This window comes from Plebeiibacterium sediminum, from assembly GCF_026013605.1.
Lineage (GTDB): Bacteria > Bacteroidota > Bacteroidia > Bacteroidales > Marinilabiliaceae > Saccharicrinis > Saccharicrinis sediminus.
Genome location: NZ_JAPDPJ010000029.1, coordinates 1 through 57671, shown reverse-complemented (window position 1 = coordinate 57671; position 57671 = coordinate 1). Strand labels below are relative to the sequence as shown.

General features: G+C 33.1%; 53 protein-coding genes and 1 tRNA gene (1 of these 54 running past the window's edge). 30 read left to right on the top strand and 24 right to left on the bottom strand.

The window, feature by feature from the left end; genetic code table 11:
• On the top strand, window positions 1-712 hold the 3' end of the coding sequence (locus OM075_RS13270; protein ID WP_301191009.1) for a methyl-accepting chemotaxis protein. 995 nt of this gene lie to the left of the window's left edge; the window shows 712 of its 1707 coding nt (coding positions 996-1707); its start codon lies off the left edge, out of view; its stop codon occupies window positions 710-712.
• 90 nt (window positions 713-802) lie between these two features.
• Here OM075_RS13270 and OM075_RS13265 read toward each other — a convergent pair whose 3' ends face one another.
• Entirely contained in the window at window positions 803-1330 is a 528-nt protein-coding gene (locus OM075_RS13265; RefSeq protein ID WP_301191008.1) for a TlpA family protein disulfide reductase, read from the bottom strand.
• A 352-nt stretch (window positions 1331-1682) separates the two neighbouring features.
• Here OM075_RS13265 and OM075_RS13260 point away from each other — a divergent pair, with 352 nt between their 5' ends.
• The 3 genes from OM075_RS13260 (at window position 1683) to OM075_RS13250 (ending at window position 4617) form a co-directional block, all read left to right on the top strand.
• Window positions 1683-3485 carry a sensor histidine kinase gene (locus OM075_RS13260; protein WP_301191007.1) on the top strand — a complete coding sequence of 601 codons (1803 nt, stop codon included), beginning with the start codon at window positions 1683-1685 and terminating at the stop codon, window positions 3483-3485.
• A gap of 143 nt (window positions 3486-3628) precedes the next feature.
• Window positions 3629-4351 (top strand): class I SAM-dependent methyltransferase, encoded by a 723-nt coding sequence (locus OM075_RS13255; protein ID WP_301191006.1) that lies wholly within the window; start codon window positions 3629-3631, stop codon window positions 4349-4351.
• Between the two features lie 20 nt (window positions 4352-4371).
• Window positions 4372-4617 (top strand): hypothetical protein, encoded by a 246-nt coding sequence (locus OM075_RS13250; RefSeq protein ID WP_301191005.1) that lies wholly within the window; start codon window positions 4372-4374, stop codon window positions 4615-4617.
• A 159-nt stretch (window positions 4618-4776) separates the two neighbouring features.
• Here OM075_RS13250 and OM075_RS13245 read toward each other — a convergent pair whose 3' ends face one another.
• The 10 genes from OM075_RS13245 to OM075_RS13200 all read right to left on the bottom strand — a co-directional run bounded on the left by OM075_RS13245 (window position 4777) and on the right by OM075_RS13200 (window position 13720).
• The gene (locus OM075_RS13245; RefSeq protein WP_301191004.1) at window positions 4777-5301 is read right to left on the bottom strand and encodes a GNAT family N-acetyltransferase; all 525 of its coding nucleotides are present in this window, start codon (window positions 5299-5301) and stop codon (window positions 4777-4779) included.
• A gap of 65 nt (window positions 5302-5366) precedes the next feature.
• Window positions 5367-6335, bottom strand: coding sequence for an alpha/beta hydrolase (locus tag OM075_RS13240; RefSeq protein WP_301191003.1), 969 nt, complete (start codon window positions 6333-6335; stop codon window positions 5367-5369).
• Between the two features lie 32 nt (window positions 6336-6367).
• Window positions 6368-6751: a VOC family protein gene (locus tag OM075_RS13235; RefSeq protein ID WP_301191002.1), complete on the bottom strand. Its 384-nt coding sequence runs from the start codon at window positions 6749-6751 to the stop codon at window positions 6368-6370.
• 94 nt (window positions 6752-6845) lie between these two features.
• Complete coding sequence (locus OM075_RS13230) at window positions 6846-7955, bottom strand: ABC transporter permease (protein WP_301191001.1); 1110 nt, start codon at window positions 7953-7955, stop codon at window positions 6846-6848.
• A 17-nt stretch (window positions 7956-7972) separates the two neighbouring features.
• Entirely contained in the window at window positions 7973-9082 is a 1110-nt protein-coding gene (locus OM075_RS13225) for an ABC transporter permease (RefSeq protein ID WP_301191000.1), read from the bottom strand.
• A 154-nt stretch (window positions 9083-9236) separates the two neighbouring features.
• Window positions 9237-10007, bottom strand: a complete 771-nt coding sequence (locus tag OM075_RS13220) for an ABC transporter ATP-binding protein (protein WP_301190999.1) — start codon at window positions 10005-10007, stop codon at window positions 9237-9239.
• Entirely contained in the window at window positions 10000-10920 is a 921-nt protein-coding gene (locus OM075_RS13215) for an ABC transporter ATP-binding protein (protein WP_301190998.1), read from the bottom strand. Before OM075_RS13215 ends, OM075_RS13220 begins: the two co-directional genes overlap by 8 nt.
• A gap of 2 nt (window positions 10921-10922) precedes the next feature.
• Entirely contained in the window at window positions 10923-11804 is an 882-nt protein-coding gene (locus OM075_RS13210; protein WP_301190997.1) for an HlyD family secretion protein, read from the bottom strand.
• A gap of 12 nt (window positions 11805-11816) precedes the next feature.
• On the bottom strand, window positions 11817-13103 hold the full coding sequence (locus OM075_RS13205; protein ID WP_301190996.1) for a TolC family protein: 1287 nt from the start codon (window positions 13101-13103) through the stop codon (window positions 11817-11819).
• A 5-nt stretch (window positions 13104-13108) separates the two neighbouring features.
• Window positions 13109-13720: a TetR/AcrR family transcriptional regulator gene (locus tag OM075_RS13200; RefSeq protein WP_301190995.1), complete on the bottom strand. Its 612-nt coding sequence runs from the start codon at window positions 13718-13720 to the stop codon at window positions 13109-13111.
• A gap of 156 nt (window positions 13721-13876) precedes the next feature.
• Between OM075_RS13200 and OM075_RS13195 the strand changes: the two genes are divergently transcribed.
• Together OM075_RS13195 and OM075_RS13190 are read left to right on the top strand one after the other, a co-directional pair.
• Complete coding sequence (locus tag OM075_RS13195) at window positions 13877-16750, top strand: ligand-binding sensor domain-containing protein (protein ID WP_301190994.1); 2874 nt, start codon at window positions 13877-13879, stop codon at window positions 16748-16750.
• A gap of 78 nt (window positions 16751-16828) precedes the next feature.
• Entirely contained in the window at window positions 16829-17158 is a 330-nt protein-coding gene (locus OM075_RS13190) for a sensor histidine kinase (protein WP_301190993.1), read from the top strand.
• Window positions 17159-17223: 65 nt separating this feature from the next.
• On the opposite strand, the gene OM075_RS13185 is transcribed toward OM075_RS13190, so the two are convergent.
• The 4 genes from OM075_RS13185 to OM075_RS13170 form a co-directional block, all read right to left on the bottom strand.
• Window positions 17224-17481 (bottom strand): hypothetical protein, encoded by a 258-nt coding sequence (locus OM075_RS13185; RefSeq protein WP_301190992.1) that lies wholly within the window; start codon window positions 17479-17481, stop codon window positions 17224-17226.
• 36 nt (window positions 17482-17517) lie between these two features.
• Entirely contained in the window at window positions 17518-18777 is a 1260-nt protein-coding gene (locus OM075_RS13180; RefSeq protein ID WP_301190991.1) for a permease, read from the bottom strand.
• A gap of 100 nt (window positions 18778-18877) precedes the next feature.
• Complete coding sequence (locus OM075_RS13175) at window positions 18878-19447, bottom strand: helix-turn-helix domain-containing protein (protein WP_301190990.1); 570 nt, start codon at window positions 19445-19447, stop codon at window positions 18878-18880.
• Between the two features lie 44 nt (window positions 19448-19491).
• Window positions 19492-21282: a methyl-accepting chemotaxis protein gene (locus tag OM075_RS13170; protein WP_301190989.1), complete on the bottom strand. Its 1791-nt coding sequence runs from the start codon at window positions 21280-21282 to the stop codon at window positions 19492-19494.
• Window positions 21283-21628: 346 nt separating this feature from the next.
• Between OM075_RS13170 and OM075_RS13165 the strand changes: the two genes are divergently transcribed.
• From OM075_RS13165 to OM075_RS13065, 21 genes are all read left to right on the top strand, one after another.
• Window positions 21629-21841 carry a TOBE domain-containing protein gene (locus OM075_RS13165; protein ID WP_301190988.1) on the top strand — a complete coding sequence of 71 codons (213 nt, stop codon included), beginning with the start codon at window positions 21629-21631 and terminating at the stop codon, window positions 21839-21841.
• Window positions 21842-21863: 22 nt separating this feature from the next.
• Window positions 21864-22196, top strand: a complete 333-nt coding sequence (locus tag OM075_RS13160; RefSeq protein WP_301190987.1) for a winged helix-turn-helix domain-containing protein — start codon at window positions 21864-21866, stop codon at window positions 22194-22196.
• 51 nt (window positions 22197-22247) lie between these two features.
• Entirely contained in the window at window positions 22248-22736 is a 489-nt protein-coding gene (gene tsaA / locus OM075_RS13155) for a tRNA (N6-threonylcarbamoyladenosine(37)-N6)-methyltransferase TrmO (protein ID WP_301190986.1), read from the top strand.
• A gap of 150 nt (window positions 22737-22886) precedes the next feature.
• Entirely contained in the window at window positions 22887-24083 is a 1197-nt protein-coding gene (locus tag OM075_RS13150; protein ID WP_301190985.1) for a porin, read from the top strand.
• A gap of 36 nt (window positions 24084-24119) precedes the next feature.
• Window positions 24120-24902 (top strand): molybdate ABC transporter substrate-binding protein, encoded by a 783-nt coding sequence (gene modA, locus OM075_RS13145; protein ID WP_301190984.1) that lies wholly within the window; start codon window positions 24120-24122, stop codon window positions 24900-24902.
• Window positions 24903-25045: 143 nt separating this feature from the next.
• Window positions 25046-25744, top strand: a complete 699-nt coding sequence (gene modB / locus OM075_RS13140; protein WP_301190983.1) for a molybdate ABC transporter permease subunit — start codon at window positions 25046-25048, stop codon at window positions 25742-25744.
• Window positions 25731-26816: a molybdenum ABC transporter ATP-binding protein gene (gene modC, locus OM075_RS13135; RefSeq protein ID WP_301190982.1), complete on the top strand. Its 1086-nt coding sequence runs from the start codon at window positions 25731-25733 to the stop codon at window positions 26814-26816. The genes modB and modC overlap by 14 nt, the downstream gene beginning before the upstream one ends.
• Window positions 26817-27207: 391 nt before the next feature.
• Window positions 27208-27954, top strand: a complete 747-nt coding sequence (locus OM075_RS13130; protein ID WP_301190981.1) for a hypothetical protein — start codon at window positions 27208-27210, stop codon at window positions 27952-27954.
• A 259-nt stretch (window positions 27955-28213) separates the two neighbouring features.
• Window positions 28214-29170 (top strand): transglutaminase domain-containing protein, encoded by a 957-nt coding sequence (locus tag OM075_RS13125; RefSeq protein ID WP_301190980.1) that lies wholly within the window; start codon window positions 28214-28216, stop codon window positions 29168-29170.
• Between the two features lie 51 nt (window positions 29171-29221).
• Window positions 29222-29743 carry a GNAT family N-acetyltransferase gene (locus tag OM075_RS13120; protein ID WP_301190979.1) on the top strand — a complete coding sequence of 174 codons (522 nt, stop codon included), beginning with the start codon at window positions 29222-29224 and terminating at the stop codon, window positions 29741-29743.
• Window positions 29744-29877: 134 nt separating this feature from the next.
• Complete coding sequence (locus tag OM075_RS13115) at window positions 29878-30645, top strand: transporter (protein ID WP_301190978.1); 768 nt, start codon at window positions 29878-29880, stop codon at window positions 30643-30645.
• Between the two features lie 276 nt (window positions 30646-30921).
• On the top strand, window positions 30922-32889 hold the full coding sequence (locus OM075_RS13110; protein WP_301190977.1) for a GNAT family N-acetyltransferase: 1968 nt from the start codon (window positions 30922-30924) through the stop codon (window positions 32887-32889).
• Between the two features lie 152 nt (window positions 32890-33041).
• Window positions 33042-33965 (top strand): mechanosensitive ion channel family protein, encoded by a 924-nt coding sequence (locus OM075_RS13105; RefSeq protein ID WP_301190976.1) that lies wholly within the window; start codon window positions 33042-33044, stop codon window positions 33963-33965.
• Entirely contained in the window at window positions 33958-34380 is a 423-nt protein-coding gene (locus tag OM075_RS13100; protein WP_301190975.1) for a GNAT family N-acetyltransferase, read from the top strand. Before OM075_RS13105 ends, OM075_RS13100 begins: the two co-directional genes overlap by 8 nt.
• A 59-nt stretch (window positions 34381-34439) precedes the next feature.
• On the top strand, window positions 34440-34964 hold the full coding sequence (locus tag OM075_RS13095; RefSeq protein WP_301190974.1) for a hypothetical protein: 525 nt from the start codon (window positions 34440-34442) through the stop codon (window positions 34962-34964).
• Between the two features lie 120 nt (window positions 34965-35084).
• The gene (locus tag OM075_RS13090) at window positions 35085-35564 is read left to right on the top strand and encodes a glutathione peroxidase (protein WP_301190973.1); all 480 of its coding nucleotides are present in this window, start codon (window positions 35085-35087) and stop codon (window positions 35562-35564) included.
• A gap of 191 nt (window positions 35565-35755) precedes the next feature.
• Window positions 35756-36196 carry a MarR family winged helix-turn-helix transcriptional regulator gene (locus OM075_RS13085; RefSeq protein WP_301190972.1) on the top strand — a complete coding sequence of 147 codons (441 nt, stop codon included), beginning with the start codon at window positions 35756-35758 and terminating at the stop codon, window positions 36194-36196.
• A gap of 13 nt (window positions 36197-36209) precedes the next feature.
• On the top strand, window positions 36210-36335 hold the full coding sequence (locus OM075_RS13080) for a hypothetical protein (RefSeq protein WP_301190971.1): 126 nt from the start codon (window positions 36210-36212) through the stop codon (window positions 36333-36335).
• A 299-nt stretch (window positions 36336-36634) separates the two neighbouring features.
• A complete protein-coding gene (gene ppk1 / locus OM075_RS13075) occupies window positions 36635-38632 on the top strand; it encodes a polyphosphate kinase 1 (RefSeq protein WP_301190970.1) in 1998 nt (665 codons plus the stop codon).
• Window positions 38633-38643: 11 nt separating this feature from the next.
• Entirely contained in the window at window positions 38644-39876 is a 1233-nt protein-coding gene (locus OM075_RS13070; RefSeq protein ID WP_301190969.1) for a Pycsar system effector family protein, read from the top strand.
• 476 nt (window positions 39877-40352) lie between these two features.
• Window positions 40353-40784 (top strand): Hsp20/alpha crystallin family protein, encoded by a 432-nt coding sequence (locus OM075_RS13065; RefSeq protein WP_301190968.1) that lies wholly within the window; start codon window positions 40353-40355, stop codon window positions 40782-40784.
• Window positions 40785-40894: 110 nt separating this feature from the next.
• On the opposite strand, the gene OM075_RS13060 is transcribed toward OM075_RS13065, so the two are convergent.
• Window positions 40895-41968, bottom strand: a complete 1074-nt coding sequence (locus OM075_RS13060; protein ID WP_301190967.1) for a PorP/SprF family type IX secretion system membrane protein — start codon at window positions 41966-41968, stop codon at window positions 40895-40897.
• Between the two features lie 8 nt (window positions 41969-41976).
• Window positions 41977-46926 (bottom strand): PKD domain-containing protein, encoded by a 4950-nt coding sequence (locus tag OM075_RS13055; protein WP_301190966.1) that lies wholly within the window; start codon window positions 46924-46926, stop codon window positions 41977-41979.
• Between the two features lie 418 nt (window positions 46927-47344).
• Between OM075_RS13055 and OM075_RS13050 the strand changes: the two genes are divergently transcribed.
• Window positions 47345-48256 (top strand): proline dehydrogenase family protein, encoded by a 912-nt coding sequence (locus OM075_RS13050; protein WP_301190965.1) that lies wholly within the window; start codon window positions 47345-47347, stop codon window positions 48254-48256.
• A gap of 67 nt (window positions 48257-48323) precedes the next feature.
• On the opposite strand, the gene OM075_RS13045 is transcribed toward OM075_RS13050, so the two are convergent.
• Window positions 48324-49115, bottom strand: coding sequence for a hypothetical protein (locus tag OM075_RS13045; protein ID WP_301190964.1), 792 nt, complete (start codon window positions 49113-49115; stop codon window positions 48324-48326).
• An 81-nt stretch (window positions 49116-49196) separates the two neighbouring features.
• The gene (locus OM075_RS13040; RefSeq protein WP_301190963.1) at window positions 49197-50498 is read right to left on the bottom strand and encodes an MATE family efflux transporter; all 1302 of its coding nucleotides are present in this window, start codon (window positions 50496-50498) and stop codon (window positions 49197-49199) included.
• A gap of 166 nt (window positions 50499-50664) precedes the next feature.
• On the opposite strand from OM075_RS13040, the gene OM075_RS13035 reads away from it, so the two are divergent.
• Window positions 50665-51264, top strand: coding sequence for a superoxide dismutase (locus OM075_RS13035; RefSeq protein ID WP_301190962.1), 600 nt, complete (start codon window positions 50665-50667; stop codon window positions 51262-51264).
• A 129-nt stretch (window positions 51265-51393) separates the two neighbouring features.
• Here OM075_RS13035 and OM075_RS13030 read toward each other — a convergent pair whose 3' ends face one another.
• The 5 genes from OM075_RS13030 to amrB form a co-directional block, all read right to left on the bottom strand.
• On the bottom strand, window positions 51394-52656 hold the full coding sequence (locus OM075_RS13030) for an arginine deiminase (protein WP_301190961.1): 1263 nt from the start codon (window positions 52654-52656) through the stop codon (window positions 51394-51396).
• Window positions 52657-52720: 64 nt separating this feature from the next.
• Window positions 52721-53893, bottom strand: a complete 1173-nt coding sequence (locus OM075_RS13025; RefSeq protein ID WP_301190960.1) for an NAD(P)/FAD-dependent oxidoreductase — start codon at window positions 53891-53893, stop codon at window positions 52721-52723.
• Window positions 53894-54042: 149 nt separating this feature from the next.
• Window positions 54043-55071, bottom strand: a complete 1029-nt coding sequence (gene amrS / locus OM075_RS13020) for an AmmeMemoRadiSam system radical SAM enzyme (protein WP_301190959.1) — start codon at window positions 55069-55071, stop codon at window positions 54043-54045.
• Complete coding sequence (locus OM075_RS13015) at window positions 55052-55933, bottom strand: metallophosphoesterase family protein (protein WP_301190958.1); 882 nt, start codon at window positions 55931-55933, stop codon at window positions 55052-55054. Before OM075_RS13015 ends, amrS begins: the two co-directional genes overlap by 20 nt.
• Before the next feature lie 23 nt (window positions 55934-55956).
• A complete protein-coding gene (gene amrB, locus OM075_RS13010) occupies window positions 55957-57360 on the bottom strand; it encodes an AmmeMemoRadiSam system protein B (RefSeq protein ID WP_301190957.1) in 1404 nt (467 codons plus the stop codon).
• Window positions 57361-57580: 220 nt separating this feature from the next.
• Here amrB and OM075_RS13005 point away from each other — a divergent pair.
• Window positions 57581-57653: transfer RNA gene (locus OM075_RS13005), tRNA-Lys, on the top strand.
• The last annotated feature ends 18 nt before the right edge of the window (window positions 57654-57671 follow it).

Below are 57671 nucleotides of genomic sequence, written 5' to 3'. Positions count from 1 at the left end.
ACAAAACAGCCAAAATGCACAAGAAACCGATAAAGTATCTACCGAAGCCAGTGAAAGCATAACTGAGGTTGCTAATCAATCAAAAACTGTTGAAGAAACCAATAGACGTATTGCAGAAAAGATTACAGTAATTAATGATATTGCTTTCCAAACCAATATTTTAGCTCTTAACGCAGCTGTTGAAGCAGCCCGAGCCGGTGAGCATGGTAAAGGATTTGCCGTTGTTGCCGCTGAGGTACGAAAACTTGCTGAAAACAGTAAGGTTGCTGCTGATGAAATTATAGGTTTAGTACAAACCGGATTAAAATTAACAGAAGATACCGGAATTGTAATGATGAATACGATTCCTAAAATTGAAAATACATCAAAACTTATTCAGGAAATTGCTGCAGCCAGTCTTGAACAAAATAATGGTGCAGCTCAGGTAAACAGTGCTATACAGCAGCTTAATAGCATTACTCAGCAAAATGCTGCTTCGAGTGAGGAGCTGGCCTCAAACGCAGAAAACTTATATGATCAGGCTAATCATCTTAAAGAGGTTATTTCATTTTTTGATATTGGTAATCATTTGGAAACAACAGAAAAACCGAAAGAGATGCCTGCTCAAAAAATCGTAACAGAAAAAAAGAAAGTTAAAAGTCAATTGCCTGATGACAGTGTTATCAAACTGAATTTGAACGACAAATCTGACGATGAATATCAGGTTTTTTAAGTTGATAAAACATATTAATGAAATACAAAAAATCCGGTAAGGTGACTTACCGGATTTTTTTGTAATAATAAATTCCTGAGTTAGAATATACTAGTTTAATTCTTTAGCAATCAATCCCTTTAACTGTTTAGCATCCTCCTCATCGTATCCGGTTCTTTGATAAACGATCTTCCCTGTTTTATCTACCAAAACATTTCGTGGAATGTATTGCTCAAAAAACTTACTGTATATATTTCTATCCGGATCGGGAGCTAATAGAAAAGAAAAACCTTTAGCTTCATTAAACTTTTTAATTTCGTCCATGGAGTGATTTCGTCCAAAAGCAATTACCATAAATTGATCCGAATGATATTTGTTATATATTTCTTCCTGAATACGAGGTAATTCTTTCATACATGGACCACACCATGTTGCAAAAAACACAAGTAAAACGGTTTTACCTTTTAGCTGAGACATTTCAAAACTCTTTCCGTCAATTGTTTCAAATGAAAAATCAGGAACTTGCTGGCCTACTTTTGTAATATCAAATGCTTCGTAATCAATTTGTTCTTCCTCCTGAGAAAACATATTCAAAGGCAACACAATCATTAAAAATATCAGAATAACTTTATTGTACATTGGTTTTTATTTTAAACAATTATATGGTTCAATATTAGTTTATCTCCTTCTTAGTTTGATTGGATAAATATAAATAATTGAATGAAAAATATTTACTTCATAAAAGTCAATTTTTGAACAGAAATCTTTTAATAGGGAATATATTTCACTCTTACGCCCATAAATAATAAAATATTAGATATATAATTCGCATAAGTGAATAGTGATCTGTATATTTACTTTTATGCAACATGACATTATTATTAGTTGAAACTTGCCTTTGAATACATTTGAACTTATACTATGCATACAGTATAATTTGAATGATAATCCTGCTAAGTTTCCTATAATAATTGAATGAAAGATAAATCCTATGAAAACTCACCAAAGGAATATTACAATTGCATTATTAATCTTTATAGCAGGATTAATCATAACAATTTTAACAACGAATTATTCTAAGAATCTATTAGAAAACCAGAGGGAAAGGGAATTCGAAGTTTTTTGTAATGAGATTTCTTTTGATATAAAAAAACGCATTGACTTTCACGCTCAACTTCTTCAGAATATAAGTTCATTTATAAGTTCTTCTGATACTGTTACAAAAAAAGAATGGGAAAGCTATATTTCTCATAGTAAAATCAAGAATATTTTACCAGGATATCAGGGTATTGGATATAACATTTTAATTCCTAAAAATCAACTCGATGAACATATTGATCATTTTAGTAAGGTATATAAAGATTATAAGGTAAAACCTGCTAACGACAGAGAAGTCTATTCTTCCATCATATATTTAGAACCACAAGATGAATTAAACCAAAAAGCCATTGGCTACGATACTTACCAGGAACCTGTGAGAAGAGAAGCTATGCAAAGAGCCTGCGACCTAAACCAACCTATTTTAACCCATAAATTAATACTGGTACAGGAATCAGATAAAAATCCTCAGTCTGGTGTAATCATGTTTGCTCCTGTTTATAAAAGAGATATGCCGCTTAACAACATAAAAGAAAGACAGGATGCACTTATTGGTTGGGTCAGCAGTCCTTACCGGATGAATGATTTAATGGAAAATATCATTGGGCATTGGAATGTACTTGAAAACAAAAAAGTGTCGTTACACATTTACGATGGAGATGATTTGCTTGATGAACATAAGCTTTTTGATAGTGAACAAGAGAAACCAGTTCATGACAACTCAAAAAAAATAAATAACCTGACTCAAAAACTTGATCTTCACGGCAGACATTGGTCATTGGTTTATGCTCATTCGGATATTAACACTTCTTTTTTAACCAATAAAGTAACCATAATATTCTCAAGCGGACTGATAATAAGCCTTCTTCTATCTCTATTGTTATTAGCTTTGTTAAACACGCAATACAATGCAAAACTCATCGCTATAGAATTAACTAATGATTTACAGCAAAAAAATGCAGAATTAGAATTGGCTAAGATAAAAGCAGAGGAGAGTGATCGTCTTAAGTCCCAGTTTTTAATGAATATGTCTCATGAAATTCGTACTCCGATGAATGGAGTATTAGGTTTTTTAGATTTACTTAAAAATCCGGATTTAAACAGGGATACAAGTAATAATTACATTGATATTATCTCTAAAAGTGGAGAAAGATTATTGGAAACCATTAATGATATCATAGAAATTTCAAGAATTGAATCAGGTGAAGTTGAAGTGCATTATCAGAAAGTAAATTTGAATGAAACAATAAAGTATGTTTACAACTTTTTCCATACTGAAACGAAAGCAAAAGGATTAGATTTTAAAATAGCCCAATTACTTGATGAGTCTAAGGCCATAATAAAAACCGACAAAATAAAACTTGAAGGTATTTTAACTAACCTAATAAAGAATGCCATAAAATTTACTGATGAAGGTTATATATCAATTAGTAATTTTATCAAGAATAAAGATTTAGTTTTCATTATTCAAGATTCGGGATCCGGTATACCATCGGAAAGTATTGAATCCATATTTAACAATTTTGTTCAGGCCAATAAAAACAAAAGAAATAATCATGAAGGTTCAGGTTTGGGACTGTCCATTGTAAAAGCATATATTGCTGCTCTTGATGGCCATATTCAAGTAGAAAGTACTGAAAACAAAGGAACAACATTTACATTTTCTATTCCATATATGCCTGACGATAATTTATAATTTACTTCAAGCTACCTTAAACAAATACATCTTCACGTAAAAAGCTTTATTGTTCCAATCGATAAAGTAAAAAAATGTACTACTTTCGAATCTGTTATTACAATTTTGAATCGTCAGACAACAATTATTACGCAAAAAAACTTATGGACAAGCGAATTGAAAATGAGATAGAGCATGGTAAATTTCTTTCTGAGAACAATGCCGGAGAGATATGGAATTGGGAATCTCCTGCAGGAAAAGTTCGTTGGAAGAGAAGAGTAAAAATGCTTACCAAACATATTAATGCCAATGAAAAAGTGCTTGAACTTGGTTGTGGTACAGGTTATTTTACTCAGGAAATTATTCAAACCAAAGCTCAGGTTGTTGCCATTGATATTTCGCCTGATTTATTAAGTATTGCCCGTAAAAACATTACTGACTCTAACGTGTCTTTTTGTGAAGAGAACGCCTACAAAATGACGTTTGATAACGATTACTTTGATTCGGTAATAGGTAGTTCTGTTTTACACCATTTAGATATTGATAAAGCCATAGCTGAAATTCATCGTGTTTTAAAAGTTGGAGGTGTAGTAGCTTTTACTGAACCTAATATGATGAACCCTCAAATTGCTCTACAAAAAAATATTCCCTGGTTAAAACGAAAGCTTGGAGATTCTCCTGATGAAACAGCTTTTTTTCGATGGCAGATTGTTCGTCTATTGAAAAAGTATAATTTCAGAGAAATAAAAGTAATTCCCTTTGACTTTCTGCATCCGGCCATACCATTGAAACTTGTAAAAACATTTTCTTCAATAGGTAATTTTTGCGAAAAAACGCCGTTAGTAAATGAAATAGCAGGTTCACTTTATATTACAGCAATAAAATAGAAACTTTATTTAAACCAACTATGAAAGCCAACAACTCTAAACTTACTTTTCTTATCAGATTAATATTTACAATAATACTTCTGACTCTTTGCTTTATCTTATTTGATCTTTATACACCAATAAAAGAATTCATTGGTGGAAATGAAATTAGTCTTAAATATCTTATTTCTTCTATTAATATTCTGGATGAATTACCCATTATTATTGGTGCTTCAGTTGCAATTGAAATTGTTAATCAAAGAAGATTACGAAAAGTTAAATCATAAAAAAGATGCTTGTTTTAGAGGATTAAGACTCAAAAATGCGAAGTTCGGGATTTGAAAGCTCTTTACTATTAAACTGATACTTTGTTCATTAAATGCTTTAAAGTACTATTTTAGCACTTCTCCCCTGCATCATGTATATTCATTATGATGTCATATTTACTATTCGTTAAACTCTTTTGGATACTCAACCATTCCATTCACACCTCTAAGTCCATTTTCAACTAATTCAATTACCATACAATTCTCCTTTGGAACTTCAAATGGCAACTCAATTCCGTATTTATCAGCTTGTTCATAACCAAACCTTGGGTAATATTTTTCGTGACCAAGAAGAACGATAGATCTATATCCTAATTCTTTCGCCTTTTTATGTGATTCAATTATCAATTTTCCACCAATTCCTTTTCCTTGAAATTTAGGTAAGACAGAAACAGGAGCTAAAGCTAATGAGTCAAATTCTTTCGTATCGTTTTTGATTTTTAATTTGGTGAGTAAGATATGTCCAACAATTTTTCCACCAATTTCGGCCACTATTGATAGTTCAGGAATAAAAGCATCAGTTTTCCTTAGTCTTTCGACTAAAAACGGTTCACTATTGTCTGAGAATTCTACATCTTTAAATGCTTGTGCAATTACACTAAAGACCTCTTTATGGTCATTTTTAGTTTCTTGTCTTAATATCATTTTTAACGTTCTTCTTATACACCAAAACTAAATAATATACCCCTTCCCTCTATCATTAAAAAATCCTAAAACACTTTATCCATAAAATCTCTTACATAACCATAAGCTTCATCAAACCAAGGATGAAATAGCCAGTACGGATGTGGTGTATTTTCAATGGTATGCACCTCGTAATAAATATTTTTCTTCTTTAATACATCAAACAAAGTATCTCTTCCTGCATGAAAGCGAGGTAAAGCACTATTGATATATAAAGTGGGAAGATTGTATTCATTGATATAATTGATTGCCGAAGCTTCAATCCAAAGTTCTGGTTTTTCTTTATAGGTAGCTCCAAAAAACATAGCCGCCGCAGAAGGTTTATCCGGATTTGAATCTTTTCCACTTTCGTTGGGATCGGTAAAGTCAATTACGCCATCCATATTTATTAAGGCTTGTACTTTTGATGAATTTTCCGGATAAACAGATTCCGGATCATCAAATTTTGCCATGCCTCCGGTAGTAGCCATTAAACTGGCCATGGTTGCACCTGAAGAAGTTCCTAATACTGCAATTTTTGTGGTATCAATACCATATAACTCACTATTGTGCTTTAAAAATCGGATGGCCTCCTTTAAATCGTAAACAGCAGCAGGATAAAGCGCTTCGGCAGATAAACGTTGCTCTACACTGGCTGTTACATAACCATCCATGGCTAGTTTCTGTGCCAAAGGAACCAGATGTGATTTGTCTCCGGATCTCCATCCTCCCCCATGAATCATCATAATTACGGGACGTTTTTGTTTTGCTCCCTTATTAGGAACAAATACATCCATTCTTAAAGTACGATCTTCTCTAACCCTGTAAACCTGATTTGGTAACGACAAAAATTGATCTGAAACAAACTGTTTTACAGGTTCTGCATGAGGAAATTTTTTATGAATTTTTCGATAGGCAGAGTTTACATTAAAAGAGGTGTCTCTTGGAAAATTGTTCTGTCCAAAACCGGTAATAGTAAATAAAAGAAGGACTATAAGAGTGCTGTATTGTTTCATTTCGCTGTAATGTTTATGATAAATAATCAGCTTTACTTATTAAAAGGAGTTCCTCTTTTACAAAACTGAATGGCAACACCCCATGGGTCTTTCATCATAACCAATAAACCTCCATCGGGCAAGTTTACTTCCTCTACAAATGTTGCTCCTGCGTCTTCCAATTTAGCTCTGTCAGCATTTGGATCTTCAGATACAAAGGCCAAATGAACGGTTAACGGATGTGTATTCGGGAAATCAAGCACAGCCCCAGCTGGATTATTATAAATTTCAACCATTCCACCATTGCCATCTGACAAAAAGTGAGCATATGGAGCTTTATCCATAGCCATTGCTATTTTAAACCCTAAATTTTCAACATACCATTGAGCTGATTTTACCGGATCCGGTACATTTAATGCGAAGTGTTCTATTTTCATTATTCGTTATTTTTATTCAATATCAACAAAAATAAAGATTATAGGCTAAAACCTCATATTTCATCGTCAATAATAAAGATTAATTGAAAGACTTTTAAGTAGTTTTTCGGTAACTCAAAATAGCCAGTGAAACCGATACCATGGCGTAAATTCCCATAGATCTGAATTCTGGCCAAAGGTCTGAGAAACCAGCGCCCTTCAATACAACGCTTCTGATTACTTTTACAAAATAGTACAAAGGATTAATCGTATCTATTTTCAATGCCCATTCTGGCATGTTCTCTGTTGGCGTAAAAACACCACTCATTAAAATAAATATGATCATAAAGAAAAAAGTAAGAAACATTACTTGCTGTTGTGTTTCACTCCTGCTGGATAAAACAAGACCCAAACCTAAAATTACCAACAAATACAAAGTGGCAAACGAAAACAACACCAATGGATTTCCATTAAAAGGCACTCCGTATAACACTCTTCCAATTAGTAATCCTATGGCTAGCTCCACCAAACCAATAATCATAAAAGGCATTAATTTACCAATGATAAACTGATATTTTTTTACCGGAGTAACATTAATTTGTTCTGCTGTTCCAATTTCTTTTTCGCGAACCAGGTTTATGGCAGATAAAAACAATCCAATGATAGTAACCAATATAACCAGTATACCAGGAAGCATATAATATTTGTAATTCAACTCCGGATTAAACCAATAGTTTGAATGTATTTTTATTTGTTGCTGCTCAAGTAATAATGAAGGATTGGTATGCCACTCCACCGAAAGTTTCTGAATGATTTCAGATAGATAGCCATACGATAATTGAGCTCGCTGAACATCGATGGCATCATTAATAATTTGTAGAGGTGCAGCATCTGAAGTATGTAGTTTTTTCGAAAAATCATTAGGAATATAAACCAACACATCTGTTTTATTCCTTCTCATTAAATCCAATCCCTTTTCTTTACTGACCTGTAAATCGCCAACCTCAAAAAATAAAGAAGCATCTAAATCCTGAATTAATCTTTGCGATTGAACAGAATGATCATGATCTACAACCGTTACCCGAATATTTTTCATATCAACAGTTGCTGCATTTACCAAAATAATTAACTGCACTACAGGCAATGCAAAAATCATTGGTAACATGGTTTTATTGCGAAAAATCTGCAAAAACTCTTTTTGTAATAAGTATAATATGATGCGCATAACAAACTAAACTTTACCTACTCAACTCTAACCTTAAATTTCTTAATACTTAAACCCACAAACAGAACAATAAATCCCATTAAAATGAGAGTTTCCTTCCACACGTAGGCTATCCCTGCACCTTTAAGCATGATTTTTTTAACTACTATAATAAACCATCTGGGAGGAATAATATTACTTATCATTCTTAAGGGGAATGGCATGTTTTCAATAGGAAAAATAAATCCACTCAATAAGATTGTTGGTAACATAAGAGCAAACATACTCATAAACATAGCTACCATTTGATTTTTAGCTACCGTAGAAATAAATATACCTAGCGACAATGCCAAAATGGTAAAGAGCGTAGCTTCGAATAATAACAGAAACAGGCTTCCTTTTATGGGTACATGAAATACCCAGTAGCCCATGGCCAAAATAGATAAGGTATTAATCAGCGCCATAAAAATATAAGGCGTTACTTTGCCTATAATAATTTGAAAAGGTTTAAGTGGAGAGATTAACAAAACCTCCATGGAACCAAATTCTTTTTCTTTGGTAATGGATATGGATGTCATCATTGCTGAAACCAACATAAGGATCATTGCCATAATTCCAGGGACAGACATATAAACACCATCCAGATTTTCATTGTAAAACATCCGGACTTCTGTATTTATTAATGAGTTACCGTTGGGGATTGTGGCATTATGACTTTGCTGAAAATCGCGCAAAATCATAGATGCATAATTACTTAATATCCGTGCAGTATTGGCATCCGAAGCGTCTGTAATCAATTGTACATTTGCTGTTTTATCGCTATAAAAATGCTTGGCAAAACCAGGTTCAAAAACGATTGTCATTTTAACTCGGTCCCTTTTAAAAGCAGTTTCCAGTTCTTGTTCTGACTTTAAATATTTATCTAAACGAAAATATCCGGATGACAATAATTTTTGTGTGGCTTCCTGGGTTAATTCATCCTTTGACTTATCCAATATAGCAATGGAGGCATTTTTTATTTCTGAAGATATTACAAATCCAAAAATCAATATCTGAACCATTGGCATAGCAACCAGGATCAGCATTGTTCTTGAATCCCTGAAAATATGTAGAAACTCTTTTTTTACAAAGGCTTTAAATCGTTTCATAGTGTTTTTTAGTATTAAATAGCAAAGTGCTTAGAGCAAAGAGCATTGTTTTTAGTTCTCAATCTAAAGTTAACTGAGGACTGCTTAATGTGGACTGCCTACTGCCTACTGAGGACTGAGGACTGAGGACTGAGGACTGAGGACTGTTGACAATTTACTGAGAACTATTAACTGCCGGCCGTGCTAGTTTAATAAACACCTCATTCATATTAAGCGCATTAAACTGCTTTTTTAGGTTTTCGGGCGTATCCAAGGCATCAATTCTACCATCAACCATAATTGAAACCCTGTTGCAGTATTCTGCTTCGTCCATGTAATGTGTAGTCACAAAAACGGTTATTCCTTCTGCCGAGGCTTCATAAATCATTTCCCAAAACTGACGACGAGTAATAGGGTCAACTCCACTTGTTGGTTCATCTAAAAACACAATGGCTGGTTTATGCATAATTGCCACTGTAAACGCCAGTTTCTGTTTCCATCCTAAGGACAAGTCATGAACCATCCTGTTTCTCTCTTCCCATATACCCAACTCCTGTAACAACTCCTGCCCTCTTTCTTTAAACTGTTTTTTACTCATGCTATACACCGCACTAAAAAAACGCATATTCTCCCATATGGTCAGGTCTTCAAATAGCGAAAACTTCTGGCTCATATAACCGATATTCTTCTTTATTGATTCCGGATGCGTATTCACATTAAAACCAGCCACCCATACTTCGCCCGATGTAGGTTTTGACAGCCCACTTAAAATACGCATTGCGGTAGTTTTACCAGCCCCATTGGCCCCTAAAAACCCAAAGATCTCACCTTTATCCACATGGAAACACAGCGATTTATTGGCCTCAAAGTTTCCAAACCTTTTCACCAGTTTGTCCACTTTAATTATGGGCTCCGTACTATTTATTTCATGGCTTTGATTATGCATTAATTTTCTCGTTAAATTGGGTTAACTCAATAAAACAATCTTCAATATCAGGATCAATATCCCTGACTTGTACATTTAAATGACCCCGATCTTTTAAAAATATAATTACTTCCTCATCATTAAAAAGCTGCTCTTTACTTACCCAATGAAGAAATTCTCCGAAAGGATAAACATTATGTGTGCTTTTATAGGTTCGTAAATCCAGTAAAGCCTTATAAATATTGCTTGTTTTAACTCCTCGTATTGGATATTGAAACTGCTGAACAATATGAGCCGGTTTATCACAGGCATGAATTTCACCCCCCTGCATTAATGCCACCCTATCGCATAATTGAGCCTCATCCATATAAGGTGTAGATACAATAATTGTAATTCCTTTTTCTTTTAAAGATTGTAACATTTCCCAAAACTCTGCTCTGGATACTGCATCAACTCCGGTAGTGGGTTCATCCAAAACCAATAACTTCGGTTTATGTATCAACGCACAAGAAAGTGCCAGTTTTTGCTTCATTCCACCACTTAATTTCCCTGCTCTGCGATTTTTAAATGGTTCTATTTGCTGATATATATCTTTTATCAGATAATAATTTTCCTCAACAGTTGTTCCAAATACAGTGGCAAAAAACTCCAGGTTCTCTTCAATAGTTAAGTCGGTGTACAGCGAAAATTTACCCGGCATATAACCAATTATATACCTTACCTTCTTATAGTCTTTTACCGGATCTAAGTCCCAAAGTCTGATAGTACCTTCATCAGGAATCATCAAAGAGTTAACCATTCTAAGCAATGTGGATTTTCCTGCACCATCCGGACCTAGCAAACCAAATAACTCACCCTCCTCAATCTGAATGCTTACATCCTTAACTGCCTGAATATCTTCAAAGGATTTTGATATGTTCTTAATACTTATCATAGTTAAAACTTAACTTCACCCGGCATTCCTATTTTTAATCGGCCATCGTTTTTAACAAGCACCTTGATTGCGTAAACCAAATCCACTCGTTCCTCTTTTGTCTGAATAATTTTAGGTGTAAATTCTGCTGATGAAGAAATCCAGGAAACTGTACCTTTTACCGATTGATTATCATCCGCATTTTTATCAAAAACCACATTAACTTCCTGACCTAATTTAACTGAGGGAAGTTGACTGCCTGAAATATAAGCTCGTAGAAACAATGTATTAATATTGGCCATTTTAATGATTGGTTTACCAGTTGCCACCAACTCACCCTGTTCGGCAATTTTTTGCAATACAACACCATCCGACGGTGCCTTTACCCTACAACGAGATAGTTGATCATCAATCTCTGCCAACTGAGCATCAATAACTTCAATTTCTGAATAAACACTTTTCAGACTTGCATCCTGACCTTTTAATTGTCGTTTTAATACATCTAACTGTCCGCTTACATCATCAATCTGTTTTTGAGTAGCAGCCTTATCTGCAAACATTTTCTGAATACGGTCAAAGTCCTGATCAACAATTTTTTTCTGAGCAAGTAAAACCTCCTTTGAAACTCTAACCTGTTCAGCCTTACTTAAAGCAACCGATCGCTGAGCCAATAATTGGTTACGTTTTAAATGATATGGAATGGTGTCAATTAAACAAATTACCTCATCCTTTTTTAATGTTTCACCCTCCTCAATAGCAAGATGAACCATCTTTCCAGGAACTTCGGCACTAATAAAAACTTCTGTTGCTTCAAAATTTCCATAGGCATCAGATTCTTCATCACTGAAACTACAACTGATAATCAACAATCCTGATATCAGAGATAAAATTACGCTACGATACATATTTTTATTATTTTATTTCTTAGTATTAACTGAAGATCCCTTAAGATCAACTAATTCTATTTGAGACTTCACCAATTCTAACTGATGAAGTTTTTTAGACAACAAGGCTATGCTCTCCATATTCAAATCATTTAAATAATCAGATGCGGTAATCGTTCCGTTATTTAACTGACTTGTTGATGATGCTGTGATTCGTTTACGCAACTGAATAATTTCATCATCCTGATCCATTATCTTTTGCATCTGATTAATCTTACTATTCACATCTCTGCTAGCCATATCAATATTCATATCAAAAACAGATTGCTGTAAATCAATACGATTACTTTGAATCTGGAAATACTGTTTAATTCGGCTGGTTTGTTTCCAGTCCCAGATATTCCATTTCAACTTAATGCCAATGATATAAAAAGGGGCCAATTGATCTTTAAGCATATTAAAGCCTGGATTTCCATATCCGAACTGGCCAAAACCTGCCACATAAGGCAAACGTTCCTTTACATTCATTTTTTGCATTACAGATATTTGCTGTCTTTGGTCGTTGAAATATTTATACTCAGGTCGAATAAAAATCTGTTGTTGAGATAATCCTGTTGGTTCTACAAAATCTGTATTTTCCGAAATAACCTTTCCGGTTAATGTTTCCATTATCTTTAAAGCAGCCTTTTTTCCTTCAGATAATCTGATTAGCTCCTGTTTAATGGTTAACACTTCCACTTTTAAATAATCTGCCTGCGAAGCCAGAATCATTCCATTTGCAACCGCACTTTCTATTTCCTGAAGACGTTTTTCAATTGTGGTTGATTTATATTCTATCAGCTTGATCTGTTCATCAATAGTGAGTATTAAGAAATACGTTTGAATAACCTTTGAACGTATTTTATACAACTCAACTTCCAAACTGCTTTTTTGAGCATCGGTATTTACCTGCTCCACCTCTTTAGCCACCTTGGTTCTTCCGGCATCAAAAATAACCTGTTGTATATCAACCGAAGCTTTATACTGATCTTTAGGGCCCTGAGGAACTGCAAATGGAAGATTGGAAGATTCAATATGTGGCACATCATTCTGATGTGAAGCTTGTGCATTTAAATCGAGCTGTGGATAATAGTTTGCGTTTAGATTCTTCAGTCGCAAGTCCAACTGGTCCTCTATATGCTTAAAATTACCGTATAAAGGATAATTTTCTCTGGCAGATTGCATACATTCTTCGAGCGACATTGTAGACTGTGCTCCAATACCTGTATACCAGAGCATTAAAAATGCAATCGTGATCAAATAAATTTTATGCTGTACCATTTGATTTAATTGTTTGCAATAATTAATGGTTTTAAAAATTCGTAGATAGACTTTTTCCTTTCTTGTAAAAATGATTCACACGATTCTTTATCACCTTGAAAAATCATTCTTTCAATCAATGATTTGCCGGCAAATGGGAAAATACAAAGTGAGATAACATTCACCAGCAATTCTTTGGGATCCATTGCTTTTAACTTCCCCAAATCCATTTGTTCTTTAAGGTATTCTACTATGAGATGTGGATTTACACCTCCTTCTCTAATCAGAGATTCTAATCGATCCGGAGTTCTGTTTACTTCCGATAATATAAAAATCGGCAAGAACGGTTTATCCATAAACAAATCAACATAACTACTAATGGCTCTTTTTAAGAAATCCTCAACATTGGCTGATTCATTAATCGACTTGGTTATTTCAGGCCAAAATTCATTAAAGGCAGCTTTAAATACACTCTCGAACAACTTATCTTTTGAGCGAAAATAATAATGCAGCATGGCCTTATTTATATTAGCTCTATCTGCAATCTCCTGCATCCGGGCTCCATCTAATCCTTTTTCTGTAAACACCTTACGAGCGGCTTCCAATATTAATTTTTCAGTATCTGATTTGATTTCCATAATTAACTAATTAGATTAACCATTTGGTTAATTTCGGTACAAATATAAATTAACCATATAATTTAACCAAATGGTTAATTCTTTTTTTATAAAAAATACAACCTACTTCTAAATATTTCGTAAATTATTCAGTTAGTATGGTATGATAGAATTTTAATGAGGGGAAAACTTACTTTATTAGTACTTATTGTTGCATTAAACATATTTGCAAAAAATAATCCTGTTCTTAATTTCAAATATTTTGACAAGAAAAATGGGCTTATCAGTGCATATATTAATGATATAGAAGAAGATTCAAAGGGGTTTATCTGGATTAGTTCTAAAGGAGGTTTAAATCGACTTATTGGTGAAAAAATTGTTTCTTACTACTACAACTTAAACGATTCCACAACAATTCCGGGCAGTAATATTCTATGCTTATACAATGATTCCAAAGATCAACTTTGGGTGTCAGGATATGAAGGTATTTCTATTTATAATGAAAAGCTTGATAATTTTATCAGGATGGCATCTCCCAAATATCCTAATGGTTTAAAAGAATTTAATGTTGTAAAGTTTATTGAAGATGCAAATCAGAAATTATATGTTGCATCATTAAAACGGGTATATTTATATATTCCAGAAAAGAAATCATTTATTGAAGTTGCGCATGTACCCAATGGTAATATTCAGGATTTCATTATAACCAATGATCAACAAATATGGATTGGAACCGATGATTATCCCGGGTTATATGTATATAATTTAAATAGTCCCGAACAGCGGTTGGATAACCATAATATTTTCCATCAAAATTTTAATTTCATCACATCAATTACCTTTAAAAATAATATTGTTTATTGGGGTACACGTCAAGATGGAGTATATAGTTATAATCCCAAAAACCACCAATTAAAGCATTTCTTAAATGATGTTCCGGATTCCAATAACATTGTATTTATTGGTACAGATAATACAAATCAAATTTGGACTTGTGATTACACCGGAATCAAGCTTTTTGATGAAACAAAAGGAACTTTTTATGGCTACTACCCTGACAGAAGTAATACCTCGATTAAAGAAAATGCTAAAAGAATTTTTCAGGATAGTCAAGGGAACTATTGGGTACTGCATCATCCAGGAGGTGTTGGCTTAAGCATAAAACAAAAGGGCTTTCTGAATATCAATAACCTTCCTAAAGAAACCATGTACACAACAAGTAGAGATTGTGCCAACTTTATAAAAGATGATGATGGTAATTTATGGATAGGAAGTTTTGGGGGCACCATTGATATTTTTGATAAAAATCAAAACATCATACACAGATTTAACGCTGGAGCCAGAGGCCTTTCAAAAGGCAGTATATTACATCTTGGTAAATCAAAAAACAATACTATTCTTGTAGCCATTTACAACGCAGGTCTATTTGAGTACAATAAAGCAAAAAATGTATTTGAAAAATACAATCCAAATACAAAAAAAACATTTTCTAATCAGGATATCAGATCATCTGTTATTGATGATAATAAATTTTGGATAGCAACACATGGTAAAGGAATTGACTGCTTAAAAAATGGAAAAATTATAAACTACAACAGCCTAAACAGCAACCTTACCAACGATTGGACCAATCAGTTATTAATTAGTAGCAAGGGTGATTTATGGGTAGCTACTTCATGGGGAATAAGCATATTAAAAAAAGGAGAAGTTGACTTTCAACGAATTTATAGTTCCAATGAATTTAATAATGGTTTAACCAATAATCATATTGTTTGCCTTTTTGAAGACAGAAGAAATAATATATGGGTGGGTACTGAAAGAGGTTTGTGCAAATATAATGAGGATACTCAAAATTTTACCAGTTTCTTTCCTAACGAAAACATATGTGCTATTGCTGATGATAACTATGGAAATATCTGGTTTACGACAACATCAAATCTAATTCAATTAAATCCAATTACCAATGAATCATTAGTATTTGATGATTTAGATGGAATTAAAGTTACTGAATTTATTCCCAAATCAACTTTTTGTGATATAGCAACTAACACGATCTACTTTGGAGGAGTTGATGGTGGCATTATTTTTAATCCGGATCATTTACTGCATAACATCACACCTCCGGAAATAGAATTTACAAGCTTAAAACTATTTAACAAGGAAGTAAATTATATAGATAATCCTGAAATTATTTCACAATCAATATATAATACAAAAGAAATAAGCCTTAAGTATTATCAAAATGTTTTCACTGTAAGTTTTGAATCTAATAATTTTATTAATCAGGATAAAAATCTATTTTCTTATAAACTTGAAGGTTTTGACAAAGAGTGGATATTAAATGGATCGAAAAAAGAAGTAACATATACTAACATCGCTCCCGGCAAATACACATTTAAAGTAAAAAGCTGCAATAACGATGGCGTATGGAATAATAAACCTAAGGAATTAATAATAAATATTATTCCTCCCTGGTACAAGCGTGCGGTAACCCATTACGTAGTTGTTCTAATTTTAGTTGTTTTGATTTTTATATTAGTGAAAATAAGAACCCGACACTTAGAAATACAACAACATATATTACAAAGACAAGTTAACGACAAAACAAAAGAGTTAGTTGAGAGCAACAATGAATTACAAACACAGGCTGAATATTTGCTTGAACTAAACGAAAAACTAGAGGAACGACAGACAAAGATTGAACGCCAATCTGCTATTTTAAAATCACAGGCTCAAAATTTAAGTAAAGCCAATAAAGAACTTAAAGTTTTAAATGAAACGAAGGATCGTTTGTTTTCAATTATATCACACGATTTAATTAGTCCTTTTAACTCAATTCTTGGACTAACAGAGTTACTAAAAGATGATAGTGCTGAAATAAATCCTAAAGAACAAAAATTGTTAGCTCATAAAATTAATTCTTCAGCACAAAGAGTTTTTAACTTGCTTCAGAACCTGTTAATCTGGTCTAAAACCCAAAGTGATGCTGTGATTTTCAATCCGAAACCAATTATTCTTTACCGTGTAATTTCAGATGCAATTGCATTATAACACGAAATAATTTTAGATAAAAATATTACTTACAATATAGAAGTAAAAAATGCACTACTTGTAAAAGCTGATGCTGATATGCTGGCCACTATTTTCCGAAATATCATTAGCAACGCCATTAAATTTTCACCGATTGGAGGTTGTATAGTTATAAGCGCAACCGAAAATAATAATTTGGTTCAAATAGCTATTAAAGATAATGGCATGGGAATGCCTGATGAAATTGCAAAAGAAATATTTTACGAGGGTAAAAACATTACCAGAGAGGGTACTGCAGGCGAAAAAGGTTCTGGTTTAGGTTTGCAAATTTGTAAAGAATTTGTCCACAAAAACGGAGGACAAATATGGACCGAAAGCGAAGTAAATAAAGGAACTACCTTTTATTTCACTTTGCCATCAGTCCAATAGTTTTTATTGTTGGATAAAAAATTTCAATTTAAATTAGACCCGTAATTTGAATCACAGAATCCGGGTTAACATCTTCCTCTGGCACAAGGACTATTGGTTACAAACACTCCTAGTGCTATTCCCCAAAATACATTATTTAAAGCCTCTTCATTCCAAAGAACACCTGCATCTCTTGAGTCGGAGAAATAAAATACAGCAAACCCAATTAAGGCACCCAGCAAACTATAAATTAAAGTTTTAACAAAATGCTTAGATGCAAAAGTCCGCTGAAACCAACTTTTATCCTGCTCTAACTCCAGCTGTTTAAATTTAAATGTTCTCATTTGTAATTTTATTTAATGAAGCAAATCCGTTGTATCCTAAAGGGGCTTATATCCTAATGAAGAAATCAATTCTTTAGCTTTATCCACATCAATATTATCTCCTTCCAACACTACTGATTTTTCAGCTAAATTAACTTCAGCCTTATCAATAAAACTTAATTTCTCAAGATTTGTTTCAACGTTGGCTTTACAATGATTACATGTCATGCCATCTACTTTGATTGTTTCTGTTTTCATCATTCTGTAATTTATTGTTGTTTCGTTAGATTTTTTCGTTTTTATAAATCGTTGCACATAGCCATTTACAATTAATAATGCCAATAAAATGCCTGAAGCAATTTGCCACCAGCTAATGCCGTTATTATGTTGATGATGCAAATGTTCGTTAGCTATCTGCGTAAACCAATTAATCGGTAAAGCATAATCTATAATTGAACCAAACAGCAAGGCTCCACCTATAATAGTTCCTAAATATGTAAACAAACTTTTTTTTCCTAACACCTTACCTATCATAGTAATGGTTGCTGCATTGGTAGCCGGGCCAGCCATTAATAATACAAAGGCAGCACCTGGGCTAATCCCTTTCAAAATTAAAATTGCAGCTAAAGGAATTGTTCCGGTAGCACAGATATATAATGGAATAGAAACAACTAAAATCATCAGCATTTGCATTAAAGGCGATAAATTTAGAAGCTCGAAGAAATCATTGGGAACCAAAGCCGAAATTATTGCAGCCAGCACTAATCCTACAACCAGCCATTTTGATATATCCTGAATAAACTCAACAAAACCATAATTGAAAACATCAAATATCTTCTGTTTAAAACTTTTCGTTTCATCTTTAGCCACCTCATTAGTTACTTCAACAGGTTCTGAAGCAGTAATTTTACTGGTAATAACACCTCCTGTTATTCCTGTAATTAAAGCCGCTAATGGTCTGATAATAGCAAAAGGTAAGCCTAATAAAGAAAATGTAGCCAGAATGGAATCAACTCCGGTTTGCGGTGTAGAAATCAAAAAGGAAACAGTACCTCCTTTTGACGCTCCATTTCTGTACAATGCAGTTCCGGTTGGTATTACACCACAAGAACATAAAGGAAGCGGCACACCAAATAATGCAGCAGATACAGAAGATTTGAATGAATTTCTGCTAAAATAACGCTCAATCTGATTACGAGGCATAAAAGCATAGAGCAAACCGGCAAAAAAGAATCCTAACAACAAATAAGGAGACATCTCTCCTAATATTGTTACAAAATCTGTAAAAAACGAACCTATAAAATATTTAATTTCCATCACTATTGTATTTACTATACAAATTTGGAAAGATTACATTAGATAGGTGTTACATCATTATTGAAAAAAGTTATAACATTTTGGAATTACAGTAATTATATCAGACTTCATCCAAAGGTTTGCGTTGATTCTCCTTTAATTTCTTGAATTGAGAAGGGGTTAATCCGGTATTCTTTTTAAACTGATTTGATAAATACTGAACGCTGCTATAACCTAATTTATAAGCAATTTCTTTAAGGCTTAATTCGTCATAAACCAAAAGCTCCTTTACTTTTTCAAGTTTCTGATTAATGATGTATTTTTCAATTGTAATTCCCACAACAGAGGAGAATAATTTACTCAGGTATGAATAATCATATCCAAGTTCTGAGGCTAAAAAATCTGAACTATTGTTAGTATCAGGAATTTCAGCCCCATAGTGGATATTCTGAATAATCAATGTTTTAACTTTATCTATAATCTGGCTTTTTTTGTCATCAATCAATTCAAATCCATTTTCATCTAAAAGGTTTTTAACCTGCACTAAAGTAGCATCATCAACATCTTCTGTTAACTTAACCAATCCCAACTCTATATGCTCAATATTAAGGCCAATCTTCTCAAATTCATCATTGATTACTTTAATACATCGGTTACAAACCATGTTTTTGATATGCAGTTCTGATCCCATTTTCTCCAATTATAAACAGTTAAACATGTTTTCAATTGTCGAATTTAGTTTGAAAGTTTAAAAAACCGAACAGATTGTCTTAAATTTTCTGCCTGCGAAGCCATTTCTTCTGCTGTAGCAGCTAATTCTTCACTTGCCGAAGCATTTTGTTGTGTTACTCCATTTAATTGCTGAATGGCATTATTAACTTGCATAGCACCATTACTTTGCTCTATACTACTATCTGCAATTTCCTGAACCAATTGTGACGTTTGCCCTATTTTTGGAATGGTAAGTTCCATAGCTTTCTCTGCCTCTTTTGATAACATAAAACTGGATTGTGTTAATCCCACTATTTCATCAGCAGCACTTTTACTAATTTCAGCTAACTTTCTTACTTCCTGAGCTACAACTGCAAATCCCTTTCCATGCTCTCCTGCCCTCGCTGCCTCAACCGAAGCATTTAAGGCAAGTATATTTGTTTGAACCGCAATAGCATTAATCACATTAATCTTTTCTGCAATTTCCTGATTGGCACTTAATGCCTTATGAACTTTATCTGCAACAAGCGATATGGTTGAATTAGCTTCTTTTGAAACTTCTTCTGTTTGATGCGCATTTGAGGTATTATTTTCAATGTTAGATGTAATTTCTTCCATTGTAGATGATATTTCCTCAAGAGAACTGGCTTGTTCATTGGCTCCTTCAGAGATCTGTTCTGAAGTACTACTCATTTGATTGGATGCACTCACAAAATTATCAACACTCTCAATAACTTCAGAAATTATAGTTTGCAATTTTGAAGACATATCAAGTACTGATTTCAAAATACCTTTATCAGCTGATTCTCCTGTTGATATTGTACTAAGATCTCCCTGTGCAATTTTATCCGCTATTTCAGCAACCTTTGCAGGTTCGCCTCCAAGAATTGAATACACATTTTTAATAATAAAAATACCAAGAAATGTAGATACAACTAGTCCACTCAAGATTAACAAAACCAATATAAAAATTGCATTACGAATAGATTGATCTGTATGCACTTTCATCAGTTTGATAATTTTATTTACAGATGGTTCCACATAATGTACTGCAGTCCTAAGATCTCCCATTAATCCTTCATTTTCCGAGCGCCCAATTTTTTCATCCTCCAACGTTACCTGATGAAAGGTTTTATTATAATTTTCAACCAACAATACCATATTGGCTTTATCTACTCTCGAAATCCTTAAATCTTTTTTAAGTAGAGCAAATAAATTATTAATCTCATCATCAAACTTTTGGATGTATTTTGGATCCATCCGTAGCAAATAATCTTTTTCATGCTTTCGTAAGGTTAATAAACTTACGTGCAAACGATCACTTGCATTAGTCTGATTCATAATGTTATCTACCTCGTGAATTGCATTTCGCATTTCACCAATATGTCCCCAATCTTTAAAACCTTTGTTTCTAATCTTTTGAGAGATCGAAATAAATTCGCTCTCATATAATTTTATATGAGATTTAATTGAATCAAGTTCTAATTGAATCATTGGATCTTTAACTAATTCACTAGACTTTAATTCAAGAACTAATTCATCTAAAGATTTAGTAATTTTTGAAAAAGAAGTTAGATATGTACTTTCTCCTGTTTCAAAATACTGGGGATTAATCACGTCTCTTACTAAAAAGTCTTTTTCATTTTTTCGGAGCTTTAAAACATTAATTTCTACTTCAAGAGCCTTATCATGTATTTCACCAAGATTGTTGACCTTGTGCAAATATTTAAATGAAAAAATACCGGTAATTAATAAGACTAATAAAGTAATAGTTAAAAGCAAATATAACTTCTGCTTTACTGATAATGAAGCCATAAGGTTGTATAATTTATATTATGCCACCATAACGGTAGGATTAGCATAGTTGTTTCAATTTTAGCGCCTTTTTGTAATATTTTAACTATAATTAATCTAAATAAGCAAACATTCGACTACACAATTGTAATCTTCCAGTGATTGTTCCTACAAAAATGTAGGATCCGATAAGTTGTCTCACTTTTTAAGTTCTGATTTAAGGCTTCTTAGAACTTATGGCATATTTATTATAGACAGATAAATCAGCTATTGAATCCGGATTTTGTTAAATGATAAAAACAAACAGTAGCAAATTTAGGTCACTCTATTTAGAGCCTGTACCATGTAGCAATTAAAAACTTATTAAATGAAACTTAGTGCAAGAAACCAATTAAAGGGAGTTGTTAAAGCTGTTGAGGATGGCTTAATTACTTCAAAAGTAATTATTGATCTGGGTGGAGGCAACGAAATCATTTCAATAATCTCTAAGCAATCCATTAAGGAGCTCGATTTAAAACCTGGTAAAGAAGCTTATGCCATTATTAAATCAACTGAAGTATTGGTTGGTATTGATGATTAATTAAAACAGATGACAATTATTAATGACTGAAGTTGAACTACATATTCATGTTAATAAAGACGGTAAATTATTAGTAACTCCGGAAAGAATACATCTGCTTCGGTTAATTGAAGAAACAGGCAGTCTTTTGACAGCGTCAAAACAAGTTGGAGTTTCATACAATAAAGCCTGGAAAATGATTGATGCAATGAATTCCATATCCAGTAGTCCTGTAGTTTCCAAACAACGGGGCGGAAGCGGTGGTGGTGGTGCTGTTGTTACAGATTTTGGTCGTTTAATTTTAGACGAATATGCCGTTATGGAAAAAGTTGTTAGTCAATTCACCCAAAAATTTAACGCAGAGATAAACATGTAGCTTTTTTTTAAATACCGATATCTTTTTTTAGATATCCAAAACCAGATTAATATGGACGATATCATTATTAAACCAATAGGAATAATTCATACACCACACAAAGAAATAAAAAATATGCCCATTCAGCCTATGGCTGCAGGAGATGCAAAAGGATACATTGAATTATTACCTGAATATACTGACGGATTAAAAGATCTGGAGGGTTTTTCTCACATTACTTTATTATACCATTTTCATAAAGTTAATGGGTATGAACTTCAGGTGGTTCCTTTTATGGATACTGAAAAAAGAGGCATTTTTTCATGTAAAGCGCCTAAACGCCCTAATGCTATTGGAACATCAACAGTTAAACTTTTAAGTATTGAAAAAAATATACTTCATATTGAGCAAGTTGATATGCTCGACGGTACTCCTTTAATTGATATCAAACCCTTTTTCCCAAAATATGACAACCGGGAAAATGTATCCATTGGATGGCTCGAAAAAAGCAAAGACATCCCGGTGCAAAAAATGAAAGCTGATGAAAGATTTAAAAATTAATTGAAATGAATTACCACCTTTTTTTATAAATAAATGGTTTATAACCCTAAATCTCAATTATATAATTGTTCGGAAAATGATAACATAATTGAGAACAGGCTATAAACCACCAAAATGATAATACAAATAAATTGTACTAAAAACAAAAGTATGAAAAAATCGATTACGTTAAGAACTTTTATAATCTGTTTGATTTTTGCTTCTGCAAAATCACTTGGATTAAATGCTCAAAATGGAGAAAAATCAAACGCTCCAAAGTCTCCTTTTTCTGATTTCGATAAAGACAAGGTATTACAACCTTTTCTGGCGGTTGAAACATGGGCCACATATAGTATGGGAGAAAAAAAAGGTGAAACCAAATACGAAGACAGAGGAGACATTTCCATTCGTCGATTGCGTTTTGGAGCCAGTGGATCACCATATTCATGGCTTAATTATCATTTTCAAATGAACGTAGATCGCCTGGGACAAGATCCTTACGCTTCAACAAAAGGTTCATATGGAGGTGTAAGTATTTGGGATGCTTATCTTACTGCCAAACTATTAAAAAACTCTGATCTGCTACATTTACATGCTGGTTATTACTGGGCTGCCATCAGTCGTGAATTCAATACCTCGTGCTGGTCGCAGGCAACTTTTGACAGAACAAGAGCCAACTGGTTTATGCGCAGGTTTATTACCGGAAGAGGCAATGGTTGCGAAAGTGGATTTGGATTTGGAGGATTAAAAAACTACAATAACTTCGGCTTTAGTTACCGCATAGGAACATTTGAACCGGCAGCCTATTCAAGTAGTAAATACGCCAGCAGATTATATACAGGTCATGTTTTATTTTCATTTGGAGATCCGGAGCAAACTAAATATAAATTCAGGCTGCCCGGTAACCAATGGCGAAAACGTAATGGCGTAACACTTGGCTTTGGTGGTTCATCTCAGTCTGATGGTCAGCTTTCAGAAGACCTATATTTTGACTCCTCTTCAGCATTTGGAACTGATCTGTTAATTAATTTGGGCGGTTTACATATCGATGGGGAGTACTACAAATTTAAACGCTCAGCTTCTGGTCTTGAAGATTTTGAAGGAACCCAATGGCACATAAAAGCAAGTTATAATTTTATAGCAGGTAATAAATACTTAGAACCGGTTATTGCTTACGATAAATATGAAGGTGAAGGTGAACAAGCTTTATATAACTATATTGGCGATGATAAAACGCTCGATATTGGCATAAACTGGTATATGAATAAAGATAAAGTAAAGCTTGCATTACACTATGTTGTTCAGGATGGATCTGTTTCAGCAAAAGTTGGTGATTATTTAGGTTTAGCTTTTCAAATTAGACTATAATACTGATCATTAAATAATAACGTAAAAAATAGACTTATGAAATCAAAATATATAATGCTCCTACTTGCCTCTATTATTTATATTTCTTTAATCTCTTGTAGTGGAGGAAGTCATTCAAAGACAGAAAATAAAGTGAACTCAATCATGGTCTTTTCTGCCGCCAGTTTAACTGATGTTTTAAATGAAATAGTGGATTCTTTTGAAGTAAAATATCACGTTAAAGTAAAAACCAATATGGCATCAAGTGGCACTCTGGCCCGACAAATTGAACAAGGAGGAAAACCTGATATTTATATTTCGGCCAGTAACAAGTGGGCAAACTATATAGACAGCCTGGGATATATTCAACAGGGATTTAAATCGACAATCGCAAAAAACCAGTTGGTATTAATTACTCCTAAAAATTCGAGTATAAAGGCATTTGCAATTGACAGCACATTGGATTTTATTTCATTACTGGGAAAAGAGCGCTTATCCATTGGGGACCCGGCCCACGTTCCTGCAGGAAGATATGCCAAACAATCTCTTGATTATTATGGCTGGTATACAAAACTTAATGGAAAAATACTTCCAGCTAAGGATGTTCGTTCTGCACTAATGGTTGTTGAAATGGAAGAAGCTCCTATGGGAATAGTATATAAAACGGATGCTTTGAAATCAAGTAAAGTAAAAATATTAAATACTTTTCCAGAAAATTCACACAAGCCGATTATGTACGTTTCGGGTGTAATTAATAACAATCAAATTGCTAAAGATTTCTATAAATACCTCCTGGCTGACGAAACTAAAGTTATCTGGGAAAAATATGGTTTTAATTAACTATTAAGATTGTATGTAGTTTTATCGAGGTACCATTAATGTTGATTACTGATAATAAACCCCAATTATCGGCAAACACAAAATCAACTTAATGATATCCCGATATGATAGACATAAACTATTGATAAAATATTTATTAAACAATGACTGAACTATTTAGCTTTAACGACGCAGAATTACAGGCCATATTTTTGTCTGTAAAAGTAGCGGTATATTGCTCGCTTATTAGCCTGCCATTGGCATTATGGGTAGGTTATAAAATGGCTCGATATAACTTTTACGGCAAATCTGTAATTGAAAGTATTATTCATTTACCATTAGTAATGCCACCGGTAACCACAGGCTATTTATTACTATTGCTTTTAGGCTCTAAAAGTTTAATAGGTCAATGGTTAATGGATAGTTTTGGAATTAAGCTTTCTTTCTCGTTTCAGGCAGCTGTAATAGCTTCGGTCTTTGTGTCATTTCCTCTGATCGTTCGTTCTGTTCGAACCGCCATGGAAATGGTTGATACAGGTCTTGAAGAGGCTTCGAGAATGCTTGGAGCAGGTAAGATAAAAACCTTTTTTAAAATTACCGTTCCATTAGCTTTACCCGGAATTATTTCAGGTACAATACTTGCTTTTGCCCGATCATTAGGAGAGTTTGGAGCTACAATAACTTTTGCCGGAAATATAGAAGGCGAAACCCAAACCCTTCCACTGGCTATATATGCCTATATGCAAGTACCCGGAAAGGAAGATCCTACTTTAAGATTAGTAATTGTTTCAATAGTTATTTCATTTGTAGCCATGACGCTTTCGGAATGGTATATTAAAAAGATAAAAAATGACAGAGGTTGATATTAAACTCCCCCGCAAAAATTTCGATGTGATCATTAACGAAAGTTTTTCTGATGGCATAACAGGTATTTTTGGCCCCAGCGGATCTGGTAAAACTTCGTTGTTACATTCCATTTCTGGTTTGGCTACTCCCGAAAGCGGTCGCATTACAATTGGCGGCCGGGTAGTTTTTGATGCACAAAAAAAAATCAACATACCTGTAAACAAGCGAAATATTGGTTATGTGTTTCAGGAAGGGAGATTATTTCCACATATGACAGTGGAGAAAAATTTACTTTACGGACTAAAGAAAACAGCGCATAAAAAAGTAAGCTTTAAAGAAGTTGTTGAACTGCTTAATCTTGGCCATTTGTTAAAAAGTAAGCCGGCTCAAATTTCAGGAGGAGAAAGACAGAGAACCGCACTAGGTCGCTCTTTGCTTTCTTCTCCTGATATTTTGCTGTTAGACGAACCTTTTTCAGCGGTTGACATGAGCCTTCGTAATCAAATACTACCTTTTATTATTAAAATACAACAAAAGGTTCAAGTTCCTATTTTAGTAGTCAGTCATGATTTGCCTGATATACTCAAACTTACTTCTACCCTTTTTGTAATTAAAGGAGGAGCTTGTTTGGGCCATGGAGAATATTACGACTTATTAAAAGTAAAAGGGATATCTGATATTTTCGGAGCAGGTACTATTGTAAATTCAATTGACATGACTGTTCTAAACACCAATCCCCAAAGCGGTTTAACCATGCTTGGATGGAGAGGTCACAAAGAAAGTGAAGTCTTGATTTCGTGCGAAAAAAGTAAATCCAACTATAAAGAAGGTCAAAAAATCAAGATTTTTATCAACGCCGATGACATCGCACTTTCTACTGAAAAATCAAATACTATTTCCATTCAAAATCAGGTGTATGGAACCATCAGTGAAATCATAAGTAAAGGAGCTACGCTACTTTGTATTATTGATGCTGGATTCAAGCTTGTTGTAGAAATCACCGCAGAATCTCAACGACGAATGGGCATTTATAAAGGAAGTACTATCTGGTGCTTATTTAAATCTGTAGCCATAGATGTTGCCGGATAACAAATTACTAAACAATTAAGCCCTCAGCGATGCACTCAACATCACAGAGGGCTTTATTAATATCAAAACCACCCAATAAGCAAATTTCCTCATTTTCAATTGCTTTTTCACCAATTCAAATTCTACATCTGTCAAAATAGACTGTAAGAATGGTGATTCATTATTGCCTTTGCAAATTAACCTACTTAAATTATTTAGTAACTCAGATTATTTTTTTTGATTTTATAAATAAACGATACAGTGGCATGCCAAAAATAAAATCAAAAGAATCAGCATTATAGTAAACTAAAATCACTAAGAAGATGAAACGAGCCATGAGAACGAATTCTCACACATGAGGATGATTTAATTGGCAAGTTCCATATGGCAATTAAAAACAAATACTAGACACATGAAAAAACTAATGAAATTATTATTGGCATCATTAATCTTGACCACAGTTACAGCTTGTGATCAAAATAGTGATGATTTAACAGATGTGGACCTATTAATGAATGGAGATGCAGTACTAAAAAGTGCTCCGCAATCAAAAAGCAAAAAACTTATGGCAACCGGATCAATTGAGATTACCTTTAAAGAAAAGGATTCGGGAAATCAACCTGAAAACCTAAGGGGTTTTATGGATATTAATGCCACACAAGCAAGCGAAATAAATAACAAAGCAGCTAAAGGTGAAATACATTTTCTGGTAACACTGGAAGATTTAACTTTTCACCGCGAAATTTATGCTAATGTTAACGATGTTAGTATAGATGATGTGAATGCCAAAGCATATATTATTGCCACTGTTATATCTGATTCAAAAAAATGCAGAACCGAAGCTGAAGGAGGTCATGACGAACATGGAGAGGAAGAGGGTGATGCCGAAATTGCAGAAACAGAAGAGGGTCATGATTCTGAAGCACACGAAGATTCTGGCGAAGAAGGTTCACATGGCAGTACTCATGTAAGCGGAAAAAATTGCCGAATAGACCAGGTAATTGTAATAGAACTTCAAGATGGAGGATCACCTGGCGTAACTAATGATTTAATTGCATGGAAATGGTATTTACCTGAAGATGCTCCTACTATTGCAAACTGGCCAGAACAACTATGCAATAAAAACATTATTAATGGCAACCTTACTGTTCATTATTAACACAAAGCACTTCATATAATAACTGATATCGTCACAGATAAAAGACTGCCAGATAATCACTTTGATGTATCAGCAGTCTTTTTTAGTCCTACCCGATGACTCTGAGTTATTTTCAATATTTATTTATATGTCAGTCTAAAACCTCATCTTTTTGGCACGCAATTTTCAATGCCTTAATTCGTTTAATTATCTTAGCTAAAAAAGTTAGATTTTAAATAAGAAACACTGATTATCTAAGTAACACTAATTTTTTAAACGCATGAAAGCAATCATAATAAGTGCTCTTTTAATACTAACATGTACAATATCATATAGTCAAAACTACAAGTTAATTGATGAAAAAGTTAAAACCTACCCTACATCTTTTAATAAGGTAGGGCCATTAAGTCAATTAATTAATCAGGATTTTAAAACTCAGGAAGAAAAGGCAAGAGCCATTTATACGTGGATTGCATTAAACATATCTTATGATGTTAAAATGTATAAAACAGGAACTAAGCCCATAAGGTATTCTTATAGAACAGAGGAAGAAAGAATACAGAAAGTTCAAGAGATTGAGGAAAATCTAGCAAAGCAAACTTTAAAAACCAGAAAAGCTGTTTGTCACGGATATTCCACACTTTTTAAAATACTATGCCAGCAATCAGGCATTGAATGTGAGTTGATTAGTGGAGCTTCTAAAACTAAATTAAGAGATATAGGTATTGGGCCCACAAATATTGACCACTCCTGGAATGCTGTTAAAATAAGCAACGAATGGAAATTGATTGATGCAACCTGGGCTGCTGGTTTTTTAGACGGAAATGAATTTCAGTTTAAAAAAGAGTTTTCAGACTTATATTTCTTTACTGATCCAGACCGGTTCTTTTTCAATCATTTTCCTCAAGATAAAAAGTGGCTTTTAACAGATAAAAAAGCAAAAGATTTTGCCCAACTCCCACTCTTCTATCGAAATTATTTAAACTCTGACATTGAATTAATAAAACCATACTCTGGAATTCTCAAAATAAAGAGAGGTCATTCTGTTACAATTGTACTAAAAAACAGCGCAGCTAACAAAATTGGATATAACTACAGCGGTGAGAAAAAAGCTTTTTCTGTAGACCCTAAAATTAAAGGAGATTTATGCTACTACAACATCAAAGCTGGTTCTGGCACTCATTTAACGATCTATTCGGATAACTCTTCTCTTATATCCTTTAAAATTCAGAAATAAAAATACGCTGCACTTCATTTACACAATTCTTATTATTATACTTAATACCAAATGAATATAATTAAAACCAACAGACTCCTGATCAGACGAATCGAAAAAGATGATATAGGCATATTATTGAAGATTTATAACAAGGAAGAGAATATGCGCTACATTTCATCTGGCAGATATGATTGGAGTTATGCTGAATTGGAAGAAAAATACACACAGATAAATGTAAATCACAAAATGGGTATAGGCATTTTTACTGTAGAACTAAAGGAAACCAATGAAATTATCGGAGAAGCCGGACTCTTTAACTCATTTGATATTCCCAATATATTAGAGTTGGGATATATTATTGATGTTTTATATTGGAATAAGGGTTTTGGGAAAGAAATTTTAAATGGCCTGATTGATTATGCTTTTCACTCACTTAAAACAAAAACACTGATTGCCAGAATGTATGCTAACAACATAGCATCAGTAAAACTTTCTGAAACCTGTGGTATGACAAAAATAAAAGAGGAATTGGCAAACAACAACCACAAAGTTTTTGTTTATGAATTAAAGAATAAAGCTTATTCTATATAACAATGAAATAAAAGCTTAATAAATCAATCTTTAAAACTAAACATATACAACGAGCCCCAATAAAGATTTTTTCAATCATGAAGATGACTAAATTGGTGAGTTACTTATGGTAAGTAATAACAAAATTAAGACATATGAAATCGTACATAACAACTTCCATATTACTATTATTCTCTGCATTAGTATTTTCTCAAGAAAAGCAAACTGAACTAGTTACAGATCGACCAGATCAAACGGAATCATCATCCGTAGTTCCGTTAAATGCTTTACAAATTGAAACAGGTTTTCTTTTTGAAAAAGATAATGCTTTTGGTAATGATTATTATAGCTACTCCTATCCTACAACCCTTTTCAGATACGGGATATTAAAGAATACAGAGATTAGATTAGGCTTTGATATTCTTGGACAAAAAATAAACAACGAAGAATTAACTCTGGGTTTAGGACCTTTATACATCGGTAACAAAACAAAAATTATGGATGAAGATGGTTGTAAACCCGAAATAGCTATTTTAGGAGGACTTATATTACCTTTTACAGCCAAAGATGAGTTTAAAACCAGATATACTGCAGCCGATTTCAGATTGGCTTTTTCGCATACTCTTAATGATATGTTTTCTGTAGGATATAATTTAGGTTTGCAGTGGGATGGAGAAAATGCAGGACCAGGTTACTTTTATTCCGGTTCTCTAGGCATTTCAGTAACTGAGCAATTTGGAGTTTTTGGAGAATACTATGGCCTGTTACCTGAAGTTGGGGATAAGCTACATTTATTGGATGCAGGTTTAACCTATTTGGTAAAACCAAATCTTCAATTAGATTTCTCTTTTGGTATTGGCGTAAATGATGAAGCTACAGATCATTTTATTGGATTTGGATTGAGTTATTTGATTAGTAAATGATGTATTTTATTACAGAAAGTTATATTACAACTTATTAAAATGAGTCATAAATAGTTCTATCAAACCACCCGAACAAACCCTCCAATATACACCTGAATATATGCACCTTACCATCATATTACATAAAATTCTCAGACCCTGAAAAAATTATCCTTTAACATGTAAAAAAATTGCTCTCAAAGTTTTTTTGCATCAACAAATAATTACATTTGAAACCTTGATTACAGCATTAAAAAATGTATAAATACATCATATCATTATCCATATAATCAATACATGAATATTTGTATACGTAAGGCCGAACCAGAGGATTTATCCTTTTTATTTGAATTGGAAAAAAAGGCATTCCCTCTTTTTCAACAAAATTCCAAAGAGAGTTTAAGAAAAGGCATTAAGAGTTCTTTTCAGGAAATTCTTATTGCTGAACTAAAAAACAAAATCAAAACCAGCATTGGATCTGTAGTACTTTTTAAATATAAAAATACACTTCGCTTGTATTCAATTGCCATAATTAAAGAGTTTCAAAATAAAGGATTAGGAGATTATCTTTTAAAACATGTGATTGAATATGCTAACCAAAATAATTTTGAACGCATAGTACTTGAAGCTAGCGCTAACAACAATAAATTAATAGAATGGTATAAGAATAAAGGCTTTAATCAAATCAATAATATTAAAGATTATTATTGTACCAACGAAGATGCTATAAAAATGGAATATAAAACCAATATTATTCCTAAACTAAAAAAAACAAATAACCTCATCGTTATTAACCAGCCTTTTAAATGGGATAATGCTGATATTAATGCTAACATTATCTCTGTAAAGGAATATATAAACAATCCAATTTATCAAAATAGCAGCGATTACAGGGTATTTAACCTTTGTAGCTCCTACAAGTACCAGAGTTATGGCTATTACATTTCGCTACTGGCTTCGGCTCGTGGACAAAGAGTAATACCAAGTATTGCAACAATTCGTGATTTCAGGATTATTAATGTTATTCATTCTGCTGCATATGAAGTAGATGAACTTATTAATCAATTACTGAAAAAACACGATACAAATTCTTTTTCGTTAAATATATATTTTGGGCAAACTACCAATAAAGCTTATAACAACCTGGCAAACAAGTTATATCTTTTGTTTGAAGCACCTTTATTTAAGGTAAACTTTATAAAACATGACAAATGGTTGATAAAAGATATTAAAATTTTAACGCTTAAAAATATCTCTGCAGAAGAGTCGGAATCGTTATATACATATGCTTCAAACTACTTTAATAAAAAAAGATACAATCTACCGAAGTTAACCAATTACAAATACGATTTAGCTATTTTGGTTAATCCAAATGAAGTCAACCCTCCTTCCAATCAGGAAGCTTTACAACGCATAAAAAAAGCAGCCAATAAAAAAGGACTATATGTTGAATTTATCACAAAAAATGATGCTGATAAAATAAATGAATTTGATGCTTTATTTATTCGTGAAACAACAAATGTAAACCATCATACTTATGAGATGTCGCGCCTGGCATTTGCGGAAGGGCTTGTTGTAATTGATGACCCCTGGTCTATCATGCGATGCTCTAATAAAATATATCAAAACGAACTATTCAAAAAACATAAAATACGTACACCCAAAACAACCGTTTTAACTAAAAACCTATTTGAAGCCTCGCAATTAAACGACTTTAAATATCCTTTGGTATTAAAACAACCTGATAGTGCTTTTTCATTAGGTGTAATTAAGGTAAATTCAAAAGAAGAAGTTGTAAATGAATTACATAAGCTATTTAAAATCTCGGATATGGTGATCTGTCAGGAATTTCTGTACTCCGAATTCGATTGGCGTATTGGTATTTTAGACAACAAACCTTATTTTGCCTGTAAATATTACATGTCAAAAGACCATTGGCAAATTTATAACTGGAACAGCAATTCCGGTGAACAGGAAGGAGATTCAGAAACTTTGAATATTGAGGATGTTCCCACAGACATTGTTAAAACAGCTTTAAAAGCAGCGTCATTAATTGGAGATGGATTATATGGTGTAGATCTAAAACTGGTAAACGGCAAAGTGTACGTTGTAGAAGTTAACGACAATCCAAATTTAGATTATGGTATTGAAGACATTGTTTTGAAAGATCAACTCTACGATACATTGATTGATTCCATTATAAACCGAATAGAAATTGCCAAAAACATTCGTAAAATTAATTTTACCACTAATAAATTATCCTAATCAATGTAAAAACCTTTAATTCCCAAAATGAAGGTTAACATTTAAAGGATTACCATCTATTATTTTATAGTTTAACTACAATTAACATGAAATTGATTGCAATTTTAACATTTGCTTTGTTTCTTTATTAAACTCACTAAAATATGATGCGTATGAAACGAACCAGACTAGTTATTAGTACTATACTCTTGATCATTCTTATTGCAAGTAAAAATGTATTAGCATTACTTAACCAGCCTGAAATATGGGATAGCAACTTCTTTATTACCTTGAAAAATGCGTTGATCATTGCATGTATTTCTTGGATTTCAATTGAAGTTGTTGGCATTTTAAAAACACGATTATTAAAAAAGTACGATATAACCAATGAGGACAATCTTAAATCCCGAAAACTGATTACTCAAATCAATCTGTTGGAAAAAGTGATTGTCTTTATCATTATTATAACTTCAGTTGGTTTAATCCTATTTTCCATTGAAAGCATAAAAGAAATTGGTATTGGTATTTTTGCTTCGGCCGGGGTTGTTGGTATTATAATAGGTTTATCGGCTCAAAAAATAATGGGTGCACTTTTAGCTGGTATTCAAATTGCCATTACTCAACCTTTTAGAGTAGATGATGCCGTTGTTGTTGAAAATGAATGGGGATGGATTGAAGAAATTAATCTGACTTATGTAGTCGTTCGAATCTGGGATAAACGTCGACTGGTTTTACCTTCTACTTACTTTCTTGAAAAACCATTTCAAAACTGGACCAGAACAACGGCTGATATTATAGGAACCGTATTTATTTATACAGATTACACTGTTCCAATTGAACCTTTACGTGAAGAACTTACCCGCTTGCTGAATGATTGTGATTTATGGGATAAAAATGTAAATGTACTTCAGGTAACAGATTCAACTCCCAAAGCCATGGAGATAAGAATACTAGTAAGTGCTAAAAACTCACCAACAGCATGGGATTTAAGAGTATTTATTCGAGAAAAAATGATTGAGTTTATTCAAAAAAATTATCCTGAAAGTTTACCTAGAACAAGAATTAACCTGGAAAATAAAAACATAAACAATGATTGAGATATCCACAGACAAAAGCAAATTAAACATCAATGTAATACACAAATACTTATCAGAAGAATCCTATTGGGCAAAAGATAGAAATATTGAAACGATTCAACGTTCTATTGATCACTCTTTATGCTTTGGAGTATATATTAATGATAATCAAGTTGGTTTTGCCAGAGTGGTTACTGATTATACCATTTATGCTTATATTATGGATGTTTTTATTCTTAAAGAATATCAGGGAAAAGGCTATGGTAAAAGTTTAATGAATGCAATCATGAACCATCAGGAGCTTCAGAATCTTAACAGGTGGGGACTTGCCACTAATGATGCGCACGGCCTTTATAAACAATTTGGATTCGAATCCCTTAGCAAGCCCGAAATTATGATGGAAATTAAAAAGAAGCAACCAATTACCGAAAAATAATTGAAAGAGCCATAACCCTAAAAGACAAAAAAAGTAGATTTTATCAGCATAATGAAAAGTTGACACAAACATGGGAAGCTTTTGCATTAAAATATAATGCTGCTATAAGTGGCATGGTAAACAGCTACATACTAGAAGCTAAACTAATTTATAAAATTGATGATTTTGAAATTAAAATAAGTTTACTCCGTCAACTGTCAGATAATGCAGCCAGAAATTTTAGGGATTACTTAATGACAAAGAATACTATAGTTGAAGTATCTCCTTTAAGAATAAATTCTGACGATGAATGGAAAATAATTAAATACAATAGATTTTTGGAATTCATTTATAGTTTCAAAAAAAACTGCAACAGGTTAGCATTTGATCACAATTATATGTTGATTTCCAAAAACAGAGTGAATGAAAACACTTTAATCAAAACTCGTTTTTGGAAATTCATCAGTCAAATTGCAGAGCTTAGAAGTATTCAATATGAAAACCAGCATCTTACCCTTGAATTCTTTAATTTTTTAGGTACTGATTCTACTGAGAAATTAACAAAGAAAATTTTATCTGAATACAAAAACGGAAGTGCTGTATAAGTCAATTTATATATCATGATATTATTAATTTCAATTTATATCGCTTGCGACTTAAATATATTTTGTAATTTTGTATCGCGTGCGATATTTTTATTCATGATATTTATTTAAGAACTTAATATGCAAAGTAACATTTATCAATTTTCAGCAAAAACACTTCAAGGTAACGAGATTAGTTTAGAAGAATTTAAAGGAAAGACAATACTGATTGTAAATACAGCAAGCAAGTGCGGATTAACGCCCCAATACAAAGGTTTAGAGGAGTTATACAAAAAATATAAGGACAAAAATTTTGTCATCCTTGGTTTCCCGTGTAATCAATTTGCTAAGCAGGAACCTGGTGATGAAAAATCAATATCAGAGGGCTGTCTGATTAATTATGGAGTTACATTTCCGATGTTTTCTAAAATTGATGTGAATGGAGACAATGCACATCCAATCTACAAATACTTAAAATCAAAACTAAAAGGAACCTTTGGTGACAATATAAAATGGAACTTTACAAAATTCTTAATTGATAAAAACGGAAATCCTGTTAAACGCTTTGCTCCCATCACAAAGCCAGAAAAAATTGAAAAATATATTGCTAATATGATTTAATTATTAAGCAGTAAAGCCATTTTTAAAGCTCCTTATAGTATCCTTCATTTTTACTAAAGGGATGCTATTTGAGAGCTTTTTATAAATCATACTGAATAGTTGTATCATTAAAATCGTTTGAAATAAACATGCATTAATGAATACCTTGTCACAAATTGCCTATTTTTGAGTTTTAATTTAAGCAGATAAAAATGAGTCACGATCCATTAAAATTAGAAAATCAGTTGTGTTTTCCTGTTTATGCAGTATCAAGGTTATTTACTCGCGAATATCAGCCATACCTTGATAAGCTGAACATTACCTATCCGCAATACCTGGTGTTAATGATTTTATGGGAAACGGACCAGATTGGTGTTAACGATATCGCAAAAAAACTCATACTTAATACAAATACAGTTACGCCATTATTAAAAAGAATGGAAACTCAACAACTCATAGAACGATCACGATCGGCAGATGATGAAAGAAAAGTAATTGTAAAACTTACCTCAAAGGGTAAAAAATTAAAAAACAAGGCTAGTGAAATTCCCCAAAGTTTAAGCCATAAACTATTAGATTCATCTTTAAATATTGAAGATTTAATAGATCTCAAAAAAAAACTTGAAACAATCATTGAACATCTAACCAAATAAACACCGCTTTTCTATGTCGATAAATAACGAAATAGTATCTTTTCTAAAAAATCAAGGTGCTGATTTTGTTGAATTTATTGATATCAGAAACTTATCGTCAGAACAAAACCAAGGCTATAAAAGGAATAATCTGGAATGAAGGTGTCTCCAGAGATGAAATGATTGATATAAATAAATGCACCACATGCCTTAAATGCATGGTTCAATGTCCGTTTACTCAACAATACATCAAAAGAAATCTCCCATAACTTCAAAGTTTATTTTTATGCATAGCCTCCACAAGAAAAGAATAATGATTACGTTTAGATATTTGATAAATGCCCAAAGTATGATAAACACCAACATTTATTCACTTCATGACAAATTCACTATGAATTTCAAAAACTTCAAATTAATTTTATAACCATTGTTTTATTTCCAATAACTATAAAATAAATAATGAAATATATCGATAGAGACTTAAGTTGGGTTAGTTTTAACGCACGTATTCTGCAGGAGATAGCAGACCAATCTATACCATTAATGGAACGCCTCAACTTTATTGCTATATATTCATCTAACCTGGAAGAGTTTTATAAAGTCAGAGTAGCCAGTCATCGGTTTGAACAAAAATATAATGGTGATAAAAAAAACAAATTTGGATATCGCCCATCATATGTACTGCAACAAATAAATACCATTGTTAGCGAACAACAGGAAAAACTGGGAAATATATTTTATACCGAAATCATTCCGGGAATGGAAAAGGAAGGTATCACATTTCTGCACCAAAACTTATCTACTGCGGATATAAATTTAGTTTCTGAGTATTTTGATCAACATTTAAAAGATCAGTTTTCACTTTTTGACATTACAAATGAACCAAAAGTGGAACTAAAAAACCAGGTGATTTATTTGTACTTCATAACCGATAAAAAACAATATTTACTTGAGTTAGATTATGACAAATGGGGCCGTTTTATCATGCTTTCTCAACATAATGATCAATACAAAATCGTACAACTCGATGATATTTTTAAATATAATGTAAGCAAATATCTGGACAACAATGTAGAAATATATGCCATAAAAATATCAAGAGATGCTGAATTATACATTGACGAAGAACAAGACGAAGATATTGTAAAAAAGATTCAAAAGAGTTTAAAGAAAAGAGAAACCGGGCTTCCATGTCGCTTATTATTTAATGAAAATATCCCATTCAAACATATTAATAATCTCAGAAAAAAGATGGGATTAGACATGACCAGCTTAATTCCCGGAGGAAAATATCATAACTTTTATGATTTCTTCTCCTTTCCTACATTTAATAATAAACCACATCTTTATAGAAACAAACCCGATTATATTCCTTGTCCAGAATTACAGGATTCAAAAGATTACTTTAATACACTCGCACATGAGGATATATTTTTAAGTTATCCATATCAAAGTTTTGAATATGTTATCACATTGCTTAATAACGCCGCATCAGATCCGGACGTTACTGAAATAAATATTACACTATATAGAGTAAATAAAAACTCCAAAGTTTGTGAAGCTCTTGAACGTGCAGCTCAAAATGGGAAAAAAGTATTTATGCTGTGTGAGGTATTAGCCCGATTTGATGAAGAATCAAATATTTATTGGGGCGAAAGACTTGAAAGAGCTGGAGCTACGGTAAAATATGGCATCAAAAACTTAAAAGTTCATGCTAAAACATTCTTAATTAAAAGAAGAGAAAACAACAAACTCAATTATTACGCATATATAGGCACCGGGAATTTAAATGAAAAAACAGCCAAATTATATGCTGACCATGCCATATTAACTTCTGATACCAGATACACCAATGACATTGATGAAGTGTTTAACTTTTTGAAAGATGAATTATACCAACCTAAATTCAATCACCTTTTAGTTGCTCCTTTTACACTTCAAAGTACTATAGATGCACTTATTGATCAGGAAATCGCTCATGCAAAACAAGGTTTTACAGCTCGAATGATGATTAAACTAAATAGTCTCGAAGATCCTGTAATGATTGATAAAATAAGACTTGCTGGAGATAATGGTGTGAAAATTGATATGGTTGTGAGAGGTATTTGCTGTTATTACCCCCTAACTAAAAAGCAAAAACAAAATATTAAAATAATAAGTGTTATTGACCAGTTTCTGGAACATACACGCATATATCATTTTTATAACAATGGCAATCCTCAAACATATTTAGCTTCGGCGGATTGGATGACCAGAAACTTATACAAAAGAATTGAAGTGGCCTTTCCTGTATTTAAACAAAAAGACCAAAATCTTTTATGTGAAGAAATTAATTACCAGCTTAACGATAATTTAAAAGGAAGAATTATTTCCAACGGAGGCGAAAATATTTATGTTAGCGGAAATAATATTAAATCATCCCAATTAAAAATGTTTGACCTGGTTCAACAACAATAAAAAAACAGAAGATGACTGAAGGTAACTATACAGAACTAGTTAGAGAATGCTATGATGAAGTAAAACAAAAAATAGAAGAAACTTCAAATCCGGAAATTTCATTTCATAATTGGGAGCATACCGAAAATGTTTTTCTGGCAATTACTGAAATTGCTTCAAACACAAAAGATATTACCGGAGAGCAAATTGAATTACTTCAAATTGCATCTTTATTTCATGATATAACATCTTGCATAGATCATAAAGATCATGAAATAAAATCCGCAGAACTTGCTGCTACATTCTTACATAAAAAAAATATCGCCGAAGATAAAATTGAATTTATTAAGAAATTAATCTTAGCCACCAAGCTATCGCACAAACCAGAAAACGTATATGAAGGCATCATTAAAGATGCTGATTTAAACCACCTTAAAAAGGGGAATTATATTTATAAGCCATTCATTGATTTATATAAAGAGATCAGTAATTGGAAAGAACTCACTCCCAAAAAATGGATTGAAGAGTGTATTGTTTTCTTTGATGAAAACAAGTACTACACTGAATATGCTATTGAAAATTATAATCCAGGAAAGGAAAAAAATAAAACACGACTAATTGAATTATCTAAAATGAATATTGAATCGCTGGATAAACTGGTTGAGGAAACTACAAAATTCAAGAAGAAACCAACTAAGAAAAAAACAAACAAGAGCAAGCCTGATAAGGGTGTAGAAACAATGTTCCGTATTGAATTAAGAAACCATGTTACCCTCAGCCGTATAGCAGATGATAAGGCAAATACGCTGATAAGTGTTAATGCCATCATTATTTCAATTGTCCTTTCTACATTATTTCCAAAACTTGATAATAATCCTTACTTAACACTGCCTGCAATATTCCTGGTAACCAGCAGTATTACTACAATTATTATATCAATTATTTCTACCATTCCTCGAACCACTCACGGCATCCTTTCAAGAGAAGATGTTATAAAACGAAGAGGTAACATCGTATTCTTTGGCAACTTCCATAAAATGAATTTAGATGATTTTGAATGGAGTATTGATGAATTGTTAAACGATAAAGATTATTTATATAAAACTTTAACCAGAGATTTATATTACCTGGGTAAAGTGTTGAATAAAAAATACAGTTATTTAAGAACAGGCTATATTACCTTTGTTGCCGGCTTACTTGTTTCAATCATTATTTTTATGATTAAGATATTTGCCAACTACAATTACATTGTTCAAATGCAATAAATTAGCTAATCAGCAGAATATATAAAAAGAAAAAGGAGGTCGATTCAGGAATGAAAACGACCTCCGGTACACACAGGAATTGTTGGGAGGAAAATTTACTTTTATGTGTTTTTTTCTTCGAAAGCAAATATCTACGTTTATTACTTCCTTATCATTACCCCTCTGTTATCAATACCTTAATTTTACCGACTATTTTTAATCTGAGGTCGATTTTAGAATTACTCCACTCCTGAGAAAACATTAGAATTTTAAGAAGGTCTGCTCCTCAATATTTAAAATTCCTTTGCATATTTTCAAAAAACCAGCTTCTTTAAGCCATTTTGTCACCACTAGGACTGCAATATAAGCCATTTTGTCATTACATAGTCCATTATTCTGCCTCTTTTACCTTTTTTATCATATGGCATTTCATTTGAAATAAAGTGTTCAGAATTAATTATTGAAATATTAAAAATTTAAAATAGGAGATTTTAGTTATGACACTAGTTAGAAAAGTAAACAGAGATTATGATTCATTATGGAATAACTTTATGAATGGAGATTTTTACATGAATCAAAACGGATTATATTGCGGTAGCCAGTCATTACCAGCTGTAAATATCCTTGAAAACGATGACAAATTTGTTATTGAACTTGCTGCTCCGGGATTAAATAAAGAAGATTTTAACATTGAATATAACAATGGAAAACTTACTGTTTCTGCAAAGAAATCTGAAGAAAAAGAGACAGTAAAATATTCAAAACAAGAGTTTAACTATGCTGGATTTTCAAGAAGCTTTGTTGTTCCTAAACAAAAAGTTGAAGATGGTAACATTACCGCTGCATATGAAAATGGCGTTTTAAACATTACTCTTCCAAAACGAGAAGAAGTAAAGCCAAGACCTGCACGAATGGTAGAGATTTCATAACAACATATATTACTCATAAAAATTAAAGCCCGGCAAGTTAGTACTTCCGGGCTTTATATTTTTATAATTTAAGATTAGAGGTATATTTTAATTTTAATTACAATGCCATCTTAAAAAATTCGTCTACGCGATCTCTTGTATTTACTTCTGGATGTACTCGACAATGGATTTGCTGTCTCAGAACAAGGAAGCGCTGGTCGCTTGCCATTCATTCTTAAACTTCCTCTTTGATTAAATTCAAATATTAAGGATAATTCATGAGCTCCCTGAGCATTCCATCCCAAACCTGAGATCGACACATCATAACTATAACCGATGCGAAAAGGTCCATAATTATAGGATAACAAAGCTACAATAGCATCCTGATTTACATTACTTGCTCTATCTGTAGATATAAAAGGCACACCTCTGTACCAAACACCAATCTCTAAAGGATCATTATGCCAATAAACCCCTAAATCGGTTTGTGTATTCTTTAACTGATGCTGAAACCTGTAACTAAACGAAAATGATCTACTTACCCCCTTGGTCCTACTTCTTTCTGTCCAAATATTCATCCCTCCAAATAAAACGTACTTAAGAGACATTTTCATTTCTTCATTCAAGAATGTATAATTAGGTTGAGCCAGATGATCAACGGTTAAACCAAACCAATATTTTGAACTATATAAAAATACAGAAGATGCAAAATCGATGTAATTGGCCTTTTCATTATTCAGTCTTTGCCAGGAACCTGAACCTCCGGTACCAATCATCTCATCACCAAAATTTAGCTTACTAAAATCAATAGATTTATTTCCGTAAGTAAACTGCAATCCGGGAATTACCTGCCACTCGTCGTTCAATACCAGATTATAGCTATATTGAAACCCAAACTGACTGGTTGTTAATCCTGCAGAACCAGCTACATCCTGATAAAGCATTAATCCAATTCCACTATTAATAGTATGAAAAAAATTATCGAATGAAACAGCATAGGTTTTGTAGGCCGTATTAACACCTGGCCACTGATTTCTGTAATTTGCCACCAAACGACCTCCATCTGTAGATCCAGCTAACGAGGGACTCATATACAATGGATTAGCATAAAATTGTGAGAAATGCGGATCCTGAGCCCTTAGTTGAACAAAGACAAACAACAATGCAACAGATAAAAAAGTATGTTTTAATATTCCTGACATCATCCCCTATCCTATCTTATTAATGTTACATCACCAGTATACACTTTCACCTGACCGGTACCAAACCTGCAAGTTACTTTCCAGATATAAACTCCCTGAGCACAAAGGCTTCCTTTATAGTATCCATTCCACCCTATTTTAATATCATGACTTTCAAATATCAATTGTCCCCACCTTGAGAATATCTGTAGTTTGTATTCTTCAATACCCTCCTGAACAGCAGGATAAAATACATGGTTATTCTTATCTCCAAAAACGTATTCCCCACTACTATCACCTCCGGGATTTGGTGTAAATGCATTAGGAAAAGCAATTTCACCACCCTCTATGGCAATAATAGGTTCATTTAACTCATAAACATCAAAGCATCCATAATCATTTGTTGCTTCCAATGTCACATCATAGTTACCTGCTTCGGAATATTCGTAAACCGGATTTTGCTCTGTTGAAGTATCTCCATTTCCAAAATTCCATACATAAGAATCTGCCTCAACTGATTTGTTCGCAAAAGTTACACTCTGACCAGGGATGGTTACTACTTTTGGATAAGCTTCGAAAAAAGCAGTTGGTTGTGGGAATACATTCACCATTAAATCATCCTTAATGGTTTGTCCTCCCGGACCTGTTACTGTTAATTTAACATTATATTCACCTGGCGTGTAATAAGTATGTACGGGATTAGGTTCTGCAGATACATTTCCATCCCCAAACTCCCAAAAGAAATTCTCAGCATCTAAAGTTTCACTATAAAATTCAACAGTTAAAGCTGGACAACCTTCCGAAGACGGTCCATATGAAACAGCTGGAATATTAGGAGCAATTTCAATCTCATGTTCCGTTGTATTCGAACATTGTCCATCGTAAGCTTTTAATGTAATAGTAAAAGCACCCGAATTTACATAAGTGTGCGATCCCGGCTCTGATAAATCCGAAGTCTCTCCATCACCAAAATGCCACTCGTAACTCCATTGATTTCCGGGTGTTGTATTATCTATATCTACAGTAGATGCAGGCATTTGCTGATATTCCGGCGTAACAATAAATGAAGGCTTTGGTGTGGCAAATACATTTACATTGGTATATGCAGTATCCACACAACCATAAATAGATGTTGCAATCAATGATACTTCATACTCCTGATCATCATCTGAATTGTTTTCAAAAGTATTTAAACCCAAATAATTTGCAGATGTATTTCCATCTCCATAATTCCATAAAAATTCATTTGCTCCAATTGATTCGTTACCTAAGCTAACTTCTAATGGAGTACAACCCTCTCCTGAACCTGTTATAACAGCTTGAACATTTGGATTTACACTGGTGTATCCATCCATTGAGTCTCTACAACCAAAAGCATTTTCGGTTATCAAACGAATACGATAATCAAGAGGTGTAAACTTATCATTATAATAGGTATGAGTAATACTCTGATTTCCATCCACCGTTTCTATTGCTCCATCACCAAAAGTCCATTGCGACGATGTAATATTCTCAGTATAGTTGGTAAACTCAACCAATTTTGGTGAGCAGACAGAAAAGTCATTGGGCTCAAAATATGTATCCGGCGATGGCAGAACTGTTACTGTTGCATATGCTGTATCACTGCAGCCATAGGCAGAGTTTGCAATCATACTCACATTAAAGTCCATTGAATCATCACCTGGATTTTCAAAAACATGAACTCCAATTATATTATTTGAAGTATTACCATCATCAAAATCCCAGAAATAACTCACAGCACCAACTGACTCATTCAAAAACTGAACGGCATATGGAGAACAGGCTGTTGCTCCTCCTGAAATAGAGGCAGTAACTGCTGGATTTACAGTTGTAAAACCATCCATTGAATCTTTACAACCAAAAGCATTTTCGGTTACTAGTCTTATTTGATAATTCTGTGCGAATAAATTATTATTTACATAGGTATGATCAACTTGTTGACTACCTGTTACACTTAAATTATTTCCATCACCAAAATCCCAATATGAAGTTTCAATATCCTCAGTGTGATTAATAAAAGTTACCTGCTTAGGTGAACATATTGCAAAATCATTAGGTTCGAAATAAGTTGTTGGTGATGGCAATACTGTTACATCTACCTCTGTGGTATCAATACAACCATATACAGATGTGGTATATAAAGTCACTGTATGCTCCTCTTTACCTGTTGACTCATTGGTATACAGTTGTACATTTTGATTCACTCCCTGATTAACATTTCCATCACCCATATCCCATTCATACTTGAATCCGCCAGGATCTGCAATAAAACTAACACTCAAAGGTGAACAACCGCTATCGGGAGTTGCCACTAAATTAAAATTCTGACGAGGATAAACAGTGGTAAACAATTTTGAAGTATCTGTACATCCATAACTATTATTTACAACCAACTGAACCCCAAAACTCTGTATAAAAGTTTCTTCATTTACAAAAGTATGTGTTGCATGCTCAGTTGTTTCTGCTGCAGATCCGTCACCAAACGTCCATTCATAATTATCTGCACCTTGAGATTTATTAATAAAATCTGTTGTTAATGGACTACACCCAACAGAATTATTCATTTCAAAATACGAAACCGGTGCCGGAGCAATGGTTATCGCAGTATTTAGAGTATCCGAACATCCGTTTAATGTATTTGTAATAAGCTTTATATTATAACTTACCGGATTGGGAGTGTTATTGCTAAATGTTTGTATAGGATCTTCTTCCGCTGAGATATTTCCATTGCCAAAATCCCAATAATAAGTGTCTGCATTTAATGAATTATTTTCGAACTGAATTTCGAAAGGTGTACATTGAACTGCAGGAGGTGGTGTAATTATAGCCTCTGGTATTTGATAAAAATTAATTTCAACGGTATCGCTTCCGATACAACCACCACCATTATCCTCAACATAAGCAAATTTGTAGACTCCAGGAATATCTACCTGAACCATTGTGGTATCATTTAACTCCTGAGAAAAAGTAGCATTTCCAGGTCCCTCTGTTTTTTTCCAGATACTTGTTCCAACATGGGCTTCAGCAATCAATTTCATACTTAACCCACACGTATCTTTATCAGCCATTACTGTTGGCATTGGCGTTTCTATGAATCTTACCTGAATATCTGCAGAATCCATACAGGAGTTATTATCTTCGATCCATCTTAATGTATAATCTCCATAACTATCTGAAGTAATTGAAGGATCAGGAATATCAAAACCCGTAAATGATAATAAACCAGAACCACTAACTACTTTCCACATACCAGAACCAACACTTGCTGTAGCATTTAAAGCTGTTTGCAAACCACATATTTCAATATCTAAACCAGCATTAGCTATAGGTTTCTCATTTACGATGACAGTAATATCATCGGAATCTTCACAATTTTGAGAATCACGGACGGTATAAGTAAAAGTAAAAGTACCTGTTTCATCAGTGGTAAACACAGGGTTTTGAATGCTTGTATCTGACAATTTATCAATACGTATTCCTGTCCATTGATGAAAAACAAAAGCTTCCGAACCACCAGAGGGTGCCGGATTAAGCGTTATGATTTCACCTTGACATACGACTATTGTTGGATTAGCAAATGAAATATTCACAGCCTCCACATTAATATCTAGAGTATCTTCATCAAAACAGCCATTATCATCAGTAACCTTATAAACAAGTTCATAAGCCCCCACAGATGTAGTTGAAAAGTCAGGTGTTTGTATTGATGTATCATCCAAATAAACTATATCTCCTTTCCAAAGATGTGAATATGGTGACAGACCTCCGGAAGGATTTCCATCCAACGCAATATTTACCCCCGGACAAAGACTAACCTGATCTCCCTGCAAAATATTTGCAGTTGGCCCTCCAAGAACAGTAATATCAACAGTGCCTATATCCGAACAACCATTGGCATCAATAATAGAATAAGTAATCGTATGAGTTCCTGGTCCCGCTAGTTTCGGGTCGAATAAAGAACTAGTTGTATTTGCTATACCTGGACCACTCCATTGCCCTCCGGCATCTGCTGCTATTAAATAAAAAGGATCATCTGAAACACAAACAGCCGGTACATTTTGAATTGTTGCATCTGGAAGCGCAACAATAAGAGCCATAGCAGTTGTTGTTACCGGAGGATAATCTCCATTCAAAACATCAGAAGGCGGTAAACCATCCGATAAGTCAGCATCATAAGGATTACAAACATTCCAGTTACGCAAGGTCACTTCAAAAAAGGAACCCACAGGATAATAATCCGGAATGGTAATATCAAGAGATGTATTATACGGAGCAATTGGCCCTTCAACAGGACCTGGAATATAATCTATACTTCCGGTAAAAGGATATGCACGAACAACTCCTCCAACCTGAGCATCAGTAATGGTTGTTCCACCAGTTCCGTAAATCCACTGAATCCAACGATCCTCGTTATTAACAACGTCATTTTCATCAGGTGGCGTACAATTCCATTGGCTATTGTCTGTAAAATTAAACGTAGCTCCATTGCCAACACAAATAGGATAAACTTTAGGATCTATCGCTAATTCCCCACCATTTCTATCATCCGTATCCCAAACAGTAACAATCTGTTCCTGAACAGAACTTGTACAAACTGTACCATTAACAACCAAAGTTGCCCTTGGATGATAATTACAAACATCACCTGTAGTTGGATAGACATGCGAATGCGTGGCAATATATTCCTTTAGTCCGGCATCATTTAAAGTAGCCTCAATGACTTCCACAGGATTACCATCATCCCAATCATATTGAATTTCTATTTTACCTGTTCCACTATAACCGACACCTCTGTATGTCACCTCCCACTGAACAGTTACAGGTGCACACTTCCCATCCGGAAAAATATCATTTGCCTTTGACAGGTACGCGCAATCCTGAGCATACATACCATGCAAATAACTAAATGTCAATATTAATAATGCAACCAGGTGTTTTGTTGTGTTGTGTTGATTCTTCACCTTGGTCTTGTTTTGTGTTACGCTATTAAACGAGCATTTTATAAAATAGTTTTGATGAAATGACTTTTTTTTTCGATGAGTAGTGAAAAATAAAAGTTTAAACCTAAATAACTGTCAGACATTTCCTTCACAATTATTAACGTAAGAAAATCATCAGTTTAATTTTGTTAAATAGAGACATCTCACATGATAGCATATAAAACCTTAATCTCCCATCGATATTTAATACACTGTTAATTTTTGTAAATTACATGATTTATGTCAGAAACGCAACATACATAGGGGTTTGATGAGATTAGTCATTTTTTTTATTTGTTTTTAGAAGGAATTTTACACCATCAACGGAACCCTATTTCGTAATAATCTTCGTTGAGTCAAAACTCAAACAACAGTTACATTAGTTATTTAATTTATGAATATGATAAATAAAGCAATAGCATCTGTAATCCCGCACTTCCCGAAAAAATTTGTTTGGATTTTTTCAAAAAAATATATTGCCGGAGAAACTATTGATGAAGCCATACTGGCCTCTAAGAGCTTAAATGAGCATGGCGTAAAAGTAACTGTGGATCTCTTAGGTGAATTTATTACTAACATTAGCCAGGCTGATGAAAACCGTGACCAATATCTAAGAATTGTTGATGCTTTTCAGAATGCAAAGATTAATGGTAACTACTCTATAAAACCAACAAGTTTTGGTTTATTGATCGATCCTGAAAAATGTTACCAAAACATAAGAACTATTGTCGCTTTAGCGGCTAAATACAATAGTTTTGTTCGCATTGACATGGAAGATGCTGAGTGTGTTGATCTGGAAATGACTTTATACAAAAGATTAAAGTTAGAATTTCCACACAATGTAGGTTTGGTAATACAAGCATATTTGTACAGAACAGAAAGTGATGTAGATAACTTATTAAAATTACATACTCCTGATTCTCCTTTAAACTTCAGACTTTGTAAAGGAATTTATATAGAATCAGAAGATATTTCTATTAAAGATCCGAAAAAGATAAATGATAATTATTTAAAAATACTTGACAAATTATTATTTAACGGAGTACATGTTGGTATTGCAACCCATGATAAAAAATTAATAAATGGTGCATTAGAATTAATTAAAAAACACAATGTACCTAAAGATATGTATGAATTTCAGATGTTATATGGAGTAACACCTGAATTAAGAAATAGTATTGTTGGCGAAGGTCATGACATGAGAGTTTATGTTCCATACGGAAAAGATTGGTTTGGATATTCTACTCGCAGATTAAAAGAAAATCCTAAAATGGCTCAACATGTTATTAAATCCATTTTTGTAAAAGGTTAGGTTAATATATTGGTTATGTTTATGAGCGGGTAAAGTCGGGGAAGGCTTTACCCGTTTTCTTTTTAATTTAGTTCTTACCCAAACGTATCTTAAAACCAGCATTTAAAAACAAGTAGTGATGCTTACCAAAATATTCCTGATAAGTGCATCCAATCATCGGGGATACATGGAAAGTTCCATTATTAATCACCGTAAAATCACCAGTAACTTTTACTTCCTGTCTGTATCTTTCATCCGATTTACGCTTTGTCCAGCGATAGTTTCCATTAAAATTCAGTTTACTATTGATTAAGTTCAGATCAAAACCCGTAGAACTTTCAAAATACGACTCTACAGGATCGAGAATTGAAGTAAATCCTATGCCATAATTAATCTTAAGGTTCTTTATAGGCACACGTACAACAAGTACTTGCCAATCCCATGAACGTAAACGACCTGTGTTGTCCATTAATTCAGAATACCTGAAATCAGAGGCAAATATTCCCCAATTCAGTCTTACTGAAGGGTTCAATGTATTTTCACTAAAAGTTGTACCCCAATCCAATCCTGCCTCAAATGAGATAATATTTGGATATCGATCTCTGTTTTCCAAAACATTGCTTTGAGCCTGATAAGTCACAAAACCAACACCTTTTACAATCCCGTAAAAAATTTCGCCCGCTATCCAGTCTCCAAAACTCTCATCTTCATAACAAGATGAAGAACGATTAGATGAATATGTTGAGGAATAACTTTTAGATGAAGAAGTAGAAGATTTATCGTTTTTAATATCTTCTTTGATGTCTCTTACCTGACAAATAAGTGATGTTGCTGGAATAAGCAACAAAAGCATGATTACGATTTGCTTAAAATTGATCATTATTATTATATAGTTTAGTAGTTACTATAATGACAAGCCAACTATAAACTACACTTACAAAAAGATCAAACGTTCTTAATTCTATTCCAATTTTACATAAACAGCTCTTTTGGCCAAAAGTGATTGAGAAACACTTCGCGAAAGCATAAACAGCAACATTCCCATCCAAAGCGCATGAACTCCTAGTGTTTTATGAAATAAATAGTAAGGTATAAAAAAGAAAACAACAGAGGATATGATCATTGTATTTCGCATGGCTTTTGAAGCGGTAGCACCAATATAAATACCATCCCAGATAAACGAACCAAAACTGGCAATTGGAATAAAAACCAACCACCACAAATATTTTTCAGCCTCAGCCAAAACATTAAGTTTATTAGTAAACAACCTTAAAAATGCATCTCCAAAGAAAAGATAAGCAGAAGTAAAACTTACTCCGAAGAAAACTCCCCAATAAAATAGTTTTTTTGAAGCTTCAATTAACTTTGCTTTATTCTTAGCTCCATAGAATTTTCCCACAATAGCTTCTGCCGCATAGGCAAAACCATCCAAAAAGTATGAGAACAAAAATAAAAACTGAATCAAAGCACTATTTGCTGCCAAAGCAACATCTCCAAACCCTGCAGATTGAGAGGTGAAGAATGTAAAAACAGCAATAACACACCAGGTTCTGATAAAAATATCGCCGCTCACATTTAAAAACTTCTTAAACTCAGATATAACAGCAATAGCCTTAACATTAAAGTGATGCAATATCCATTTGTATTTTTTCAGGAATAAAATAATGGCCAAAATAAATCCAACATACTGTGCAATTACTGATCCCAAGGCCACACCTCGTTCCTGCATTCCAAACTCTTTAACAAATAAAAAACTGCAGCCAATATTTACAATATTAATCAATACGGAAATTAACATAGGATAAAATGCATTTTGCATTCCTAAAAACCATCCATTTATTACCATTAATGAAATAGCAGCTGGCGCCGCCCAAATACGAACATAAAAATAATTTCGAGCCAATTCCTTTACATCCGCACTACCTTCTAATATTACAAAACTTAGTTTCTCTAATCCAACTTGAAAAATAATTAGCAGTAAACTACCTGCCAACGCAATAAATAAACCACGATAAAACACCATTGCGACACCCTGATTATCATTTCTTCCATATGCCTGAGCCGCAATACCACTTATACTCATACGCAAAAATGCAAACCCCCAATACACAAAATTAAATATTACACCGCCCAAGGCTACGGCTCCCATAAATAATTCTGAATTTAAATATCCCATTAAATGTAAATCTACCATACTTAAAAGTGGCACTGTAAGATTTGTTAAAATATTGGGAATCGACAACTTAAGTATATCCTTATGCACAATACAAAAAAATTAATTGAGCTGCGAAGATAAAAATTTTAAACTTTCACTAAACATTTTCTTCACACTGATGTTTTACTTGTGATTTTAATATAAAACGAATATAAGATGTTTTTATCCTATTAAAATCTTAACAAAAATTGTATAACAATAAAATATTATAATTATGTCATTTGAATTACCAAAATTAGATTATGCATACGATGCACTAGAACCACATATTGATGCCAGAACTATGGAAATTCACCATAGCAAACACCATGCTGGATACACTAATAACTTAAACGCAGCTGTTAAAGGAACTGATTTGGAAGGAAAATCAATTGAAGAAATCCTTTCTGGAGTTTCAGGTCAATCTGTTGCTGTACGAAATAATGGTGGTGGATTTTACAACCACAATTTATTCTGGAAAGTAATGTCTCCAAACGGTGGTGGTGTTCCAACAGGTGAAGTTCTTCAGGCTATTGAAAAAAACTTTGGATCTTTCGATGCCTTTAAAGATGAGTTTTCTAAAGCTGCAGCAACAAGATTTGGATCAGGTTGGGCTTGGTTGGTTAAACAAAAAGACGATAGTCTTGTTATAACTTCAACAGCAAATCAAGATAATCCTTTAATGGATCTTGCTGAAGTAAAAGGAACTCCGGTTCTAGCTCTTGATGTTTGGGAGCATGCATATTATTTGAAGTATCAAAATTTACGTCCTGACTACATTAGCGCATTCTGGAATGTTGTTAATTGGGATGAAGTTAGTAAGCTTTTAAAGTAATATTCTTTATAAAGTTTTAATAGGTTAGTTTGTTTATTTTGTCTGGGTAATGTGGGGTGACTATCTTCTTGTGATAGTCGCCCCATTATCATTTATAATACTTACAACAATAAAAGAATCTGATCAAATTTACCAATCTACTTTTTTTCTTCTGATTGGCATGGTCATACATCTGGCTCCTCCTCCACCTCTAGCCAATTCAGAACCATTAATTGCAATCACATATTTTTCGTAATCTGATAATTGTATTTTGCCATCAACCACACTTTGAGCATCAATAATTTCAAAACCATTGCTATTCATTTCTTCTAAAGTGTACACATTACGAGCATATCCAATTACTTTACCTGGTCCAACGGCAAAAAAGTTAGCCCCACTATGCCACTGCTCTCTTTCCTGAATCCAAATATCTTTTTTACCTCCGCAATAAACAGGTTCTAATGGCATACCTAAATCCCTTAGGCAATCCACTAAATTACTTTGCTTTTCTATTTTTTTCACCTTACCATTATCGATGGATATAAGTATGGTTTGATATTTATTGGGTTGCATAATGATAGGATCGTAAACCATACATTTATCTCTATCCAAAAGAGTAAAAACCATATCCAAATGAATAAAGCTTTCTGGTTTTGATGGAAGTTGCTGAACTACTATACTGTGTTTCCCTTTATTCTTTTTGATTTTTTTAATAATAAAATCAATTCCCTGGGTTGTAGTTCTTAGTCCTGTACCAATTACCAAAATATCTTCACGGGCAACCAAAACATCGCCACCTTCAATAGTAATTTCATCTTTATGATGTTTACTTGATGATGGATTCAGTGTTTTACTTTTGATTTTAGATGAATGATTAAAAATGGCCTCCATAACCATCGATTCACGTTCTCTTACTTTATTGGCCATTTTACCAATTAAAACATGATCATATACCGACATGGAAGCATCTCTTGTAAAAAAGAAATTATGCAAAGGACGCAATGCATTTCTTTCATCAGATAAAAATCCGGTAAGTGTGGTTTTATTTAATGGTACCCCTTCTATTAATTGTCGGGCTAATTCTCCTGATTCTAAACTTAATAAGGAGGATTTAATTGGTTTTACATTCTCTGATTTACAGATATTATTAACCAAACTTTCCTTAACTTCATTTATTTCAAGAATCTCCGTTAATAGATCTTTTACCTCAAAGGTTTTGGTAATTTTATTAAGTACCTGTTTAAGTTGCTTATATTCCTGTTCTGCAACCGAAAGGTTTAAAATATCACTATATAAAGCTCGTTCTGCATTTCCCGGAGTCATATTTTCTACCTCACTCCCCGGAGTGTGTAATATTACACCTTCAATATCTCCAATTTCAGAACATACTTTAGTTTCTATAATATTGCTCATATCATTTCATTAAAAAAGGATTGGTACGAAAATAACCAATCCTTTTAAAACAAAAGCTGATAAATTACAGCGGTATTTCATTCTTGAATTTATCAAACTCCCACTGTTCCATTATTGCTTGTTGATATAACTTTGCCCTGGCACCATCATTTTTCATGAACAACGCTAAAACCTTTCCATCTTTTATATAAATATCTCTTACAACAGTATCTTTTTCTTCAGTTACAACCTCATCCTCATCTCCTTGTGGCTTCACCGAAAAATAAAACTCATCAAATACCTCAGTCTTCATTCTAAAAGGCTCCAACTTAAAGATAATTTCTTTACCCATAGCATTTTTACCTGCAATATAACCTTGTCTTTCAGCTGCATGCCACAAACCGGTAATTTGGCCGGTAACATGTTCTGCCACATCTCCTGCGGCATAAATATCCTCATTTGATGTTTGCAAATACTCATTCACTAAGATACCAGTGTTACATTTTAATTCGGCATTTACTGCCAAATCTGTATTTGGTGTATATCCTAGAGTTAATATCAAAGCATCAAACTCCACCTTCTTATCATCAAATGTCAATATTGATTTGCCTGATTCACTCTCTGAAAAGTTTAACTCTGTGATATTCGGATAAAACTCAATGCCAGACTTTTTAATTGATTCAACCAAGAAATCAGAATATTTCTGATTTAAAAATCGTTTTATAACTGTATTATTTCTATCAATTAAAACAACCTCTTTATTCATTTTAATGAGCTGATCAGCAGTTTCAACACCCTCAACACCAGCTCCAATAATTAAATACTTTATTGATTTTTTACTAAATCGAATAATATTTTCGACCTGACGAGCAGTATGTACATGAAAGATTTTTTCTTCTGGCAGATTATCTACTAAAAGCTGATTTGGTTTATTTCCTGTAGCCAATATCAGTTTTTTATATCGAAGATGACCTCTGTGCTTAAACGCAAGCTCGTGTAGTTCAACATCAATATTTTCAACTCGATCATATAACAACTCCACATGATTATTCACCAACCAGTCATGGTCAATCAAAGCAAAATCCTCTTTGCCAAAACCGGAAACTATATTTTTGTTTATTTTGGTTCTTTTATAAGGAAGTCTATCTTCATCTGTAATCCATAAAACAGAGCTTTCTGTATCTTCTTCTCTTATTGATTTAATAGCAGATAAACCTGCAATCCCACCTCCTATAATAACAAAATCCTTAACTATCATAATCTGAATATTTTAATTGGGTTTTCCATTCACATTAACATGACAGCAATAATTATTAATAATGCTAACCCGGCAATATGATTGGATCCTTTAAAGTTAGTTTTTTATATAAAGAATATGCAACCAAAAATGTTTAATGTTTTGTTATATTATTTGAACTCTCCATATATCTGCGTATTGCAATATGAGCATTTCCCATCATTAATATGCAATACACGGGCATAATATCCACTTCGTTCAATCAACAAATGATTACAGACCGGACAAAATGTATTTTCAGTTTTATGATTTTGTACATTACCCAGATAAACATAATTTAGACCTGACTCTTTTGCAATTGCATAGGCACTTTCAAGTGTTGACAAAGACGTTGCAGATAAATGTTTCAACTTATAAGTTCCATAAAATTTACTAAAATGTAAAGGCACTTGTGAAAAACCATTATCTACCAACCATTCACACATTTGCTTTATTTCTTTTAAATCGTCGGTGTATTCAGGAATAATCAGATTTGTTATTTCCAGATAAACATTTTCCTCCAATAAAACCTTCAAGGTATTTAGTACTGTTTTTAAATGAATTTTACTAAGCTTGAGATATTTTTCATCGCTAAAACATTTTAAGTCGATATTTGCAGCATCAATATATTTACACCATTCTCTCAAAGGCTTTTTATTGATATAACCTGCCGAAACAATAATATTTTTTAATCCCTTTTGCTGAGCTATCAAAGCGATGTCATTGGCGTACTCATAATACACAATGGGATCTGTATAAGTATAGGAAATCGAATGACAATCATTCACCAAGGCCATATCAACAATATCGTCAGGTGAAATATATTTATATTCCTTTTTATTAAAATTTTGTTGAGATATCGTATAATTCTGACAGTTTAAACAACGTAAATTACAACCTGTTGTTGAAAGAGATAAAGTTTGGGAAGAAGGATAAAAATGATAAAGAGGCTTTTTTTCTACCGGATCAATATGTACGGCACATGGATAACCATAAACAATGGAAACCATTTTTTTTTGAATATGCTGTCGCGTACGACAAATACCGATTTCACCTTCTTTTAAAATGCAGGCATGCGGACAAAGCAAACATTTGACAGCATCACCTTGAACATTCCAATAGCTTGCAATATATTCATCATTATGATTTGTTAAGTTCATAGCTTTCAGCTTTTCGATAACCTTCAACCTTAATGGTTCCTGAAGGCTCAACTGAAACAATACTATAACTACTATTCTGTTCTCCGGAACCTTCAACCATAGCTTTTAATGTAAAATATACGATCCCATTTATCAGTTGTAAATCACCTTCGTGTTTATGCCCTTGAAAAACTGCGAGTACATTTCCTGAATTTTCAAGTATTTTACGCACTTTACTGGAGTTATTTACATATAAATCTCCTTTTCCATCTAATAATTGATGTACAAAAACAACTACAGGATAAGGACTTGATTGAAGCACATCTGTTAACCATAGCAGTTGATGTTTTGGAATATTAGCATCTTTCCAACTGTAATTATGATGATCATAATCTTTACCCCTCTTTGTATAACACGCATCTAGAACAACAAATCGCATATCGTTTTTGTCGAAATAATAAAAGGATTTATCTTTTTCAATATCCGTATTTTCGATTTCGTTCAAGAACTGAGACTTGGATAAAGAATCCATATCGTGATTGCCGAGCACATGATATCTTGGACCTTTATATTTAGCAAACACAGCTTCTATCTTTCTTAAATAAACCAGCGTATTTTCTTCAACAGGTGGAGTAGTTTGATCTTTAAAATCTCCAGTTTCTATAATAAAATCTAGTTCCTTTGTATTAAATAAATCAATTGCTTCCTGTAATTTATCCGTGCTTTCTCGAAAATACCTTCCCCATTTAATATCAGCATCTGCATAATGTATATCTGTTACCCAACCAAATTTGAGCGTTTTTTTAGGTAACCTAAAAGACGGCAATAAAGTAAGTCCACTAATTAATATTATTCCAGTCTTAATAAATTGCCTACGATTCATCTTTTGCACCATATAAAATCCTTTTATTCTGAAAAAATAATTGCTTCAAATATAAAGATATCAGCATCCTTCCAACCATCCCATCCTATGTGAGCTTTATCTCTTGCTAAATGTCCCATAAAATCTTCAATATTCCAATTTGTTTTTTCAGCAACTTGCGGCAAAAATGTTCCTCTGTTCCATCCCTTCTGAATAAACACACCATGTTTACCCAAAACAATTTCATCAATATTAGTAATTTTCTTTTTTGGCGTTAAAACTGATATTTCGATGTTTAAATCATCCAATTCTTCAACTTCTACTGGTAAAAACCTATTATCATCAAATGCAGCTGAAACCGCATTTCTACGAACTAAATCCACCAAACCAATATCTGCATCAAACTGACCAATACAGCCCCTAAGATCTCCGGAAACATAAACAGATACAAATGCACTATTAAAATTCAATAATTCTTGAGGAGTTTCATGTGAATCTAAATCATCATCATGATCTATATAATCTACAATTGCAGATCGGGCTTCTTTAAGTAATTGTTTTTTATGTTTTTCAGATATTTCTTCCATACTTTTCTGTTCATTTCTGGTTACTACTATAGATTGATATCCAACAACCCTAGATGTATCATGAGACATAACCTCACCTGAATTTCCATACAATACTTTTTCATAACTAATATTGTCATTACCCTGAGTAAGGTACATTAATGTAAGCACTGAGCTCCAACCACATAAGCTGGTATATAAATTTAAAATATTAAGTTCTTTATTTTCTTCCAACACCTGCATTAATTTTTGAGTTTGATTTGAACAGATGGCATCAACAGTTCTGGCATCTACTATTCTGGCGTTTTTATCCGTTGGATAATGAGACAAATCGGTACTAATGACAAAAAGGTTTGAACTATTAAAATATGGTTGTAGAATCTTAGCTATTTCTTTTAAAATATCAGGATTATGTGTTCCGACAATAATTGGAACTATTTGCTTAATGCTTTTTAACTGATATTGCAAGAATGGTAATTGAACTTCTAGAGTATGTTCATCAGCATGAGCTCCTCTATTATATTCAAAATACTTACTCGACTGTATTATTTTATTAGCCAGATTTAAATTTACGGGAACCAGTCCCAATGGTGTTTTATAATGACCTAAATTATAAATTGAGGCACCATAGAGAGAAACATGATGACTTGAGCCAATTATAAAGATATTTTCATAATCCGTATCAGGATTAAGCATGGCGTAGGCTCTTGCTGCTATCTTACCTGAATACACATAACCTGCATGCGGAACTATTAATGCTGAAATATTTTCTTTGGTTTCCTTAAAATCAGAAAACAACTCATTAAGTTGACTTTTTAAGTTATTGGAATTTGAATCGTAAAATGACCCAGCAACAACAGGTTCTCTATCTACACAATTCATTTTTCTATATTTTATTTTACAAACCTCATCTACTCCATTAAAGTTACCACATTTTTTTATTTTTTTTCATTGCCACAACAGTCTATATTTGAGTCGTTTTTCGAACTCATATATTATTACAAATCATTTTTTTTATTTTTTTCATCTTTAAAGTTTGGTATTCTATAAAAAACCTCTACTTTTGCATCCGCGTTAACGAAATAACAAAACGCAATAAGGCGATTCAGTAGCTCAGCTGGTAGAGCACATCCCTTTTAAGGATGGGGTCCTGGGTTCGAACCCCAGCTGAATCACTAAAATTTGAAGATAAT

Bases quoted from the DNA above. Each gene is read 5' to 3' on its own strand.
- OM075_RS13265 (WP_301191008.1), bottom strand. From the start codon at position 1,330: ATGTACAATAAAGTTATTCTGATATTTTTAATGATTGTGTTGCCTTTG.
- OM075_RS13260 (WP_301191007.1), top strand. From the start codon at position 1,683: ATGAAAACTCACCAAAGGAATATTACAATTGCATTATTAATCTTTATA.
- OM075_RS13255 (WP_301191006.1), top strand. From the start codon at position 3,629: ATGGACAAGCGAATTGAAAATGAGATAGAGCATGGTAAATTTCTTTCT.
- OM075_RS13250 (WP_301191005.1), top strand. From the start codon at position 4,372: ATGAAAGCCAACAACTCTAAACTTACTTTTCTTATCAGATTAATATTT.
- OM075_RS13245 (WP_301191004.1), bottom strand. From the start codon at position 5,301: ATGATATTAAGACAAGAAACTAAAAATGACCATAAAGAGGTCTTTAGT.
- OM075_RS13240 (WP_301191003.1), bottom strand. From the start codon at position 6,335: ATGAAACAATACAGCACTCTTATAGTCCTTCTTTTATTTACTATTACC.
- OM075_RS13235 (WP_301191002.1), bottom strand. From the start codon at position 6,751: ATGAAAATAGAACACTTCGCATTAAATGTACCGGATCCGGTAAAATCA.
- OM075_RS13230 (WP_301191001.1), bottom strand. From the start codon at position 7,955: ATGCGCATCATATTATACTTATTACAAAAAGAGTTTTTGCAGATTTTT.
- OM075_RS13225 (WP_301191000.1), bottom strand. From the start codon at position 9,082: ATGAAACGATTTAAAGCCTTTGTAAAAAAAGAGTTTCTACATATTTTC.
- OM075_RS13220 (WP_301190999.1), bottom strand. From the start codon at position 10,007: ATGCATAATCAAAGCCATGAAATAAATAGTACGGAGCCCATAATTAAA.
- OM075_RS13215 (WP_301190998.1), bottom strand. From the start codon at position 10,920: ATGATAAGTATTAAGAACATATCAAAATCCTTTGAAGATATTCAGGCA.
- OM075_RS13210 (WP_301190997.1), bottom strand. From the start codon at position 11,804: ATGTATCGTAGCGTAATTTTATCTCTGATATCAGGATTGTTGATTATC.
- OM075_RS13205 (WP_301190996.1), bottom strand. From the start codon at position 13,103: ATGGTACAGCATAAAATTTATTTGATCACGATTGCATTTTTAATGCTC.
- OM075_RS13200 (WP_301190995.1), bottom strand. From the start codon at position 13,720: ATGGAAATCAAATCAGATACTGAAAAATTAATATTGGAAGCCGCTCGT.
- OM075_RS13195 (WP_301190994.1), top strand. From the start codon at position 13,877: ATGAGGGGAAAACTTACTTTATTAGTACTTATTGTTGCATTAAACATA.
- OM075_RS13190 (WP_301190993.1), top strand. From the start codon at position 16,829: ATGCTGGCCACTATTTTCCGAAATATCATTAGCAACGCCATTAAATTT.
- OM075_RS13185 (WP_301190992.1), bottom strand. From the start codon at position 17,481: ATGAGAACATTTAAATTTAAACAGCTGGAGTTAGAGCAGGATAAAAGT.
- OM075_RS13180 (WP_301190991.1), bottom strand. From the start codon at position 18,777: ATGGAAATTAAATATTTTATAGGTTCGTTTTTTACAGATTTTGTAACA.
- OM075_RS13175 (WP_301190990.1), bottom strand. From the start codon at position 19,447: ATGGGATCAGAACTGCATATCAAAAACATGGTTTGTAACCGATGTATT.
- OM075_RS13170 (WP_301190989.1), bottom strand. From the start codon at position 21,282: ATGGCTTCATTATCAGTAAAGCAGAAGTTATATTTGCTTTTAACTATT.
- OM075_RS13165 (WP_301190988.1), top strand. From the start codon at position 21,629: ATGAAACTTAGTGCAAGAAACCAATTAAAGGGAGTTGTTAAAGCTGTT.
- OM075_RS13160 (WP_301190987.1), top strand. From the start codon at position 21,864: ATGACTGAAGTTGAACTACATATTCATGTTAATAAAGACGGTAAATTA.
- tsaA (WP_301190986.1), top strand. From the start codon at position 22,248: ATGGACGATATCATTATTAAACCAATAGGAATAATTCATACACCACAC.
- OM075_RS13150 (WP_301190985.1), top strand. From the start codon at position 22,887: ATGAAAAAATCGATTACGTTAAGAACTTTTATAATCTGTTTGATTTTT.
- modA (WP_301190984.1), top strand. From the start codon at position 24,120: ATGAAATCAAAATATATAATGCTCCTACTTGCCTCTATTATTTATATT.
- modB (WP_301190983.1), top strand. From the start codon at position 25,046: ATGACTGAACTATTTAGCTTTAACGACGCAGAATTACAGGCCATATTT.
- modC (WP_301190982.1), top strand. From the start codon at position 25,731: ATGACAGAGGTTGATATTAAACTCCCCCGCAAAAATTTCGATGTGATC.
- OM075_RS13130 (WP_301190981.1), top strand. From the start codon at position 27,208: ATGAAAAAACTAATGAAATTATTATTGGCATCATTAATCTTGACCACA.
- OM075_RS13125 (WP_301190980.1), top strand. From the start codon at position 28,214: ATGAAAGCAATCATAATAAGTGCTCTTTTAATACTAACATGTACAATA.
- OM075_RS13120 (WP_301190979.1), top strand. From the start codon at position 29,222: ATGAATATAATTAAAACCAACAGACTCCTGATCAGACGAATCGAAAAA.
- OM075_RS13115 (WP_301190978.1), top strand. From the start codon at position 29,878: ATGAAATCGTACATAACAACTTCCATATTACTATTATTCTCTGCATTA.
- OM075_RS13110 (WP_301190977.1), top strand. From the start codon at position 30,922: ATGAATATTTGTATACGTAAGGCCGAACCAGAGGATTTATCCTTTTTA.
- OM075_RS13105 (WP_301190976.1), top strand. From the start codon at position 33,042: ATGAAACGAACCAGACTAGTTATTAGTACTATACTCTTGATCATTCTT.
- OM075_RS13100 (WP_301190975.1), top strand. From the start codon at position 33,958: ATGATTGAGATATCCACAGACAAAAGCAAATTAAACATCAATGTAATA.
- OM075_RS13090 (WP_301190973.1), top strand. From the start codon at position 35,085: ATGCAAAGTAACATTTATCAATTTTCAGCAAAAACACTTCAAGGTAAC.
- OM075_RS13085 (WP_301190972.1), top strand. From the start codon at position 35,756: ATGAGTCACGATCCATTAAAATTAGAAAATCAGTTGTGTTTTCCTGTT.
- OM075_RS13080 (WP_301190971.1), top strand. From the start codon at position 36,210: ATGTCGATAAATAACGAAATAGTATCTTTTCTAAAAAATCAAGGTGCT.
- ppk1 (WP_301190970.1), top strand. From the start codon at position 36,635: ATGAAATATATCGATAGAGACTTAAGTTGGGTTAGTTTTAACGCACGT.
- OM075_RS13070 (WP_301190969.1), top strand. From the start codon at position 38,644: ATGACTGAAGGTAACTATACAGAACTAGTTAGAGAATGCTATGATGAA.
- OM075_RS13065 (WP_301190968.1), top strand. From the start codon at position 40,353: ATGACACTAGTTAGAAAAGTAAACAGAGATTATGATTCATTATGGAAT.
- OM075_RS13060 (WP_301190967.1), bottom strand. From the start codon at position 41,968: ATGATGTCAGGAATATTAAAACATACTTTTTTATCTGTTGCATTGTTG.
- OM075_RS13050 (WP_301190965.1), top strand. From the start codon at position 47,345: ATGATAAATAAAGCAATAGCATCTGTAATCCCGCACTTCCCGAAAAAA.
- OM075_RS13045 (WP_301190964.1), bottom strand. From the start codon at position 49,115: ATGATCAATTTTAAGCAAATCGTAATCATGCTTTTGTTGCTTATTCCA.
- OM075_RS13035 (WP_301190962.1), top strand. From the start codon at position 50,665: ATGTCATTTGAATTACCAAAATTAGATTATGCATACGATGCACTAGAA.
- OM075_RS13030 (WP_301190961.1), bottom strand. From the start codon at position 52,656: ATGAGCAATATTATAGAAACTAAAGTATGTTCTGAAATTGGAGATATT.
- OM075_RS13025 (WP_301190960.1), bottom strand. From the start codon at position 53,893: ATGATAGTTAAGGATTTTGTTATTATAGGAGGTGGGATTGCAGGTTTA.
- amrS (WP_301190959.1), bottom strand. From the start codon at position 55,071: ATGAACTTAACAAATCATAATGATGAATATATTGCAAGCTATTGGAAT.
- OM075_RS13015 (WP_301190958.1), bottom strand. From the start codon at position 55,933: ATGAATCGTAGGCAATTTATTAAGACTGGAATAATATTAATTAGTGGA.
- amrB (WP_301190957.1), bottom strand. From the start codon at position 57,360: ATGAATTGTGTAGATAGAGAACCTGTTGTTGCTGGGTCATTTTACGAT.